The organism is Portibacter marinus (assembly GCF_021533195.1).
Lineage (GTDB): Bacteria > Bacteroidota > Bacteroidia > Chitinophagales > Saprospiraceae > Portibacter > Portibacter marinus.
The window spans coordinates 634,387-692,057 of record NZ_JAJNKB010000001.1 but is presented as its reverse complement, the minus strand read 5'-3'; the positions used below and the strand labels follow the sequence as shown (position 1 = coordinate 692,057).

At 40.0% G+C, this 57,671-nt stretch carries 42 protein-coding genes (2 of these 42 only partly in view); 27 read left to right on the top strand and 15 right to left on the bottom strand.

The annotated features are described in order from the left end of the window. Positions 1–123, bottom strand: the start of a protein-coding gene (locus L2567_RS02900; RefSeq protein WP_235296191.1) for an alpha/beta hydrolase. The gene continues 894 nt to the left of window position 1, outside the view; the window shows 123 of its 1,017 coding nt (coding positions 1–123); its start codon is at positions 121–123; its stop codon lies beyond the left edge, outside the window. A gap of 50 nt (positions 124–173) precedes the next feature. Here L2567_RS02900 and L2567_RS02895 point away from each other — a divergent pair, with 50 nt between their 5' ends. After that, positions 174–2,570 carry a penicillin acylase family protein gene (locus tag L2567_RS02895; protein ID WP_235296190.1) on the top strand — a complete coding sequence of 799 codons (2,397 nt, stop codon included), beginning with the start codon at positions 174–176 and terminating at the stop codon, positions 2,568–2,570. Further along, positions 2,567–2,926 (top strand): hypothetical protein, encoded by a 360-nt coding sequence (locus tag L2567_RS02890; RefSeq protein ID WP_235296189.1) that lies wholly within the window; start codon positions 2,567–2,569, stop codon positions 2,924–2,926. Before L2567_RS02895 ends, L2567_RS02890 begins: the two co-directional genes overlap by 4 nt. Here L2567_RS02890 and yaaA read toward each other — a convergent pair. Together yaaA and L2567_RS02880 are read right to left on the bottom strand one after the other, a co-directional pair. Then, the gene (gene yaaA, locus L2567_RS02885) at positions 2,912–3,673 is read right to left on the bottom strand and encodes a peroxide stress protein YaaA (protein WP_235296188.1); all 762 of its coding nucleotides are present in this window, start codon (positions 3,671–3,673) and stop codon (positions 2,912–2,914) included. The two genes, L2567_RS02890 and yaaA, sit on opposite strands and share 15 nt — an antisense overlap. Before the next feature lie 107 nt (positions 3,674–3,780). Then, positions 3,781–4,263, bottom strand: a complete 483-nt coding sequence (locus tag L2567_RS02880) for a DUF1573 domain-containing protein (protein ID WP_235296187.1) — start codon at positions 4,261–4,263, stop codon at positions 3,781–3,783. Positions 4,264–4,509: 246 nt separating this feature from the next. Here L2567_RS02880 and L2567_RS02875 point away from each other — a divergent pair, with 246 nt between their 5' ends. From L2567_RS02875 to ftsZ, 15 genes are all read left to right on the top strand, one after another. Continuing rightward, a complete protein-coding gene (locus L2567_RS02875) occupies positions 4,510–6,936 on the top strand; it encodes an alpha-ketoacid dehydrogenase subunit alpha/beta (RefSeq protein WP_235296186.1) in 2,427 nt (808 codons plus the stop codon). A gap of 43 nt (positions 6,937–6,979) precedes the next feature. Next, positions 6,980–7,714 (top strand): polyprenol monophosphomannose synthase, encoded by a 735-nt coding sequence (locus tag L2567_RS02870; protein WP_262913089.1) that lies wholly within the window; start codon positions 6,980–6,982, stop codon positions 7,712–7,714. A gap of 461 nt (positions 7,715–8,175) precedes the next feature. Beyond that, positions 8,176–8,640, top strand: coding sequence for a division/cell wall cluster transcriptional repressor MraZ (mraZ, locus tag L2567_RS02865; protein ID WP_235296184.1), 465 nt, complete (start codon positions 8,176–8,178; stop codon positions 8,638–8,640). Positions 8,641–8,642: 2 nt separating this feature from the next. Then, complete coding sequence (gene rsmH, locus L2567_RS02860; RefSeq protein ID WP_235296183.1) at positions 8,643–9,542, top strand: 16S rRNA (cytosine(1402)-N(4))-methyltransferase RsmH; 900 nt, start codon at positions 8,643–8,645, stop codon at positions 9,540–9,542. 3 nt (positions 9,543–9,545) lie between these two features. Then, positions 9,546–9,866 (top strand): FtsL-like putative cell division protein, encoded by a 321-nt coding sequence (locus tag L2567_RS02855; protein ID WP_235296182.1) that lies wholly within the window; start codon positions 9,546–9,548, stop codon positions 9,864–9,866. Between the two features lie 7 nt (positions 9,867–9,873). Next, positions 9,874–11,997 carry a penicillin-binding protein gene (locus L2567_RS02850; protein ID WP_235296181.1) on the top strand — a complete coding sequence of 708 codons (2,124 nt, stop codon included), beginning with the start codon at positions 9,874–9,876 and terminating at the stop codon, positions 11,995–11,997. A gap of 19 nt (positions 11,998–12,016) precedes the next feature. Then, positions 12,017–13,480 carry a UDP-N-acetylmuramoyl-L-alanyl-D-glutamate--2,6-diaminopimelate ligase gene (locus L2567_RS02845; RefSeq protein WP_235296180.1) on the top strand — a complete coding sequence of 488 codons (1,464 nt, stop codon included), beginning with the start codon at positions 12,017–12,019 and terminating at the stop codon, positions 13,478–13,480. Between the two features lie 350 nt (positions 13,481–13,830). Further along, entirely contained in the window at positions 13,831–15,096 is a 1,266-nt protein-coding gene (gene mraY, locus L2567_RS02840; protein WP_235296179.1) for a phospho-N-acetylmuramoyl-pentapeptide-transferase, read from the top strand. Then, positions 15,096–16,379 carry a UDP-N-acetylmuramoyl-L-alanine--D-glutamate ligase gene (gene murD / locus L2567_RS02835; protein WP_235296178.1) on the top strand — a complete coding sequence of 428 codons (1,284 nt, stop codon included), beginning with the start codon at positions 15,096–15,098 and terminating at the stop codon, positions 16,377–16,379. The genes mraY and murD overlap by 1 nt, the downstream gene beginning before the upstream one ends. Before the next feature lie 171 nt (positions 16,380–16,550). Beyond that, positions 16,551–17,738: an FtsW/RodA/SpoVE family cell cycle protein gene (locus L2567_RS02830; protein WP_235296177.1), complete on the top strand. Its 1,188-nt coding sequence runs from the start codon at positions 16,551–16,553 to the stop codon at positions 17,736–17,738. Beyond that, entirely contained in the window at positions 17,722–18,816 is a 1,095-nt protein-coding gene (gene murG / locus L2567_RS02825) for an undecaprenyldiphospho-muramoylpentapeptide beta-N-acetylglucosaminyltransferase (protein WP_235296176.1), read from the top strand. The genes L2567_RS02830 and murG overlap by 17 nt, the downstream gene beginning before the upstream one ends. A gap of 3 nt (positions 18,817–18,819) precedes the next feature. Beyond that, complete coding sequence (murC, locus tag L2567_RS02820; RefSeq protein WP_235296175.1) at positions 18,820–20,184, top strand: UDP-N-acetylmuramate--L-alanine ligase; 1,365 nt, start codon at positions 18,820–18,822, stop codon at positions 20,182–20,184. Then, positions 20,177–20,968 carry a cell division protein FtsQ/DivIB gene (locus L2567_RS02815; RefSeq protein WP_235296174.1) on the top strand — a complete coding sequence of 264 codons (792 nt, stop codon included), beginning with the start codon at positions 20,177–20,179 and terminating at the stop codon, positions 20,966–20,968. The genes murC and L2567_RS02815 overlap by 8 nt, the downstream gene beginning before the upstream one ends. A 32-nt stretch (positions 20,969–21,000) precedes the next feature. Continuing rightward, on the top strand, positions 21,001–22,350 hold the full coding sequence (ftsA, locus tag L2567_RS02810) for a cell division protein FtsA (protein ID WP_235296173.1): 1,350 nt from the start codon (positions 21,001–21,003) through the stop codon (positions 22,348–22,350). Between the two features lie 21 nt (positions 22,351–22,371). Further along, a complete protein-coding gene (gene ftsZ, locus L2567_RS02805) occupies positions 22,372–23,823 on the top strand; it encodes a cell division protein FtsZ (RefSeq protein ID WP_235296172.1) in 1,452 nt (483 codons plus the stop codon). An 89-nt stretch (positions 23,824–23,912) separates the two neighbouring features. Here the strand turns inward: ftsZ and L2567_RS02800 are convergent, their stop codons facing one another. Together L2567_RS02800 and L2567_RS02795 are read right to left on the bottom strand one after the other, a co-directional pair. Further along, positions 23,913–25,373, bottom strand: coding sequence for a YitT family protein (locus tag L2567_RS02800; protein ID WP_235296171.1), 1,461 nt, complete (start codon positions 25,371–25,373; stop codon positions 23,913–23,915). Positions 25,374–25,518: 145 nt separating this feature from the next. Next, positions 25,519–25,773 carry a hypothetical protein gene (locus L2567_RS02795; RefSeq protein ID WP_235296170.1) on the bottom strand — a complete coding sequence of 85 codons (255 nt, stop codon included), beginning with the start codon at positions 25,771–25,773 and terminating at the stop codon, positions 25,519–25,521. Between the two features lie 107 nt (positions 25,774–25,880). Here L2567_RS02795 and L2567_RS02790 point away from each other — a divergent pair, with 107 nt between their 5' ends. Continuing rightward, entirely contained in the window at positions 25,881–27,851 is a 1,971-nt protein-coding gene (locus tag L2567_RS02790) for an adenylate/guanylate cyclase domain-containing protein (RefSeq protein ID WP_235296169.1), read from the top strand. Next, complete coding sequence (locus tag L2567_RS02785) at positions 27,848–29,830, top strand: hypothetical protein (RefSeq protein WP_235296168.1); 1,983 nt, start codon at positions 27,848–27,850, stop codon at positions 29,828–29,830. Before L2567_RS02790 ends, L2567_RS02785 begins: the two co-directional genes overlap by 4 nt. Here L2567_RS02785 and L2567_RS02780 read toward each other — a convergent pair. Together L2567_RS02780 and L2567_RS02775 are read right to left on the bottom strand one after the other, a co-directional pair. After that, the gene (locus L2567_RS02780) at positions 29,827–30,792 is read right to left on the bottom strand and encodes a hypothetical protein (protein WP_235296167.1); all 966 of its coding nucleotides are present in this window, start codon (positions 30,790–30,792) and stop codon (positions 29,827–29,829) included. The genes L2567_RS02785 and L2567_RS02780 overlap by 4 nt on opposite strands. A 2-nt stretch (positions 30,793–30,794) precedes the next feature. Continuing rightward, positions 30,795–31,838, bottom strand: coding sequence for a hypothetical protein (locus tag L2567_RS02775; protein ID WP_235296166.1), 1,044 nt, complete (start codon positions 31,836–31,838; stop codon positions 30,795–30,797). Positions 31,839–31,940: 102 nt separating this feature from the next. Between L2567_RS02775 and L2567_RS02770 the strand changes: the two genes are divergently transcribed. Continuing rightward, complete coding sequence (locus tag L2567_RS02770; protein WP_235296165.1) at positions 31,941–33,575, top strand: S53 family peptidase; 1,635 nt, start codon at positions 31,941–31,943, stop codon at positions 33,573–33,575. Between the two features lies 1 nt (position 33,576). Here L2567_RS02770 and L2567_RS02765 read toward each other — a convergent pair whose 3' ends face one another. Together L2567_RS02765 and L2567_RS02760 are read right to left on the bottom strand one after the other, a co-directional pair. Then, a complete protein-coding gene (locus L2567_RS02765; protein WP_235296164.1) occupies positions 33,577–34,161 on the bottom strand; it encodes an HD domain-containing protein in 585 nt (194 codons plus the stop codon). A 157-nt stretch (positions 34,162–34,318) separates the two neighbouring features. Beyond that, a complete protein-coding gene (locus tag L2567_RS02760; protein ID WP_235296163.1) occupies positions 34,319–37,054 on the bottom strand; it encodes a right-handed parallel beta-helix repeat-containing protein in 2,736 nt (911 codons plus the stop codon). Between the two features lie 250 nt (positions 37,055–37,304). On the opposite strand from L2567_RS02760, the gene L2567_RS02755 reads away from it, so the two are divergent. Both L2567_RS02755 and blaOXA read left to right on the top strand, forming a co-directional pair. Further along, complete coding sequence (locus L2567_RS02755) at positions 37,305–37,922, top strand: outer membrane beta-barrel protein (protein ID WP_235296162.1); 618 nt, start codon at positions 37,305–37,307, stop codon at positions 37,920–37,922. A 75-nt stretch (positions 37,923–37,997) separates the two neighbouring features. Beyond that, positions 37,998–38,819, top strand: coding sequence for a class D beta-lactamase (gene blaOXA, locus L2567_RS02750; RefSeq protein WP_235296161.1), 822 nt, complete (start codon positions 37,998–38,000; stop codon positions 38,817–38,819). 5 nt (positions 38,820–38,824) lie between these two features. Here the strand turns inward: blaOXA and L2567_RS02745 are convergent, their stop codons facing one another. The 3 genes from L2567_RS02745 to L2567_RS02735 are packed head-to-tail and all read right to left on the bottom strand — an operon-like array spanning position 38,825 to position 43,455. Next, positions 38,825–41,419 (bottom strand): T9SS type A sorting domain-containing protein, encoded by a 2,595-nt coding sequence (locus L2567_RS02745; RefSeq protein WP_235296160.1) that lies wholly within the window; start codon positions 41,417–41,419, stop codon positions 38,825–38,827. 39 nt (positions 41,420–41,458) lie between these two features. After that, the gene (locus tag L2567_RS02740) at positions 41,459–42,877 is read right to left on the bottom strand and encodes a flotillin family protein (RefSeq protein WP_235296159.1); all 1,419 of its coding nucleotides are present in this window, start codon (positions 42,875–42,877) and stop codon (positions 41,459–41,461) included. 44 nt (positions 42,878–42,921) lie between these two features. Continuing rightward, positions 42,922–43,455, bottom strand: a complete 534-nt coding sequence (locus L2567_RS02735; protein ID WP_235296158.1) for a hypothetical protein — start codon at positions 43,453–43,455, stop codon at positions 42,922–42,924. Positions 43,456–43,616: 161 nt separating this feature from the next. Here L2567_RS02735 and L2567_RS02730 point away from each other — a divergent pair, with 161 nt between their 5' ends. The 4 genes from L2567_RS02730 (at position 43,617) to acs (ending at position 51,013) form a co-directional block, all read left to right on the top strand. Continuing rightward, positions 43,617–46,871, top strand: coding sequence for a WD40/YVTN/BNR-like repeat-containing protein (locus tag L2567_RS02730; RefSeq protein ID WP_235296157.1), 3,255 nt, complete (start codon positions 43,617–43,619; stop codon positions 46,869–46,871). A gap of 260 nt (positions 46,872–47,131) precedes the next feature. After that, entirely contained in the window at positions 47,132–47,389 is a 258-nt protein-coding gene (locus tag L2567_RS02725; RefSeq protein WP_235296156.1) for a DUF4212 domain-containing protein, read from the top strand. After that, positions 47,386–49,110 carry a sodium:solute symporter family protein gene (locus tag L2567_RS02720; RefSeq protein ID WP_235296155.1) on the top strand — a complete coding sequence of 575 codons (1,725 nt, stop codon included), beginning with the start codon at positions 47,386–47,388 and terminating at the stop codon, positions 49,108–49,110. Before L2567_RS02725 ends, L2567_RS02720 begins: the two co-directional genes overlap by 4 nt. Positions 49,111–49,120: 10 nt before the next feature. After that, the gene (gene acs, locus L2567_RS02715) at positions 49,121–51,013 is read left to right on the top strand and encodes an acetate--CoA ligase (protein ID WP_235296154.1); all 1,893 of its coding nucleotides are present in this window, start codon (positions 49,121–49,123) and stop codon (positions 51,011–51,013) included. 2 nt (positions 51,014–51,015) lie between these two features. Here acs and L2567_RS02710 read toward each other — a convergent pair whose 3' ends face one another. From L2567_RS02710 to L2567_RS02700, 3 genes are all read right to left on the bottom strand, one after another. Beyond that, a complete protein-coding gene (locus L2567_RS02710) occupies positions 51,016–51,807 on the bottom strand; it encodes an anti-sigma factor (RefSeq protein ID WP_235296153.1) in 792 nt (263 codons plus the stop codon). Further along, positions 51,804–52,400 carry an RNA polymerase sigma factor gene (locus tag L2567_RS02705; RefSeq protein ID WP_235296152.1) on the bottom strand — a complete coding sequence of 199 codons (597 nt, stop codon included), beginning with the start codon at positions 52,398–52,400 and terminating at the stop codon, positions 51,804–51,806. Before L2567_RS02705 ends, L2567_RS02710 begins: the two co-directional genes overlap by 4 nt. Positions 52,401–52,659: 259 nt before the next feature. Beyond that, complete coding sequence (locus L2567_RS02700; protein WP_235296151.1) at positions 52,660–53,406, bottom strand: lysophospholipid acyltransferase family protein; 747 nt, start codon at positions 53,404–53,406, stop codon at positions 52,660–52,662. 167 nt (positions 53,407–53,573) lie between these two features. On the opposite strand from L2567_RS02700, the gene L2567_RS02695 reads away from it, so the two are divergent. Next, on the top strand, positions 53,574–57,671 hold the 5' portion of the coding sequence (locus tag L2567_RS02695; protein WP_235296150.1) for an HYR domain-containing protein. The gene runs 507 nt beyond the window's last position; 4,098 of the gene's 4,605 nt are visible here — the first part of the coding sequence; the start codon lies at positions 53,574–53,576; its stop codon lies beyond the right edge, outside the window.

Sequence of the window (57,671 nt, the reverse complement as noted above, 5' to 3'; positions counted from 1 at the left end):
ATCACCCCTCAAAGGTGCATTATCATAGGTTTTATATTTCACCTGTGGTCCTAGGAGGTAAATGGCCAGAAGAATAGCTATTAGTGAAATGAAGACCAGGAATATTTTACCGAGAAGTTTCATAAAATGAGTATATGCTTGAAGATTACCAATATATAACATAAATTGAGCTCATGAGTTATGTCCGTCCCATAGTTTCTTTCCTTCTTTTGATTATGCTCATATTGGGATTGAGCGTGCCGATTAATATGGGTGGTTCAGTCCTTCCTCCGATTGGTGAATTTATGAATCCATTTACAGGATTTTGGAGCAATGCGGAATCTGGAACACATAAAAACATTGACCTGACATCCGAAAAACTAAAGGAAGAAGTAAGCATCGTTTATGATGAACGGCATGTTCCTCATATTTTTGCGCAAAATACAGAAGATTTATTGTTTGCTCAAGGTTATGTCATTGCTAAAGAACGGCTCTGGCAAATGGATATCACCACGAGAGCAGTAGAGGGAAGAAATGCAGAAATACTAGGTATCTCAGCGTTGAATCGCGACCAGGGAGCTAGAAGAAAAGGCTTGCCTCGTGCCGCAAAGTTGGCTGCCGAAGCCTGGGGTCAAAGCAAAGAGGGATTTCAACTCATACAAAGCTTTTGCGATGGTATTAATCATTATATCGGACAGCTCAGCTCTGCTGATTTGCCATTGGAATTTAAGCTTTTAGATTACCAACCAGAAGATTGGTCTCCCTATCGAACTGCTCTTTTTGTGAAAGCAATGGCCATCACACTCAATTCAAGAAATATCGATGTGGCTACTACCAACGCCTTGAATTTATTTGGGGAGAATAGATTTAATGACTTATACCCTGATAGAAATAAGAAACAAAGTCCTATTATTCAGGATGTGAAATATTTACCTCCCAGTTTGTCATTTGAGGATCGTGTCAATCAAGCCATGGATCAGTTTTTAAATTTTAATGAACGTTCTGATCAAGAGCAATTTATAGGCAGTAATAATTTTGCAGTGAGCAAAGAGAAATCCTCTACAGGCCATGTGATTCTCGCTAATGATCCTCATCTAAAATTAACACTTCCGTCCATTTGGATAGAAATGCACTTGGTCTGTCCAGAGTTTAACGCCTACGGTGTATCGTTACCCGGAATGCCGGGTATCATTCTGGGATTTAATGAAAATATCAGTTGGGGGCAAACCAACGTGGGTCATGATGTCTTAGATCTTTATCAGATCAAATGGAAAGATGATAGTAAACGGGAATACTTGCTGGATAGTACTTACCAGCAATCAGAATGGAAAATTGAGGAATTTCGGGTTAAGGGCCAGGATGCTGTTAAGGACACAGTATTTTATACTCATTGGGGGCCAGTTCTTGAAGATCCTATCAGTGGCCTGGACTTAGCTCAGAGGTGGGTTTCTTTAGATGCACCTGCACCCGGAGAAATAGATTTGTATATAAACATCAATCGAGCAAAAAATTACGATGAATTTCAGCAGGCACTGCAAAGTTTTTCCACTCCTGCTCAAAACTTTATTTTCGGATCTAAAGATGGCGACATTGCTATGACTGTCACCGGAAAATTCCCTGTGAAGCAAAATCAACAAGGGCGCTTCATACAAGATGGGTCAGTTTCCGCGTCTGCCTGGAAAGGATTTATACCTTTCGATGAACTGCCACGAGAAAAAAATCCCATAAGGAACTATGTCTCTTCCGCTAATCAGCATTCGACCGATGAGAGTTATCCTTACTACTATAATGGAGGATTTGAAGATTTTCGGGGTCGATATATTAACAGACGACTTGAATCCATGGACCAGGTCAGCATTCAGGATTTAATGAATTTGCAACTGGATGCGTATAGTCTGAAAGCTGAAGAAGCTTTACCTATTCTACTGGAGCACATTGATGACAAGGCACTGTCGTTAAAAGAGTCTGGAGTTTTACAAAGTCTGCAAAATTGGGATTATGTCTACACATCACAATCGAAGGCCGCGAGTTACTTTGAGATTTTTTGGAATCAATTTTATGATATGGTATTCGATGAAATTAGTGAAGCCAGAAAAGAGTTGGATATTCCATATGTGGAGGCATTTAGACTGATCGAAATGATGGAAGAGGAAGAGGAGCACGAAATATTTGATATAGATAGTACGGTCATCAGAGAATCGATGAGTGACATCATTTATAGCAGTTTTAAAGCATGTCAATTTGATTCGATTGATGTGGATGTGTGGAGTGAGCGCAGAAATACCACGATTGATCACTTGACTGAAATCCCTGCTTTTGGTTATAACGATATTAATTCACCAGGACATCCGAATACTCCTAATGCCATTAGTAGGCATGCTGGACCTTCGTGGAGAATGGTCGTAGAGATGAGTGATCCTGTAAGAGGTTATGGTATATACCCAGGTGGTATCAGCGGTAATCCGGGAAGTCCATATTATGAACATTTCGTGGAGGACTGGGACAAAGGAAATTACTACCGGTTGAACAATACTAGAAAGATGGAGGAAATTGATGTAAAACAAATGGTCACATTGAAACCCAAACAATGAAGTATTGGATTCACGTAGCAGTTATCTTTTTAGTAGGTTTTATTTTATGTCAATGGTTGCCCTGGTGGGTTGTTTCGATGGTGGCTGCTGTCAGTGCTTTTCTGTTAAGATCTGATTTTTGGCTGATCGGAATGTTTGGTTTTCTTGCAGGTTTTGTATTGTGGGGAGGGTATGCCATGTACATAGACATCGAAAATCAACATCTTTTAGCGAATAGAATCGGTGTACTTTTCGGAGGGGTATCCAATATTATACCAGTCATTTTTACCGCTTTAATAGGAGGCCTTTTGTGCATGCTAGGCTCTATGTTGGGCGCATCCCTCAATAAGTCATTCAGTGCATCACCTGATGAATAACCATTCATCATCCTGACTATGGTCTGCACTATAATAATAACCTTCATAGTCAAACCCCTTTAGATCTTCAGGATTGTCGATTCTATTTTTCACAATGTATCTAGACATTAAACCTCTAGCTTTCTTGGCATTAAAAGAAATAAATTTTAATTCTCCTTCTCTGTCTTCTTTAAAATTAACCTCCAGTATATTTCCATTGAGCTTTTTCTTTTTAATTGCTTTGAAATATTCATTGGAAGCAAGATTCAGTATGGTTTTATTGTCCTGATTTTCCAGATCTTCGTTCAGTAAGTCTGTAATTCTAGATTTCCAAAACTCGTATAAGTTTCTACCTCGGGTGGTTTTTAAGGATGTTCCCATTTCAAGACGGTAGGGTTGCATCAGATCAAGCGGTCTGAGTAATCCGTAAAGACCGGAAAGTATTCTGATGTGTTCCTGAGCAAATTCCATTTCATTCTCTGTGAAGGATTCAGCCTCAAGTCCAACATAAACATCACCTTTGAATGCCAAAATGGAAGGTTTGCTATTCTCTTCTTTAAAATCAGATGAAAATTGTTCATAGCGATCCACATTAAGATCTGCAAGGTCCTTACTGATGTTCATCAAATCTTGTAACTTTTTGCTATTCTTCTTCTTGAGGTTATCCACTAACCGAAGTGAATGATCCAAGAGTCGCGGCATAGTGTGACCGAATTTTCCATCTTCAGAATAGTCCAATGTTTTAGCTGGTGATAGTAAAGTAATCATTGTTGAAAATTATTTGAATTGCTATGGTGTAAAATCTGTCCACCAATTAAATTAAAAAAGCCCTGAATTGTTTAATCCAGAGCTTTAAAAGATATCCTTTTTAAGGTCTATTTACCTCCGCCTAAAGTTCCTTTAGATGCAGGTACACCTTCTTCTTTTTCTTTTGCGTAAACCTCACCCGTTACATTGATAACGTGTGGCTCTCCACCCTCGTTAGTAGTAATGGTCACTTTTTTGCTAAACTTACCGAGTCTGTTGGTGGCATACCTTACCTCTATTTCACTTGACTCACCAGGCATAATTGGCTCCTTGGCATAAGTAGGAACTGTACAACCACAAGATCCTCTCGCATTGGTTATGACCAAAGGCTCTGTGCCTTTATTGACAAAAGTTAATTTTCTTAATGGCTCAGAATGTTGCTCTATCACTCCATAGTCAACCACCATTTTTTCAAAAACCATTTGTGGTCCCTCTCCATTTTGTCTTTTTTCAATATTTTGCTCTATTGCCTCAGTAGTGGGAACTGTTTGCGCAGTAGTTACTGAAATCGCACAAAACAATGCTAAAACAAAAAGAATAGTATTTTTCATTTCTCGAATTTTTTATTTCTTACAAATCTACACAATTAACTACAAAAAGAAAACCAAAGTTTCCAAATATACTGTTAATGTAGGGTTAACGCCATGTTTGATGCTTCAAAATCAAAGTTTTTTATGAGTACGACCACCCTCTTCTTAACGATTTTTTGGTAAATTTTATTAAATTCGCGTACCGATTTAGAGCAACTTTGTCCGTAGTGACGCAATGCTGTTAACAAAAACCACTGTATCGAAAATATGCTAGACTTTCCTATTGAAGAAATCAGAACAGATTCAGAAACTACACCAAGACAAGCATTTAAAGATGAAGTTTTAAAGGACTTCTGGACTTGTCTGGTCAGTAGGGAAGTTTCTTTATTAGGACGAAAGGAGGTTTTATCGGGTAGAGGTAAGTTTGGAGTGTTCGGCGATGGTAAGGAAGTTCCACAAGTCGCATTGGCCAGAGTATTTAGAAAGGGAGATCATCGTGCAGGTTACTACAGAGATCAGACGATCATGTTTGCGCTTGGAGTATCATCCATAGAGGACTTTTTTGCACAAATGTATACCGACGCGAATAATGATCCATTCTCAGGAGGGCGTCAAATGAATGCTCATTTTGCTACACCCTATCTTGATACAGATGGTTCTTTCACCAATCAAGTTGACTTATATAATCAATCCTCTGATATATCTTGTACAGCTGGGCAAATGGCAAGAGCTGTCGGACTGGCCATGGCTTCCAATAAATATAAAGAGCTAAAGAATTTATTAGGCAAGAAGAATCAATTTTCAAAGAAAGGAAGAGAGGTATGCTTTTGTACAATCGGCGATGGGAGTTGTGCAGAGGGACCATTCTGGGAAGCAATGAATGCCGCTGCAACAATGCAGATTCCATTGGCCGTTTCTGTTTGGGATGATGGATACGGTATTTCTGTGCCGGTAGAGCAACAAATCGCCAAGGCCAGTATATCTGAAGCTTTGGCAGGTATGCAGGCAGATGAAAACAAACCGGGAATTGATATATACCGTGTGGAAGCCTGGAATTACCCCAAGTTAGTTGCTACGTATGAAAAAGCCATCAAGAAAGTTAGAAAGAACCAGGCACCTGCTTTGATACATGTGATAGAATGTACTCAGCCTCAGGGACATTCAACATCAGGATCGCACGAACGATACAAGTCGAAACAAAGACTCAGCTGGGAACGAGACTGGGACTGCAATGTAAAGATGGAGGAGTGGATACTGAAGAGCGGTATCGCAGATAAGAAAACCATCAGTGAGATGAAGTCGCGCGCTAAGAATTTTGCTCGTGAAAGAAAAAACTTGGCCTGGAAACGATACAGCCACCCGATAAAGGAAGAAAGAACCAAAGTCAGCAAGCTGCTTCAGGATTTAGCTCAGGGCATACCCTTTCAATCTGAAATCTTAGCATTAAAGAAAGAACTGGATGGGCTTGTTGAACCCAATTATAGTGAAATTACTCAAATAGCCAAAAGGGCATTCTATCTGGGGATGTTCACCGATCACGAAGCTGTTCGTTCAGTTAAGTCATACATTGACAAAAAAGACAATAAATCAAAGCAGACCTATAATACGAAACTCTATTCTGATACAGATCATGCAGCCATTAAGATACCTGTTGTCCATATGGAATATGAGGACCATCCTCCGTTGGAGCCTGGTTATAAGGTCATCAATCGATTTTTCGACAAAGCTTTTGAAAAGTATGATCATTTACTGGCGTTCGGAGAAGATGTAGGAAAAATTGGAGATGTAAACCAAGGTATGGCAGGCTTGCAGGAGAAATATGGAGCAGAAAGGATATTTGATGCCGGGATACGAGAATGGACCATCGTTGGTCAAGCAATCGGTCTGGCAATGAGAGGATTTAAACCCATCATGGAAATTCAATATCTTGATTATTTATACTATGGCCTTGCACCTTTAACTGATGATGTGGCTTCTATGCGGTATAGAAGCAACGGCTTACAATCGGCGCCTTTGATTGTCAGAACCAGGGGACACAGACTCGAAGGTGTTTGGCACTCAGGTTCTCCCATCGGAATGATCATCAACGCTTTACGAGGAATGTATCTCGCAGTACCCAGAAACATGGTGCAAGCTGCAGGCTTCTATAATACCTTTATTCAGGGAGATGATCCCGCAATAGTGATCGAGACCCTCAATGGTTATAGAAAACGAGAGGCTGTCCCAAAAAACATTGGAGAATATACCATACCAATCGGAGTTCCTGAAGTGATGAAAGAAGGAAGTGATGTTACGGTGGTTAGTTATGGTGCTTGTATCGCTGAAATAGTAAAAGCAATACCGTTATTGGAGCAGTTCGACATCAATATCGAATTAATCGATGTGAGAACATTGCTGCCATTTGACTTGGAAGGTATCATTGGCAACTCATTAAAGAAAACCAACAGGCTTCTGATTGTGGATGAAGATGTGCCTGGTGGAGCCAGCGCCTATATTTTACAAGAAATCCTGGAAAAACAAAATGGATATTTTTATCTTGATTCGAAGCCGATGACCCTGACGGCAAAGGCACATCGACCTCCTTATGGTTCCGATGGTGATTACTATACCAAGCCAAATCCTGAACAAATATTCGAAACCATCTATCGGCTACTTGCTGAAGTTAATCCCGAAGCCTATCCCGTTGCTTTTTAAATGTGGCGATAAATAATATCTTTGGTTTCGCAATTATCATAATTTGGGTAACAAACTTGTAATTATACCGACCTACAACGAGAAAGAAAACATCTCGAAAATGATCACAGCAGTTCTTGATGTAGGTTCAGATTACGATCTATTGGTCGTTGATGATGGTTCTCCGGATGGCACTGCAGAAATAGTCAAGGGCAGACAAAAAGATTTTCCGGATCGGATTCATTTGATCGAAAGAAGCGGTAAACTCGGTTTAGGAACAGCCTACATCACAGGGTTTAAATACGGTCTCGAAAGAGGTTATGATTTTCTCTTCGAAATGGATGCTGATTTTAGTCACAATCCAAAGGATTTACCTCGATTGCATGCTCCTCTGGAAAAAGGGTATGATTTCAGTGTGGGTTCGCGATATGTAAAAGGAGGCGCCACCAAGAATTGGCCTTTAGATCGTGAAATACTATCAAGAGGGGCTTCGCTTTATGTAAGAATGATTACCTGGATGCCCATTATGGATCCGACTGCCGGCTTCATTTGCTATAAGCGAGAAGTTCTTGAAGCGCTTGATCTGGATAAGATCAAGTTTGTGGGATATGCTTTTCAAATAGAAATGAAGTTTTCAGCAAGATCATTGGGCTTTAAAAGCATAGAGGTGCCCATTACTTTTGCTGACAGGATCGAAGGCACTTCTAAAATGAGCAGCGGCATTATTTCGGAAGCAGTGTGGGGCGTGTTGAAAATGAAACTCAATAGTTTTTCCAATTCTTATAGGAGGGATTCTTAGACGTCCCTAGCTTACTCTACCTTTCTTCTAACTTTAATTTTTTGATGCTTAAGTCACTCAGAATCATAGCACTTATCCATTTTGTTTTAAACTATAAGGAGCTGACTGGTAACCTATTTCGCACCAGAAAATCGATGTTCTATATATTATAGATTTTTTTAATACAAATTTGTCTTAATAAATATTATCACAATTCCAATACTTTACATATATTTGTTTTCTATAATATGTTATTTGAAATATTGTAACTGTATTTAGATGACGGAAATATTCGCCATTTAAACTCCAGGAAAGTGTATAAGACACACTTTGTCATCAAATTGATTGTGAAGTGTAATCAAATTAATTATACACACTTACAGATTATCATTTTTTTCATATGTTTTGATGAATAATGTGGTAAAAAGTGGTAAAAAGTGGGAAAGTGATTCTATATTTGAATTATCAACCGCGGAGATAAAATGTACACATTCACTGGAGAGTACGAAGTTAAAATAGATGCCAAAGGGAGAGTTCGTCTCCCGTCAGCACTATTGAAGCAAATTGGGGAAGGAGCTTTAAACTTTGTGGTGAATAGGGGATTTGAAAAGCATCTGATGATGTATCCCTCCGATGTTTGGGAAAAAAAGACGACAGAAATAAACCAACTCAACATCTATAATACAAAACAGCGTCGAGCGATGCGGTACTTCTACAGAGGAGCAACCAAGATTTCGACGGACAGTGCTGAGAGAATATTGTTGCCAAAAAGCTTGGTGGAATATGCGGGCATAGAGAAAGAAGCTGTTTTGTTTGCTTATCATGAGCAGATCGAAATATGGTCGAAGGACGCATATGACGAGATGTTGAATTCAGAACCAGATAACTTTGCGGAAATCGCAGATGAAATATTTGGCAATGACAACAACGCTGATGATCAAGTATAATGATGGAGTATCATAATCCAGTTTTACTTAAGGAGAGTGTCGATGAGTTGGTCACTGACCCCGACGGAGTTTACGTTGATGTAACCTTTGGTGGTGGTGGTCATAGTCGTGAAATTTTGAAAAGGCTCAGCGATAAAGGTCGCTTAATAGCCTTCGATCAAGATCTGGATGCGCATAACAATCGCATCGAAGATGATCGAATTGAAATGGTACACTCTAATTTTTGTTTCCTGGAAAGGTTTCTAAAATTATTGAAGGTTAATGATGTTCACGGAATTCTAGGTGACTTGGGAGTTTCATCCTTTCACTTGAATGCACCCGAACGAGGATTTTCTTTTCGCTATCCTGATGTAAAGCTGGATATGAGGATGAATCCTTTGTATGAAGACACGGCCATCGATCTGATCAGAAATTATTCTGAAGAGGAATTGGTAGCCATCTTTAGCAAGTACGGTGAAATCAGAAATTCTAAAACGCTTGCAGCGGAAATTGTAAGCGCCAGAAATTCCAGAGATATCATTATGGTAGGAGACTTGCTTTCAGTGGTTGAGCCCGTTATCAGAGGTAATCGCAACCGCTATCTGGCTCAGGTTTTTCAGGCCATTAGAATAGCTCTGAATGATGAGATGGGTACGCTCGAGTCTTTGTTGAATCAAAGCGTGAGGGTACTAAGGATCAATGGTCGTTTGGTGATCATATCCTATCATTCTCTCGAGGATCGAATGGTGAAGAATTTTATGAAATCGGGAAATGCTGAAGGTGAATTGATCAAAGATGACTTTGGAAAGATCTTAAAGCCCTTAAAGAGTGTGACAAAAAAAGTAATAGTGCCGACTGGTGTGGAAATAAGAAAAAACAACCGTGCCCGTAGCGCGAAGCTACGGGCCGCAGTAAAAGTTTAGGTTATGAGTGAGAAAAAACCGAAATCAAAGCATAAGCGAAGAAAGCTGTTTGGCTTGCCTTCGATTGCAAAGAATATGAGCTATGTAATGTTCATTGGTTTGCTGGGATTGGTTTACATTTTTAACTCGCACTATGCAGAAGGGAATTTAAGAAAGACCAAAAAGTTGGAAAATAAGATCAGGGAGGCGAAATGGGAGTATATGTCTATCAAGTCGGACATCATGCAGAAAAGTACCCGGTCTGAAATTATTAGAAAGCTGGATGGTTATGAAGGTTTGGAAAGTAAAAATCTTCCCAGGAAAATAGAAGCTTCTAAAAGTTAGAGCGACTATGGATAAGAAGAATGAGTTGCTGCTGAGAGTTTATGTGGTATTGCTGATGTTTATTCTTTTTGCTCTGGTCATTGCTTTTAAAATTGTGAAGATAAATGTGATTGAAGGAGATAAGTGGCGGGCAAAAGCGGAACAAAACCTGAAATGGGTAGATGTTCACGCCACGAGAGGAGATATTTATACTGAAGAGGGCAAATTGTTGTCCACTTCTTCAACGTTCTTTGATATTTATATGGATTTGACCCAGGCAAAAAATGACGTCTGGAATAAAGAGATTGATTCGCTTGCGTATTATCTATCGCGATATACGAAGGTGAACAGGTCAAGTGCTCAGTGGAAGCAACTTTTAACAAAGGAGCGGCAAGCGGGATTGTCCTGGGGTAAACCAGGAACTAAATATTTTACCATTGCCAAAAACCTTAATTTTCTTCAACTACAGAAATTTAAGCAGTTTCCTTTGTTTCGAAGAGGCCAATTCGGAGGTGGTTTTATTGTAAAAGATAAGACCAAGCGTACCAAACCATTCGGTTCTTTAGCTGAAAGAACGATTGGTGAAGATCGCGAAAACGCTTCTAAAATTGGTATCGAAGGATATTTTGATAAGCAACTCGCTGGTGTTAAGGATCAAAAGCTAATGAAGCAAATCGGACCCGGAATATGGGTTCCGGTCTATGATCCGATGGAATATGAACCTAAAAAAGGTGCAAACGTCATCACCACCATCGATGTTGGGATTCAGGATATCGTTCACAACGAACTGTTAAAAGCTGTTCAAAAACACCAGGCACGAGCCGGAACTGCCATCGTAATGGAGGTGGAGACGGGCAAAATAAGAGCTATATCTAACTTTAAACTCAATTCGAATGGGAGCTACGCTGAGCTATACAATCATGCTATAGGTGAGCGTAGCGAACCAGGGTCTACTTTCAAGCTGGCCAGTTTGCTGGCTTTGGTAGAGGCGGGACATGCTAACCCTGATACGAAAGTGGATTTAGAGGGAGGTATAAAGAAATTTCATGATCTATGGATGAGAGACTCGCATCGACACGGGCTCAGAGAAGTAGATCTTAGAACGGCATTTGCAAAATCCTCTAATGTAGGGATTGCAAAACTTGCAGACCGGTATTTCAATCAGAGTACTGAGACCAGAATGCAGTTCGTCGGATTGCTGAGGCAATTTGGACTGGATCAGGTCGCAGGAATTGAAATAGTGGGGGAGAAGACGCCGTATATTAAAGATCCAAATGACAAGAATTGGTATGGAACCACCATACCCTGGATGTCCCATGGATATGAATTGGAGTTGACGCCACTTCAAGTCTTGAATCTATATAATACCATTGCGAACGATGGTAAGCTGATGAAGCCTTATTTGGTTTCTGAAATCTATGATGAAAATGGAAATAATATACCCTTTCAGCCAAAAGTGGTGAAGGATAAAATAGCGAGTGATTACACCATAAAAGTTGCACAGGAGCTGCTTCAGGAAGTGGTGAAAACAGGAACCGCTACCAGTTTGAAATCTGATTTTTTTGATTTTGCCGGTAAAACGGGTACTGCGAGGTTTGATTATGCAGACAAAGATCAGGAAGTAAAAAGGTATAACGGATCCTTTGCTGGTTACTTTCCAGCCAATGATCCTAAATACTCTTGCATCGTAGTGATCTACGAACCTAAAGTAGATGGCTTCTACGGAGGAACTGTAGCCGGTCCGGTATTCAAGGAGATTGCCGAGCAGTGCTTTGCAAGTAAGAAGAACCTGATTGCTTCTATGACAGATGATGAGAAGCCTAAATTGGCCAATTTTCAAAAGCCAAACTATAGTGCTGGTTTTTCTCAAGACCTGGAAGATCTTTTAGATTACGTTGGATTAGAGCATTCGTCTTCCAAATATCCCTGGGCAGTGATTTCTCCGGGGGAGTATTCATTGGAATTGAAGCCCAACAAAGTGAAGAAGAAGGAAGTGCCCAGCGTTGAAGGCATGGGTCTCCGGGACGCTACATTCATCCTGGAAAATTTGGGATTAAAAGTGATCAGTGAAGGTTACGGAAAAGTAATTGCGCAATCGCTGAGGCCTGGATTGAAAATAGAAGATCAGACCATTGAAATAACATTAAACTAACATTTATCAAAAGAGATAAATGAAAATATTGACAGATATATTACCTGCGGGAACAAGCTTTGAGATCAACGGCAGTGAGGAGACAGAGGTCTTTGGAATCACATTGGATTCCAGAAAAGTAGAAGAGGGATGGATGTTCGCTGCTATCAAAGGTTACCAAACAGATGGACATGAATTTATCAATCAGGCCATTAGCAAAGGAGCCAAAGTGATCTTGCTGGAACATTGGCCTGAAACCATCAAAGAAGGAATTACCTACGTGAAAGTAGATCATTCCTCCGAAGTAACAGGACAAGTGGCCTCAGCCTTTTATGATTATCCGTCTAAGGGCTTTGAATTGGTTGGAATCACAGGTACCAATGGGAAAACGACAGTGGCGACCCTACTTTACAAGCTATTTACAAAGCTTGGCTATAGAACAGGGCTAATCTCTACTGTAGAAAATAAAGTTGCTGGAAAAACGATTCCAGCAAAACTGACAACTCCTGATTCAGTCTCACTCAATGAGCTGATGGCGCAAATGAATAAGGAAAATTGTGAGTATGTATTTATGGAAGTGAGTAGTCATGCGATTGATCAAAATCGCATCTCCGGATTGGAATTTCGGGGTGGGGTATTTACCAATATCTCGCATGATCATCTGGATTACCATAAAACGTTCAAGGCGTATATCAGCGCTAAGAAAAAGTTCTTTGATGAGTTGAAACCTGAGGCATTTGCTTTGACCAATGTAGACGATCGTAATGGAGAAGTTATGATTCAGAATACGAAGGCATTCAAGCGTAGATACAGTTTGAGAAAGATCGCAGATTACAAATCTCGGATTATGGAAAGCAGTATCGCCGGACTCTTACTGGAGATGAATGATATCGATGTTCATCTGAAGTTGGTCGGAGCCTTTAATGCATATAATGCGACTGCAGTCTTCGGTGTGGCAATGGAGCTTGAGCAAGATAAGTTCGAAGTCTTGAAAGTGCTTAGTTCGTTAAAAAGTGCAGAAGGGAGATTTGATCTGGTCAGCGTGACGGGAAGTGCTATTAATGCAATTGTCGATTATGCCCATACTCCTGATGCTTTGGAAAAAGTATTGGATACCATTCAAAAGCTCAAAGGTAAAAGCACTTCTGTTATTACTGTGGTGGGTTGTGGTGGAAATCGAGATAAGAAAAAAAGACCGGAAATGGCTAGAGTGGCGAGCGAGCGTAGTGACCGACTAATTCTGACGAGTGATAATCCTCGTGATGAAGACCCGGAAGCCATTATCGATGACATGATGCCAGGAATACCTCAGGGAAAGATTCAAAAAATGATACGTATCAGTGAACGAAGATCGGCGATCATAGCTGCTCTAAGTATGGCAAAGGATGGAGACATCGTGTTGATCGCTGGTAAAGGACATGAGAAATATCAAGAAGTCAAAGGCGAAAAGTGGCCATTTGACGATAAAGAAATAGTCCGGGATTTTCTCGGGCAAAAGAATTAGAATTTAGGTTCTATTATCATTCTCAGGTTGGTTTTAACAGTTACAGCAGGTTATCCAAAAAAAGTTTTGGATCCTGCTGTTTTTTAAAATGCTGCCATTCAATCTGCACTTTTTGGCATCAGAAGATCGAATACAAGATCAAACCATGACGAATAGTAGACAGTGAAGTGAAATGGCTGAGAATGACAGAACTTAGATGATGAAAAAGAAGCCCAGACCTTTACTTTCAAAAGATGAGGTAGGAGGAACAGCAACTGAAAAACTTGGAGTTAAGGCTACAAGTTGTTCCATTAACGAATTACACGATTGTAAAATAGCGAGCCGCGATAAGCGAATCGCGAAAAGCTGACATGTTTTACTACTTATTCGAATACTTACAAGATAACTTTAATCTGCCGGGTGCAGGTTTGTTTACATATATATCCTTTCGTTCCGGACTAGCGATTTTACTGTCTTTATTGATCAGTATGTTATTCGGAAACAGGATCATAAGTTCTTTGAAAAAATTGCAATTAGGAGAAACCGTCAGGGATCTCGGACTCAAAGGCCAGCTTGAAAAGGCAGGAACTCCTACCATGGGTGGTGTCATCATTATTATGGCAACTCTTGTGCCAGTTTTATTACTGTGCAGATTGGGAAGTGTCTACATTCTTTTAATGTTGGCCGTAACCATATGGTTGGGGACGATCGGTTTTATTGATGATTACATTAAAGTCGTTAAGAAAAACAAAGCTGGTCTTGCCGGAAAATACAAGGTGATTGGTCAAGTAGGTATAGGGTTAATTGTTGGTCTGACCATGTTATATCATCCGGACATAACCGTAAGGGTAACGCAGCAAGAGGCCATTGAGAATAACTATGAGATCATGGAGGAATTTACCGTTAGGTATCCGCAAGTCAACCAGACAGACGAACGGGTTCAAATGGCTTATGTGAAGACAACGCTGACCAATGTTCCTTTTATAAAAGGAAATAAATTTGATTATGCAGCTTTGCTCAGATGGTTAGGAGATCATGCTTCTAAGTTTATCTTTTTGCTTTTTGTACCCATCATTATTTTCATCGTCACTGCGGTTTCCAATGGAGCTAACCTTACTGACGGTTTAGATGGATTGGCCACAGGAGTTTCAGCCATAATCGGTGCAACTTTGGGAGTGCTGGCATATGTTTCTGGTAATACGATCATTGCTGACTATCTCAATATTCTTTATATTCCAGGATCTGAAGAGCTGGTCATTTTTGCAGCCGGCTTTTTAGGAGCATGTGTCGGATTTCTATGGTTTAATTCATACCCGGCCAAAGTATTCATGGGTGATACGGGCTCGCTGGCCATAGGTGGAATCATCGCTGTTTTCGCCATATTGATCAGGAAGGAATTGTTAATACCCATTCTCTGTGGGATTTTTTTAGCTGAGACCGCGAGCGTAATACTGCAGGTAAGTTACTTTAAGTACACCAAGAGAAAATATGGTGAAGGACGAAGAATTTTTAAGATGTCGCCACTTCACCATCACTTTCAGAAGCTAGGGATGCATGAGGCGAGGATCGTAACCAGATTTTGGATCGTAGGGATCATGCTGGCCATATTGACCATCATCACACTGAAAATGAGGTAATGGATTTTCAATCTGTAGCTATAGTTGGCGGAGGTGAAAGTGGAATAGGAGCGGCATTATTGGCACAGAAGAAGGGTTTAAAAGTGCTTTTGTCAGACTACGGAAAGATAAGTATCGAGCATCAACAGTCTTTGAATAAATTGAAGATTCCTTTTGAAGAGAATGGACATACCCTCGACAAACTTAAGAATTACGATTTAGTTGTCAAAAGTCCGGGAGTAGGAGATCATACTGATGTAATAAAAGGGTTGAGCTATTACGGAAAAAAGATCATCTCAGAAATAGAGTTTGGTTTTTACTTCACAGAGAAACGCATAATAGGCATCACTGGAAGTAACGGAAAGACTACTACAACCGGACTTATTGATCATTTGCTGAAAGCGGGTGGGGTGAAATCACAAGTAGGTGGCAACATCGGAGATAGTTTTGCCAGGTTGGTCGCCGAAGAAAAGGAAAGCACTGAGGTTTATGTGCTCGAATTAAGCAGCTTCCAGTTAGATGGAATTGAGACCTTCAGGCCCGATATCGCTGTGTTGCTGAATATTACTCCGGATCATTTGGATCGATACGATCATGATTTTGAAAAGTATAAAAGAGCCAAGTGGAGGATAGTCATGAATCAGCGGAGTGAAGACCTTCTAATATACAATGCTGATCTGGAAGTGATGAGAGATGTCGGTCGGCAAATTGCAATTGAAGAAAAAAATTATAGTGAGTACTCACTCTTAACGAAGAGTGGGCAAAAATTTGACATAACAAAATCAAGCTTGAAAGGAAGGCACAATCGATTTAATGCCCTTTGTGCTATAGAAGTGGCGCTGGAAATGGGTGTTGATCGGCAATCCGTGGAAAAGGGATTGGTTTCATTCAAGAATGTTCCTCATCGGCTGGAAGTGGTAAAGGTTTTTAATAGCATTACTTTTATTAATGATAGTAAAGCTACTAATGTGGATGCAGTTTACTATGCCCTTGATGCGATGGAGTCTCCGGTTATATGGATCGTGGGAGGTACAGACAAAGGCAATGACTATGAGCCCATCAGGGAACTGGTAGAAGAAAAGGTCAAGCATCGCATCTATCTGGGAAAGGACAATGCTAAGTTGATTGCTTTTTTTGGGGAAGGAGTGGAGTGCAGGTCGATGGAGGAAGCCGTGAAAAAAGCAGCAATGTGCGCGAAGGAGGGTGATGTGGTGTTGCTGAGTCCGGCATGTGCAAGTTTTGATTTGTTTAAGAACTACGAGGATAGGGGAGCGCAGTTTAAAGAGGCCGTATATGCTCTTTAAGAGCTACGTAATAAGTATTCTCTTTAAGAGCTGTGCGTGGCTATAGTGCAAAGCCTGCTCTTTAAGAGATGGCCAAAGTAAATATTCCTTAAGAGCTGCGCGCGGCTAAAGTGCAAAGCCTGCTCTTTAAGAGATGATAAAGCAAAAACCGAAATAATAACAATTAAGTAAGTGACTAGTATAACACATGCATATAATAGATTAAAAGGAGATAAGCTGATCTGGCTGATAGTCACCATTCTGGCTATATTCTCCACACTCGCTGTTTACAGTGCAGTAGGATCTATGGCATATAAAACGCATGGAGGAAACACAGAACTACTATTATTGAAACAAATTGTTTTTCTAGGTGTAGGTCTTTTTTCAATGTATATCGCTTACAAGTTCGACTATATGTTTTACTCCAGGTGGGCGCCGCTTCTGCTATTGATCGCGATACCACTTTTGGGCTATACCATATTCTTCGGACCGGAAATTAATGAAGCACGACGCTGGTTAACCATACCTTTTTTAGACCAAAGGTTCCAAACATCGGATTTTGCCAAGTTGGCATTAATCATTTTTCTTGCAAGATCGATTTCCAGAAAGCAAGAGGTCATTAAAGATCTGAAGAGTTCTTTTTTGCCTTTAATCATTCCAGTAATGATCGTCTGCGGTTTGATCATGCCTGCAGACTTATCGACTGCTGCATTACTCTTTTTCACCTGCTTACTGATGATGATCATCGGAAGGGTTCAGTTAAAATATATTTTCCTACTCTTTTTTGTGGGTATAGCTGTGGCGTCATTAGTGGTCATTTTAGGACATGCTTTTCCAGAATATACCCGAGTAGAAACTTGGGTTTCGAGAATTACTATATTCTTTTATGGCGGTAATACTGATGAAATGTGGCAAGTTAACCAAGCAAAGATTGCGATTGCCGAAGGTGGATGGTTTGGCGTCATGCCAGGCAATAGTATTCAGAGGAATTACTTGCCATATCCATACGCGGATTTTATCTATGCCATCATTTGCGAGGAGTATGGCTTGATAGGTGGCTTACTGATACTGGCGCTATATCTTTTATTATTGATCAGATGTACGCGAATGGTGACGCAATGTCCTAAAACTTTTGGTGCCATACTTGCGATGGGACTTTGTCTTAATATCGTCGTTCAGGCATTTGCCAATATAGCGGTATCCGTAAACCTGGTGCCAGTGACAGGATTGACACTCCCCCTTGTTTCTATGGGAGGTACTTCCTTGATCATGACTTGTATTTCACTGGGAGTGATATTGAGTGTGAGCAGATATGTAGAAACAGCTAAGCTGCAAGAAGTGGAGCTTACAGAAATTGAAGAAGATGAGATTAATCATTAGCGGAGGTGGCACCGGCGGTCATATATACCCTGCCATTGCCATTGCAAACGCGATTAAAAAAATACAGCCAGATGCCGAGATCCTATTCGTAGGTGCGAAAGGTAAACTGGAAATGGAAAAAGTTCCGAAAGCGGGATTTCCCATAGAAGGTCTTTGGATCAGTGGGTTCCATAGAAAATTGACATTACGAAATTTGATGTTTCCGATAAAACTATTCAGCAGTTTATTCAAAGCGGGCAACATAGTGAGAAAGTTTAAACCCGATGTAGTAGTTGGTGTAGGTGGTTATGCCTCCGGACCTCTGCTTCAGATGGCGACTTCCAGAAAAATACCTGCTCTTATTCAAGAGCAAAATTCTTATGCTGGAGTAACCAACAAACTATTAGCAGCAAAAGTGAAAAAGATCTGTGTAGCTTATCCAAATATGGAACAATTTTTCCCCTCAGAGAAAATCGTTTTCACGGGCAATCCCGTGAGAAAAGACATAGTTGACCTGGGGGATAAGTATAAAGAAGCAATGGTGCACTACGGACTGGATCCAAATAAGAAAACTACACTTTTATTCGGAGGAAGCCTCGGTGCAAAAACGTTGAATGAGGCCATGCAACTGAACACAAAACTCATAGCAGATCATCCCTATTTGCAATGGATTTGGCAAATGGGATCGATCTACTATGAAGATTTTGTGCAAAGTGAAACTGCGAAACTTCCCAATGTAAAGGCTTTGGCCTTTTTGGAAAGAATGGACCTTGCTTATGCGGCTGCTGATGTGGTCGTTTCCAGAGCAGGTGCACTGACAGTTTCTGAGTTGTGTATCGTAGGAAAGCCGGCGATATTGGTTCCAAGCCCAAATGTGGCGGAAGACCATCAAACTAAAAATGCAATGGCATTGGTCAATAAAAATGCAGCAGTGTTACTGAAAGATGAAGATGCCAGAGGCCAATTGGTAGAGCAAGTTACTGAGCTTCTTAACAATGAAAACGAGATGAGTAAATTGTCTCAAAACATAAAAACATTGGCAAAGGTAAATGCAGCTAAAGACATTGCACTTGAAATTATTGAAATAGCAAAAAAGTAATCTATGAAACTAGATGCTTTGAAACGACTATATTTTATCGGTATCGGAGGAATAGGGATGAGTGCTCTGGCGAGATATTTTAATCAAAGGGGGGCTGAAATCCATGGCTACGATAAAACCGAAACCGCGCTTACTAAAAAGTTGGTAAGCGAAGGGATGAAAATCCATTTTGAAGATGACATAGCAAAAATTCCGGAACAACTGGATGCTGTAGTTTACACTCCGGCCATTCCAGGAGATCACCAGGAGCTTAACCATTTGATGGCATCGGATATTCCGGTCATGAAACGGTCTGAAATGCTGGGTGTGATCAGTAGAGCGAAGAAGTGCATTGCAGTTGCGGGGACGCATGGTAAAACAACGACCAGTTCCATGACTGCCCACTTGCTGAAACACTCAGGCATGGATATTTCTTGTTTCCTGGGAGGCATTGCCAATAATTTCGAATCTAATTATTGCTATGGGGAAAGTGAATGGACGGTGATAGAGGCTGATGAATTTGACCGGTCATTTCACAGATTATCACCTGAAATTGCAGTTTTGATTTCCATGGACCCTGATCACCTGGATATTTATGGTGAGAAGAATAAGATGCAGGAGAGTTTTGAGATTTTCTTGTTGAAGGTCAATGAAGGAGGAAAAGTCATCATACAGCAGGACCTGATAGAATTGCTGGACGATGGATTTTTGAAAAAGCTTAAGGACAAAAGAGTGGATGTCTTCACCTATGGTGGCGAAGAAGCTGACTTTAAGATTAGCAACTTAAGATTTGAAGAAGGAAGACAAGTTTTCGATCAGGGTGATTTAAAAGATGTGAGTTTAATGATGCCTGGATTGCACAATACATTAAACATGTGTGCAGCAATGGCAGTGGCCAGGATATTAGAGATTGAAAAGGAGCAGATAAAAGCTGGAGTAAAGACTTTCAGTGGTATTAAAAGAAGATTTGAAATATTCGAAGGTGGAAGTATGGTGTACGTTGATGACTATGCGCATCATCCCAGTGAGCTAAGAGCAGCCATTGGCTCTGCGAGAAGTCTGTGGCCTGACCGAGAAATGACGGTCATATTTCAGCCGCACTTATTCAGCCGTACTCGAGACTTCTTGAGTGAGTTTGGTGACGAACTAAGTAAGGTGGATGAGCTTCTCTTAATGGATATTTATCCAGCAAGAGAAAAGCCGATTCCTGGGATTAATTCTGAAAGGTTACTGGAAACCATTGACCTAAAAGAAAAAAAAGTGGTAAAGAGAGAAGACCTTATGAAGATTATAAAAGGAAAAAAAAGAAAATTAATAATGACACTTGGAGCAGGAGATATAGATGTGTTTGCACCTGAAATCAGGTCATGGATAAAAGAAAATGATTAAAAATATAAAGAAATATATCAGTGAAAACAGGTTTTTGAAGGTGAGCCTCATTCTATTCAGCATTGTGAGCTTTGTTGTAGTATCCAGACTTGCTATTCAGGAAAAGAAGCAAATGGGTGTGCGTGCATTTCATGTGAGCATTGCATATAAGGATAAAACCAAGAAGCTGATCAATAGCGAGTATGTGAAGAATGAAGTACGAAAATCAATCGGATACAATGTAGAACGGGTGAATATTGAACAACTGGATGTTGCTGAAATTGAGCGCATTCTTAAAAACAATCATTTTATTGGTGAAGTCGATGTTTTTATGGATGGCAGAAATATTCTGAGAACGGTTCTGAAGCAAAAGAATCCGATCGTGCGAATCAGTGATGGTAAAGAAGGATACTACCTTGATGAAGATGGAGATTTTGTGCCTTTAAGTCCTATTGCAACGGTCAGAGTTCCTGTTATTACCGGAAATGTAAACAAGTACAGCCATGATTACAAAAAAGATGAAAACCATCAGTTTAATGCCATTTTCAAATTAGCCAGGAGGGTGAATGAAGACGAGTTTTTAGAGGCTTTAACTGAGCAGATCCATGTTAAAAAGGATGGCAGCTATTTATTGGTTCCGAAATTGGGAAATGAAAAGATACTGCTGGGATCTGTTGACGACCTGGATGAGAAAGTATTTAAACTCAAACAATTTTATAAAGAAGGATTAACCAGGGAAGGCTGGGGAAAGTATGCCTTACTTGACTTTCAGTATGACGAGATCGTCAGAACTGTCAGGAATTAAAAGACTTTAAAAAGACTAAAAAGACGTTCGTTATGAATGAATTCAAAACAAGTACATCCGAAATCGTTGTTGCTGTAGACATTGGCACGACGAAGGTTTGCGCGATAGCAGGGCGCAGGAACCAATACGGAAAGATCGAGATTCTCGGTATAGGTAAAGTGAAGTCTGAGGGAGTGAATCGGGGGGTCGTTTCCAATATTGACAAAACGGTGAAAGCCATTAAGGATGCGGTAGAGATTGCCGAGAAAAGCGCAAATGTAAGATTTAAGAAAGTCCATGTAGGGATCGCAGGTCAACACATCAAGAGCATTCATCATCATGGCATTCTAATGAGAGAAGAAGGTCTGGAGGAGATCAGTAATGCCGATGTGGAAAAACTGATCAACGACATGTATCGTTTGGTACTGCCTCCGGGAGATAAAATCCTTCACGTTATTCCTCAGGAATTTACGGTTGACGATGAGCAGGATATTCAGGATCCTGTAGGCATGTCAGGGGTAAGACTGGAAGCTAATTTCCATATCATCACGGGACAGGTCACGGCCTCTCGTAATATCCTGAGATGTGTGGAAAAAGTGGGTCTTGAAGTTGCAGACATTACATTAGAACCCATTGCATCGGCCGCAGCTGTTTTATCCGAGCAGGAAAAAGAAGCAGGAATTGCACTCGTAGACATTGGAGGCGGAACGACTGATATTACCATATTTAAAGATGGGATCATCAGACACACCGCGGTTATTCCTTTTGGTGGAAATGTGATTACCAATGACATTAAGGAAGGCTGTACGGTCATGAAAGAATATGCTGAGAAACTAAAGATTAGATTTGGTTCTGCTCTTGCAGAAGAAATCAAGGACAATCGAATCATAACGATCAGTGGATTCAGAGGAAGGGAGCCAAAGGAAATCAGTGAGAAAAATCTAGCAAGAATCATACAGGCGAGAGTGGAAGAGATTTTTGACTATGTTTTATGGGAGGTCAGAAGATCCGGTTTTGAAGGTAAGCTTTTCGGAGGCATCGTGATCACAGGAGGTGGTTCTTTGTTGAAAAATATCAATCTGCTGAGTGAATTTCATACAGGGATGAATACCAGAATTGGTATTCCTACGGAACACCTGGCGCATAAGTATGATGGTATGGTCGATAGCCCTATATACTCTACAGGTGTTGGCCTTTTAATCAATGCCATTGAACATGGAAAAGTCACTGGACATACAGAGGATATTAACAAGCCAAAGGATAATCAGCCTCGCAAAGAGGAGGAAGTCATGGTAGGAGACGATGAATTTAATTTAAACCAAAAGCAATCAGGAAAATGGTATGAGAATCTTTTCACCTATGCGAAAGAGTTCTTTGAAGCAAGTCCTGACTCAGAATTTTAGATAACTATATAACTCAACATTATGTTATTCGATTTAGTAAAAGACAACAGAAGCATCATCAAAGTTATCGGTGTCGGGGGCGGCGGTAGCAATGCGGTAAATCACATGTACTCTAATGGAATTAAGGGAGTAGATTTTGCCATTTGTAATACGGATAATCAGGCTTTGGAAGCCAGTCCTATTCCAGTAAAAATTCATCTCGGACCTAATCTTACAGAGGGTAGGGGAGCTGGTTCGAAGCCGGAAGTGGGCAAGCAGGCTTGCATTGAATCTGTAGAAGAGGTCCGCAGGTTTTTAGACGACGGAACGAAGATGTTATTCATCACTGCCGGTATGGGTGGTGGTACGGGGACAGGTGCAGCGCCTATCATTGCGAAGGTCTCAAGAGATCTGGACATTCTTACTGTGGGAATCGTCACATTACCTTTCAAGTTTGAAGGCTTAACGAGATCTCGTCAGGCCCTAGAGGGGATGGAAGAATTGAAAGCACATGTTGATGCCATATTGGTCATTTCCAATGACCGGTTGGGAGAGATTTACGGCGACTTAAAATTGACCACAGCCTTTGCCAATGCGGATAATATTTTATCTACGGCTGCCAAGGGGATCGCTGAAATCATTACTGTACCGGGCAAAATCAACGTCGATTTCGAAGATGTGAATACTGTTATGAGAAATTCCGGAGTAGCAATCATGGGAAATGCATTGATAGGGGGAGAAAATCGGGCTCGCCTTGCTATTGAGCAAGCTTTGAGTTCACCACTATTAAAAGATAACGATATCCGTGGAGCACAACATATTCTTTTAAATATCACAACCTCTGTTGAGCATGAGGTGACCATGTCAGAATTGGGCGAGATTACGGAGTATATGCAAGAAGAAGCTGGATATGGAACCAATCTAATCTGGGGTCATTGCAACGATGAAGAATTAGATGATAAGTTGAGCATTACATTAATTGCTACGGGTTTTGAAGAAAAAGGAAGAGCAAATACCAAGAAAGAAGTTGAGCGAATAGTCGTTCCATTGGAACCAGAAACAGCTATGGTGCAGCAAGAAGAGGAAGATGATATCTTTTCTACACATATCGAGCCTCCAGCAGCTGAAACCATAGAATTTGACAATCCTGCTCCACGAAGAAACATTAGTCAGGTTCATGCAGAGAGGGCATTCGACCTTTATGATTTGCAGAAGAACGATGAAAAATCGCAGAAGGAAATGGAGTACGAAAGAAAAATGAGAGAATTAGAAGAGTCTAGAAGACAGTCTTTGAGAGCAAACAATCACAAGAATTTAGATGATCCCAAGACTGTAAATGAGTATACTAAGGTGCCGGCATATGCAAGAAGAAATGTAGAATTAGAAGATGTGGAACATTCTTCTGCACATCCGGGTGGTAGGTATACAGTGAGCATAGATGATGAGGGTGGGCTCAGATCAGGAAATAGTTACATCCATGACAATGTGGATTAAAAAAAGAATTTTCGTCTTTTTTATATAGTCTTATCTTTTTATGAGATTGGTTTATTGTTTGCCCGGGTCCCCGCCCGGGCATTTTTATTTTAATAACCTGCTTTCTTTCTTAGAACACCGCCGGTCGCTTCCTTAATGGTGCTGGCAAATACAAATGCATTGGGATCAACACTGTATACCAGTATTTTTAATTTTCTCATTTCTAACCGCCTTATCACTGTAAAAATGATATCACATTCCGAACTGACTTCGTACTGACCGGGTAAAAAGCCTCTTTCACCCTTGTAAACAGTAATTCCACGCTCTAATTCGTTGACCAGCTTGTACTTTATCTCTTCACTTTGATTGGAAATAATGGTCACTCCAGTTTGTGCCTGAAGACCATCTACTACATAGCCCAGGCTGATCGTGGCTGCGAAATAGGTCAATATGGAGTAAAATGCACTTTCGATTCCAAACTTCAAACCCGCAATGGCAAAAATGACAATATTGAGGGCTAGAATGATTTCTGTCATACTAAAGGAAGTCTTTTTAAAAGTGTATAAGGCCAACACATCTATTCCATCCAGTGCAGTTCCTCCTCTCATCGCAAGGCCGATTCCCAGCCCTAAAAAGATACCTCCAAATACGGCTATTAAGAGCTTGTCATTGGTGACAGTGATATCAGGCATATACCAAAGTGCGACAGATAGAAGTGCGATGGAAATAAAGGTTCTGATGGCAAATTTTCTACCTACCGTATAGTTGCTGATGATAATCAAAGGTAGATTGAGTAAAACGATGATGATACTAAGGTCAATATCGAAAATTTGTGAGATCAGCAGAGAAATTCCGGATATTCCACCGTCGAAAAATTTATTGGGAACCAAAAAACCTTGAAGTGCAAAAGCCGTGATCGAAACACCGATAACCATCAAAAAGAAGTCAATGATGTTGTCTTTGATAGACTGGATCTGGTTTCCCTTTATCTGGCCTTTTGCTTCTTTGCGAAGTACTTTTAATGTTTTTCTTTTATTTTTATTTCTATTGTTTCTGGCGGTCTGAGTGAAAAATTGATGAGATTTTAAAAAATCAATTTGCAAGGCCAACCATTCCTTTTCATTTTTTACAATTTGATTGGCCTTGAACTCATTGTACAATCTACTGGCGTAAGCGTCATAGCTATTTCCACCTAAGTAGTAAAGGTCGGCATCACATAATATTTTAGCGAGTTTATCCCTAGGCTTCTGTGGTAATTTGGTTGCCATGATCATTTCGCATATATGATCGATCTGATCCGGTAAATAGTTGTAATCCGGCAGAATTTTCTGGGCAATATCACAGGATAAGGCCTCATGCTCTTTATGACTAATAGTGAAACCTACATCGTGAAGAAGTGCTGCGGTTTTGAGTAAAACTAAATCATTTCCACCTACTCCCTCTTTCCTGGCAATCAGAATGGCAGATTCAAGGACGTATTTAGTGTGCTCCGTATTATGATAGGTAATATGGTCCGGCAATTCGCTGTCTAATTTCGATATCACAAAATCATATAGTGAATTAAAATCCATTATTACATATTTTATCCAGGGTTCAAGGCTGATAGCCGCTTAAATTAAATAATGTCTTTTCATATTATCTTGAAAAGACATTATTCTCAATCATCAGAATAAATTCGCTATCAGTAGCACCATTTAATTTCTGAAAGTAATACTGTTACCAATTAGGATTCACTTCTTCGCCAATCTTTACATCTTTCCAAGGAAGTATCGGCATCACTTTATTCACTCTAAATCGCACTAGTCGCATGAGCGATTCTTTGTCTGCACGTCGCAATCCGACGTCGTGATTTTCAAGAATGTCTACACATTCACTTTTGGTTAAATTTAAGGCTGCTTCAGTACAAATTGATTTTTGATCTTCGCTTCCTTCTTTTTCAAGCGCTTGACCTAGGGTTTGGTTAGTTGACATTATATTGAATGTTGTATTAATAATAAGCTATCAGGCTCAAATTAGTAAAAAATTACTATTTTCCTTGTATTAAAAGATAGGCTTTAGAGAAATGCCCATAAAACAAAATGAAACTAACAAGTTTAATCACCCTTTTAACCTTCATATCTACAAGTCTTGCTTATTCACAGAGCATTACGCTGTCCAATGAAAGTTATAGTGAGAGAATCACAACTCCTCATTACGTTTTAGATCCAGAAGGTGTTTTAGAATTTCAGAGTTTTTTTTCGAATGAGATCGAGATGCTAGATGGAAACAGCCTTGAGGAAATCAATCTGGACTATGATGCTTATTGGATAAAATACGAATTGGTTAATAAAAGCACTTCTGATGAGTCTTATATTTTAGAGTTTAAAAACTGGGGTTTAATAGAATTGGCCTATAAGGAAGATGGACTAATGGTGGTCAAAAGGACTGGTCATTTACTCCCACATTATATGATAGACTTGCCATTAGGCATTAATAATCTGCTAGAAGTTCCAGTTGATGCCAATGCCTCAAGAGAGATTGTAGTCAAGTTAAGTCCGAGATTTAATGGATCTATTAAACCGACCAATCTGGGTTTTACCATTTCAGAGAAAGTCAAAATACTTAAGCGTAAGAATATCTCGTATGCGATAGCATTTATGTATGTCGGTATTTTTCTGGTGATGCTCCTGTACAATCTCTTTATCTCTATTTCTACAAAAAACACAGCCTACCGATTTTACCTGGCATCACTAGTAGTGCTTTTTCTCACTGTTCTAGAGGTATCCGGCATTTTCAATGAAATGTTTCCTAACTTCGACTATGCACCGCAAATAAGAATTGTATTTAAAAGTGTCCAACCTGTGATTCTAACCTTATGCGTGCTTTACTTTGTCAAAGATTTCTATAGAGTTTCAGAACGTTATCCGAAATGGGGGAAATCTATAGATTACCTCAGCATCTTTTTAGTATTGGTTCTTTGCTTACTTCCCTTCTCATTCGATTTAGCGGTTAATCTCATGGTAGTTTCGGTCATACCGTTCATGATCATTGTCTTTACAGTAGGGATCAAGAGTTATCGAGATGAATTTCCAGGTGCGATATATGTAATCACGGCCCACATCTTCTGGTTCATCTTCGGGATTGCTGCAATGCTAGGTCAAGTACATCCTACTTTTCGCGAAATGGAGTTCTTTTCTAATCATGCCTTATTCGTTGGCGCTACAATTGAAATGCTCCTCTTCGCCTTGGCATTGGCCAATACCATTAATTACTTAATGAAAGAAAATAAAGAAAAACAACTCCGAATCATCAGACATTTACAGGTCAATGCAGATCTTCAGGATAAAGTAAATAGGGAATTGGAAGATAAAGTGAGGGAAAGAACGCTGGAAATATCTAAGCAAACCCAGGAAATTGAATCTTTGCTTCAGAACATTTTGCCTAAGGAAGTGGCAGATGAATTAAAGAGTACGGGTACAGCAACACCTCGCTATTATGATAATGTGACGATCTTATTTTTAGATATCACCAAATTTTCTAGCATGGTAAAGGAATTGAATCCTGACCAATTGGTAGAAGGATTAGATTATCTTTTTTCCAAATTTGATGATGTAACATCTAAATATAGGCTGGAAAAGATAAAGACTATTGGTGATGCTTACATGTGTGTGGGAGGCATGCCTGTCAAAAATGAAAGTCATCCACTGGATGCGGCCCTTGCAGCTTACGAAATGATAGAAATTACGCAAAAGTGGGCAAGGGAAAAAATAGACGTGGCTGTAGAAGGGATCAATCTGAGAGCAGGCATTCATACCGGAGCTGTGACTGCAGGAGTGGTAGGCAAAAAGAAATTTCAATTCGATATTTGGGGAGATGCTGTGAATTTAGCGAGTAGGATGGAATCAGGCGGTGAGCCAGGTAGAATCAATATTTCAGAATCGACCTACTATGCTATTAAGGGTAAATTTAATTGCACTTTCCGTGGCAAATTCCCAGTCAAGAATATGGGTGAAGTAAACATGTATTTTGCCAATGAACCCATAGAGCGTCGAGAGGTAGATTTGGTATGAGTCAATTTCATTACCCCAGACTACATTTTTCCGGAGAAACAGTTATAGATCCTGCTACTGGAAACAATAATTATCACTACCCTCTGGTTTGCTATGAACCCAACACTGCTCGGGTGGTCCTTCCACCAAGGATTTATATCCACCACATCATTGAAGAAGATACCCTTAAGGTAATCAGAGAGTTTGAAAAAATCATTCAGTATGATTCTGAAGGTGACACTTACATTTCTATCAGTGCTATCAATACTCCAGAGAAGTTCAAAAGGTGGATGACCATACCCCTGGGAGAGGATCGGGAAGATGTTGATTTCCACATTCTTTATCAGGTTATTAAGACGGAGAAAGAGGGAAAATTGTTGCAAGGATTGCATCCGGGATATTGGAATTACTATGGGACTATGAATTTCTCTTTCGAACAAGTCTTGATCCATAGTATTGAAACTGAAGAAAAAACTTTTAGGCACGATGATGAAATTATTGAGCAATCAATGGTCCACGAATTGCTAGGGTCAGAAGTTTATTTTGTGAATGATCTCGGAAAACGAAATGCCGTGATGATTGATGTTTCTCCTGCCATGTCCATTTTCACCCAGGTTTTTTCTGATCATTTAGTGGTATCAAAGAATGGAACGACATTGCTTAAGCACAACTGTTACAAGATGGCTTTAAGACAGATCAATGCCAGCCGAATGGTTGATTCATCTGAAATTTATGCCAGTTCGGGTACTTTTTATACCTCTATCTTATTTGAAAGTCCAGGCGCCAAAGGCGATATACAGAGCTTTTTTGAGGAGAATGTTGATCGTCCCGAAGACCTACTCGGTATCGGTGTACGATATGATTTATATGGGTTAGAGGAAAATCAGCAACCTGATTATGAAAAACTGGGTCCTCGTTCTAATCCAGCTTGCACACGCATACTGGGTACTTTCTATCCGCTGTTAAAGAATGAATTGCGATCTGCTAGTATGGATCGACTACTCGTCCCCGGAAAAGCATTCAAGGAAAAATTAAAGTTTGGTGCGACGTATGTCAAAATCGACAAAGCTCAACGGAAAACCATGTTGGATTTTATCGGTGCATGGCCTTTACAGTTGGTGAATGGAAATTATAAACCCTTTGCATTCGATGAATGCCGTATTGTTTTCAACTATTTTGAACCCCATCTCCCATCTAAACATATTGAGATTGAATCATCTTGTTTGTCAATGGAATCTTTCATGTCGAAGGGTGGTATTTACGAGTTTGTAATTCCCGCTGATGTCGATCTTGAAGCGCTATTTGATATTTCTATTGTCATAACATTAAAAGGGAAGGATACACAAGTTTTAAAGGAATTACCCGTCAGATTGATCAGTGATCAAACAGGCTTATATCGAGAAGAAAAGGATAATAGTGATTACTTCCTCAATAATGACGGTACGCCTGAAAAGTGCATACTGAGAGTAATTGATCGAGGACGCCCAGCAGAGAAGCCAGCGGATATATCGGTTCACATCTTGCAGCCAAAAAGTTACAGTAAAGGCATGGACGTAGAGATATTGGACTCTATTTCGATTACAGGTCAATCTGCCTTCCGATTGGCTAACAGGGGATATGGAAATTTCTTTTATGTATTTTTTCCATTCGAAAACAATGTCATACCGATAGATTTAATCAACTATATGCTCCACACTTCTTCCTATATAAATGTAAGAGTACTTTGTGACTATCAAATGGTTGAAAGGGGAGAAGAACTTACATTTGAAATCATCTATGAAGAATTATTAAAAGATTATGATCTGATCTATCCAGCGTCAGGAATCATCACACCTTTTAATAGCCAACATTTTGAAAAGATTCATTCTTTTCTCAAAAAAATCATGGTAAGAGAAGCCTGGGGAAAATACCTCTACATGCCTTCTTCCAGGGACATGCCAGATGGCAAACGGAAACTTCTGTTCAAATATTTAGATCAAAAATTGAAATCCTCAAATTAGTGTTTCTCATAATATAGATATGGTTTAACAGCTACCATCTTTTCTCCATCAAAATTAAACTTAATGTGGTTTAACCATCTAAATGGCACTTTAGGGACTAATTGATCCGGAATCAATATCTTTAAGATGGCCTGAGCCCTATGGTGGTTAAAGAACTTATGCTTTACCAAATAATCAATCAGAATCCTTGCTGCGCTGTAATTATTCATTTTTGAAAGAATACATTCGATGCCAATTTCTGTTTCAATATGATCTGAAATTTTAAGAGACAAGACAAAGTTATTGGTAAAAGACTCAATGAAGATAAGGTGTGCTTTTAGCTTGTCGGAATTACCTTGCCAGTCGCATTCTGCTAGAAAATGGGCAATGGACTCTATGTTTTGAAAGTCGGCAATGCCTATACGTAAAAGTTGCTCACCCCTTTGATGCAAAAGACCAAAACCAAAAACCCAGTATGGGTCTCTGGTTCTCTCAAGAATGTTCAATAGAATGGGTATAGATGGTCCAGGGATTTGATGTGGAAGAAAGGAAGCACTTTTGATAAAGAGGTCGAGAATAATATCAGGCGGCAAATACAATCTCTTAAATGCTAAATACATCCAAGGTTCAACAAATGGTGCCTCTATGTCCACAAGGTCAAAAACAAGGTAAATATTTTCTATCATCGAGCTCAAAAACTTCGCTTCATCTTTCCAATGAGCTAGGAACTCCACGAGGCCCTTGAATTCAGGAAATGGATCTAGCATTGGCACAAAACCTTTGGACTTAGCCTCAGAATAAAACCAACAAATCATGAGGTCTACCCTTTGAGAATACGGGCGCTCGGTAAATTCAATGATCCCATGCTCTAATGGAGGAAGCAAAGACGCAATCTCCGCAATTTTAGATTGATATATTTTAGGAAAAATATGATCCGGTAAATCATCTAGTAAGGGTCTTAATATGGACAAATGCTTATCCATCGTTAAAATTTCAGGTTATAAATCAGATAAGCCTTAGCAGCAGGAGGGCCGTCTGCTTTATATACCATCTTAAAGTGAGAAACCCATCTTTCTACTACAACTGAACCATTATTGACAAGGTGTTTTTTAGTCATAGGAAGCAAATCCGCAGATACCTTATGTTCTCCTATGAAGTCAAGCAAAGCCTTCATATACCCTGGTAGGCACCAACCTTGATCGATCAAAAAATCAAGATACAGTTCAGTATGTCTGTAATTATCTGTTTTATCAAGAAAACACTCTAGACCTATATTTTTGACGAGTTGGCCATTGTCGATAGTCAGACCGATATCAGTATAATAAGCATTATCGACAGGCCATGTATAATGGAATTTTAAAAAATCAGACTTTCCCTCCCAGCCCAGCGTAGAGAGCGTTTCGATTACCTCTTCCATAGAATGGAACGCATGTAATCCGAAGCGTAATTTTAAATGACCTCTACTAAGCAGACCTACGGCGGGTATACTTAGATGTTCTGGCATTTTCAATAGTAAATTCTCAAAGCTGTCCCACTCCTCATGACCTATTTCATGCGTCAGCTGCCGAGCAGTTTTCTCGTAAAGGTCTCTGATTAAATCAGCTGGAAATCCTTTAGTCGCCAATGTAAGTATAATCCAGGGCGTGACCGGGAGCTTATGCTCTATTCCGAAATCATACATGAGCCAAATATTATTCATCACATTATGAATAAAACTTCCATGGTCCTTCCACTCTTGAACAAGTCTGATGAGATTGATACCATCATTATCCATTTGTTTAGAATACCAATCCAAGAGAGGTTTTATATCGGCCTCTCTATAGATGACATTGACATCCACCTGTTGGTTTCCATCCAGTCTAATCTCCAGATTGACTAGATCGGAAAAGGGAATTTGGTGATATAGTTTCTCCAATTTTTCATCGTAAGTTGGAGATAGGAGGGGATCTTTTAGATATGTACGGATGTCATCGTATAATAAAAAGAGACTTTCCGGACTATTAAGATTAGGGTTTTTCGGTTTGGGCATCTGAGTTTTAATTAAATTGAAAATACAAATCAAATTCCTAACTTTAGTAAAAAATAGATGAAGATTCAACATCCTTTTCTCCACCTTTAAACATGTACCCCGATGACAACCGCTAAAACCAAAGTTTTCAAAAATGAAGTCATTCCAGCAAATGAATTTTTAAAAAAGAGGTTCAAAGCTGATGGTCAGAAGACCATAGACTTTACCATCTTTTTTAAACCTGAAAGCAGTTCATTGCTAAAGCCGCTGGAGTTGATTCAAGATGTAGAGCAAAAATTTAATGCACTGATTTCAAGAAGAAAGTATAATAAGCACCATTTGCCAGCCGCAGATGCATTCAGGATATTAGAAGATTTTCTAAAACCCAACAAGCTTCAAATTAAAATTAAAAATGCCATAGAGCGATGGGCTGTGGTTAGGGGAAAGATTTTTGACATAGAGAAAGCTTTAAAAATTGATATAAAATCTACCGTACTTGATGGTAAGCAATACTATTTTTATCAGAATGATATCAAACTACCAGCAGAATTAGGGGCAATTGTCGAAAGCATTTCCGGCCTCAATACGCTACCTGTCAAGGCGAAGAAAATATTTCCGAAGGAAATAGGGATTCCAGGTGCAATGTTGGCAGGCAAAGCGGTCAACCCCAGCACTTTTGAAAAATTGTATAATTTCCCTAACCAACAGGACGGAACAGGGCAGACCATAGCCATCATCTCCTTAGGCGGGGGTTACAAGAAAAGTGTTCTAGAGAAATATTTCAAGGATATGAAGATTTCTATGCCAAAAATTACGTGGAGAAGCGTTAACGGAGGTAAGAACGAGCCAGGGAAAAATATTCAATATGACTACGAGGTTTATATGGATGTACAGATTGCTGCATCGCTGGCCCCAGGAGCAAGGATCGTTGTGTATTTTGCCAGGAATAAACGAGCTGAAATCGCCAAGGCTATTAAAAAAGCCATTCATGACCGTAAGTTTCGACCATCCATTGTTTCGATGAGTTGGGGAAGTTTGGAAAAGGAGTTTTCGGAAGATGATAAGTTGACTCTTGATCAGGTTTTACGCGAAGCAGCATCCTTAAATGTTACGGTGATCACTTCTTCAGGAGACCTGGGTTCTTCCGGTGTATTGGGCGTAACCACGCAAGAAAAGAATATCCAGCTACCAGCCTCACATCCACTGGTATTAGCGGTCGGAGGCAGTCAGGTTCATATTCAGGGCAGTGTCATAGTCGACGAACATAGCTGGGAGGAAAAGCAGCAATTGATGGGACAGGATGTACATTTTAAGTCTGGTGGTGGTTTTTCAACAATATGGGATTTACCAGTCTATCAAAAAAGTCACATGCCTCCTCATTTACATCATGGTCACAAAAGAGGTATTCCCGATGTCGCTGCCAATGCTTCAACCTTTCCGGGCATATTGGTTTACGTAGGAGATTCGCAACAGATTGCAATGGGTACGAGCGCAGCGACGCCTCTGTGGGCTGCTTTAATTGCCAGAATAAACCAAGCATTGAATGAGAAAGGATTTCGAAATATGGGTTTTGCTAACCCTATTTTCTATCATAAGGATGTGAAAGTGGCATTCAATGAAATAGATGACGGTGGGAATGGTGCGTATAAAGCAGGTAGTGGTTGGGACCCCTGTACCGGTCTGGGCAGTCCTAACGGAACTGTCTTGTTGGCCGCAGTGAAATCGGTCATGAAAAGATTAGAAAATGCTAAGGCTTAGTTTACTTAGACAGATTAATTAAATTCTGCAAGTTTTCCTGCTTTTTATTTTCTCTGTTTTGTTTGCAATATCGTGTATGGTATTCATGATTTGCTATAAATGCAATTTGTATTTCATTCCATTTATCGAGGGTGAGATCGTCATTAAAGTGCTGCAATTCTTTGTAAAGCAGGTTACTGATTCGTTCAAAAGAATCCGTACTTAGATATTCAAGATCGGCATCTGCCAGCACCTTTTCATAAATATTCGTAGGAACCTGTGGTATTTTTGTGGCCATGATCATGCCGCAAATTTTTTCGATTTCTTCCTGGTCAATATTGTAATCAGGAAGATCTTTTATAGCTAGCGTACAGCTTTTTTCTTCGTGGTCTTCAGGGCCTATAATAAATCCTAGATCGTGATAAAGTGCTGCTACCTTTACCAGAAATAACTCTCGTTCATTTAGTCCTACTTTATTACCAATGTATTCAGATAGTTTCACTACATATTTGGTGTGTTCTGTACTGTGGTAGGTGAGATGTGAAGGTAGATAAGAATCTAGCTTATTAATCACATCTTTATAAATCGTTTTAAAAGTCGTTTCCATTTAATGCACTAAAGCTTTTCGAAGGTCTAAAGATAAAAGTAATATTTTCAATGTATTAATGCAATACCATTGATAAATTATATGTATTTACACCATTAATTGTGAAATTTATAATTAAGCAGCATAAAATATTGTTTTTGTATGATTAGGCAGTATCCTATTCGCTTGCGTTAAGGATCAATTCAGCTCCGGGAGGTATATCAAGCTTTCCGTTGGATGATACAATGATTGAAAAAGCTTCTGCAGTGAAACCAATAGGAATGGTCACTGAACTGCCAGACCCTATGACTACTATATTATTGCTGTTAGGAAAATGTTTGCTGCTCCAGTTTTGTGCATTTTCATTCCAATTGCCATTAAGAGGACCAACCCATTTGTTGACCAAAGTCTCATCTATTCTTCCGTCGCCATTATTGTCAATTCCATCTCTGACTTCTTCTCCCAGGATGGTATTAATTCTGTAAGCTGCAATAGCTGGAACTCGTCCATAAACACTGTTAGAAGGAGTTCCTCCATCAGATATTGATAAGTATAAAATGCCTGAGGAAGGATCAAAGCTTCCTCCGCTTATCTCATGAAATTCCACACTTCCTTTGTTTGCATCAATTTGATATGGTACAGTAAACTGACCATAAGTGTAAGGTCGGACATCATGAGGATTCATTATACCACTTTTAACTTTTGCTAAGTCATTTACATCCCAGAGCCAATAATAGTTGTAGTAATCTTCAGCGTGGTAGGGACATGGACCACCGCATAAGTAGCCATCATTTTGAGTCGCTTTATAACCTATTCCGGATTGATGACCTCCGGAAGATCCGAGGGTGAGATATGAGCTTGTTCCAGGAACAATGAACCCATAACTAGCCTGAGATTCACTGGTCCAAATGTGATTGTTGCCTACCGTTGCATCTGCATCTTGAAAGGTGTGTCCACTTGGTGTTTCGCCATTGACTTCTATAAGATTATAAAAAGCATTGTCATAATGCGAGAAATTTGCATGCAATGGTGTAGCTAAACTAAAGTCCAATAAGCTTATGGTAGAAATCACTTGAGTAGTGTTGATAGTCATAGAGCTGGGATCAAAAACAAAGGCAGATGGGCCAATGCTATGCCTGCTTGCAATGGGATATTTACTTGAACTGCCCACCAGGTATTGACCTCCTAATTCTGCAGTCCAGCTTTCAGGTATTTCTGATATCCAACCAGCGGCATGAGCCTTATCAGCCAGATGATAATATCCCGTAACCAGGGATGAAGCGAGATTGGAAGGTGACTCTACAAAAAGCGTTGTTTGACTGTTGTCCCCTGGAGCATCGTAATATTCAATGACATTGACCATGAGACGACCATCTATCAAATGCATTCCGGTAATTTGATCAAGATTTTGTGCGTTTCCGTTCGTTGTACTTCCAAGGATTTGCTTGAAATCCTGAAGGAAGGTAGCAAGGTTTAAATCGTCAATAATTTCTGTCTGCTTTAATTCTGGGATTGCAAATTCTGCAATGGCATCTTCATGATTGTGTCCTACTAAGAATATCGAATGATTTAAAGAATTATAGGCAATCGCACCGGATGCGTAATTGGCATTGGATTCACCTTGCTCATTACCAGGAATACGAAATCCCCCTAAAAATTCAAGGTCTGAAATTTGAATCAATGGCAATGCTATTGAAGTTTTGCTATATTCATGAGCGCCTATATCATTTTCATTATTATTGGGTCGCAGGATTTGGTCAATGTCAACTGATACTTCATCAAGTGGATCTGCAGAATCAATAACACCCACTATTTCATCTGATACCAAGCGGAGATTGCCTTCAGCCAGTAACTTGAACATTGACGGAATAGCATTAGTGAAGTTAGAGCCAAGTGTCGCTGTACCTCCATTTCGAGACCGGATGAGCCCGTTGGTCAGATTATTTCTAATATCAACATTTGTAGTAGATTCGAAACGATATTCAATGGCATTTGTATATGAAGAAAATATCGAATTGTTGTAAATTTTTGTATCTGGGCAACTCTCCAGACCTATTCCCACATCTACGAACAAGCCTGTGCCATCATTGTAGATCATGTTGTTTCGGATGATACCACCAGATGCCGGGCTCGTCCCCAGCCCATAACCTATTCCCCGATCACAATTGATGATCCAGTTTCTTTCTGCGATCACGTTTGAAGAATGATTCCAAAAATGTATGGCATGCTCGGCCAGACGATCTGCAGGACTCGCTATAGACCTGAAAATATTATCCCTGACCATCCAATCGTCTCCGTCATGAACGTCAATTCCTCCTATGTACCAATTAGGACCTACACCTGCTGTATATTCAAATAAACTACATTGCACTTTGCTTCCATCAGAGCCACCATCCGATGACACACCTTTCAGCATTTGTTCGTAAGTGTTCTGAATCCTGATATTGTGTACCAACAGAGCATCACCGCTAACTGCAATGCCATGATTCCCACAATCTCTAATGGTCAGATCTGCAATGACAATGCTGTCTCCCACTGCGAAAATCACATTCTCTGTATCAGATATTGCTCTCATCCCTGTTCCTGTCAGTATAACGCTATCTCTGATGCCGGAAAGACTTCTGATGACCACATTGCTTGCAGTAATGTAGGGATACCAGGATGGGGATGCAATCTGATATGTTCCGTTTTCGACTAATATGGTCAAATCGCCACCCGTACTGTTGGCGTGGGTGATGGCATTTCTGAATTCTGCCGGACTGCCAACTGTAATTGTCGCACCGTATGTAATGGTGCATGATTCAACTGAATTGTGAAATACATCATCGATGGTACAATTACAATCATTTGCGCTCACGATGTCGCATAAAAAATAGAACAAAAGAATGACAAGAGATTTATAAAAATGGGACATCTTAAATGGATTTAGTACTATCACAGCTAAGCTACAATGATCAGAAATGAGGCTGGAAATAAAGCGAATGAAATGTCTTGGCAATTGTAGGTTTTCTGTAAATCGAGATAGATTAGGAGCTTAGAATTTAATCCATTTACTCATCATGTTAAGATTGTCCTGCAGGAGGCATCAAGTATATCTCTTTTGAACATTTAAGTACACCGAAAGGTAAGATCAATAGTTTTATAACATACAAAAATAAAATTCTATGAAACGCTTTGTTTTATCAATTTGGTTGTTCATTTTATTCATTGGCACAAGCTATGCTCAGTTTTCACTTTTAGTAGAAGGAGGTGGAAATTATGGAAAAGCTTCTGTTTTTGAAACCAACATATTGGAACATGACAATATTCTCAGCTATTATATGGGTGTTATTCCCAAGTTTGCCCTAACAAATAATATAAAAGCAGTTGCAGAATTTCAGTATTCTCGTGAAGGTGCAAACATTCAGAATGGTACCGACGAGGATTTCAAGATCAGACAACACTACGTTCGATTTATCCCGGGAATCGATCTGAGAATTGCTGGACCCATCAGTCTTTTGGGTGGTTTAAACATCGGATATGCTGCCGCGCAAACCATCAGGCAGGATGGAGTCTTGATTACATCAAATGACCGTGTGGAGCAATTTGAAAGATCTGATTATGGTCTCTTACTTGGGGCTAATGCAAATTTTAGTGGGCTGAATTTTTCTATCAAGTATAATTATGGATTTAGAAACCTAAATAAGGTCGATATCACCGATCAAGATGGGAATAATATAGACGATGTATCCGTTAAGAATAGATTTCTCCAGGTAGGGGTTGGATACGAATTTGGACAATAACCGTCTCTGTGACGACTACATAAATAATTTCGAAGTGAGCTATAATATTATGGCTCACTTTTTCATTTCATTGATATGAAGATACCAAGTTTATTGTTTCTCTCTGTTTGGTTTTACGATTTCTCAACACAGATTACACAAAAGCCCATTGACATTACTCATGAAAGACGTGCGGCACCTGTTTTTCAGGCTATTTTGGATTCTGCACAAGTAAGAGGATCAATTTTAATCTATGACTTGAAACGGGACATTTATCATTCTAATGATTTTGAGAGAGCTGAAACCGCATTTATACCGGCATCTACATTCAAGATACCTAATTCACTCATCGCTTTGGAAACAGAAGTAATAAAGGACGAATATTTTATATTTGAATGGGATGGGATCGAACGTTCAGTCGAAAATTGGAATCAGGACCTAACCTTTAAACAAGCTTTTCATTATTCCTGCGTTCCGTGTTTTCAAAGAATAGCAGATCAAGTCGGTGCTGAACGAATGCAAAAATATGTAGAATCGTTAAAATTTGGACAGATGGAGGTGACTCAGGAGTCGCTGACCACATTTTGGTTAATGGGTGATTCTGAAATTAGTTCTTTAGAGCAAATAGCTTTTTTGAAACGATTGTATAGCGGTGAGTTACCTATCAGCAAAAGGACAGAGGAAATTGCAAAGCGAATGATGGTGTCAGAAGCAGGAGATCATTATTCTATGATTAGTAAGACAGGGTGGAGTTCCAATGGTATTTTGTGGTATGTGGGATATCTCGAAATGGGAGATGAGGCATACTTTTTCGCGACCAATCTGGATCATAGAGTAGGAATGGATTTAGGGGTTAGAATTCATGCGACAAAACAAGCACTTCATATCATTGCTGGTTTACCTTACATCAAGTCATAGTCAAGTTATTCCTTTAGAAATTTTGCAATCTCTAAAGAGTGCTCCATATGGATTTCAAACAGGTATACTCCTGGCAGCAAAGAAGCGATATTCATATGGTATTGCTTGGTAAATGGTTCAACGGTTGTGATCAGTTCACCGTTGAAGTTACTTAGTTCTAATTTAAGTATTTGGTCTCGGGCTGTGATAGTGATATCATCTTTAACCGGGTTCGGAAAGATTTTCACTTCACTTTTTTTCATATCATCATCTATTGAAACACTCATGCAAGATAAAGTGGCCTCCCAGCCTTCAAAATTAAGCTGATCATCCGATTCAAAAGTAAGATATAAGTCTCCTCCCATTTGTGATGCTTCGTAGGATCCAGGCTCCAATATGCCATCCTCTGAATTGGATAACTCTATGGCTTCAGCTGAAGAACCATCATAGATCCTAAGAAAATCAAAACCTGTTTCTATGTCTACAAAACTGAAATCAATGGATAAAAGTGTATGGTCACCAGGTGATTCGATCAACAAGCCATATTTTTCATTGTCTTGATAGGTGGAATCTATGCCCCCACTATCATAAAAAAGGTCGCCACATTCTGGGGTAGCTGGCCCCATACGAAAGTTTAAGGGATCAGAAAGGATAGAAATACCACGATCTTCACAATTAGCCGTAACATACACTTCATATGCAAAGCCAGGGACCAAATTCTCTATAGTGGCAAAAGATTCATCTACTGCAGTCTCAATCTGAAATAGAGGACTTTCGTTCATCACATCAGTTCCAGCTTCATATCCAAATAAGGTAAAACCACCTGTAGCACTTACCACCTTATTCCAACTCAGTTCTACTTTATCGGTGCCAATTTGATCAATGGACAAGCCACCCACCGCAGCACACTCTGAATTACTCTGAACTTCAATACAAAAGTTGCCGGTTAATCCATTGAATCCGCTTACCTGGATAAAATATATTTCTTCTGGCGTGAGCGAATCCAAAAATAAAATAGAATTGAAGTCAATGTCTTCACCACTATCCTGATCACAGGCAATAGGTTGGGATAATGTTGAAAGATCATTGCAGTCACCTGGACTTGCAAATAAAGCAATCTCAGTATCCAACAAAGTGGCCGGCAGCAAATCTGTGGTAATCGTCACAGTACCATTTTGAGGAGCAACAAAGGAAAACCAAACAGTGCTATTGGCTCCTCCATCATAGCAGTTGGCTCCGGGTTCGGAAACTTCAGTAGTTGCATTTATGTTGGTAAAAGAGGCTTCCGCACAGCCACCATTAACTTCGAGAAAATTCGCGTTGCATAGATTATCATTAGCAGGCGTGTTCCTTGTCATATAATTAATGAAAATTATGCTTGAATCATCCTGATTACATAAGGTTTTTAATCCGATTATATATGGGGTTCCGGTTTGAAGTCCTGAAATCCATGTGAAATTTCGAGTAGAGTCAACTTGCAATTCTATAATGGTATCCTGTAAGGTTTCATCTTCAAATACAAAGACGGAAAAGCCAATATTGGATACATTGGAAGCATTCCAGGTAACCAATAAGCTATCCTTATCTTCAAATTGGACTTGCAAGCTATTGGCGGTGGCGCAGCCATCAAGGTCAAGACAGTCACCGATCAATTGTAAGACACCTTCACTTTCTGTCAATTGCCACAATGAGCCTGGATCACTTTGCTTTTTAGCCAATGGCAGTCCGGTCACACCGGTAGAGAGGGTTTCCCAACCAATAGGTTCTAAAGGGTCTTCATTTTTGGCGGTTATTTGGATCCAATATCTTTGCTCTCTATTCTCATTACCAGTAAATCTGATCGGATTATTTAAATTAATGGTCACTTCGCGAAAATTGAAGTCTAAATTTTGGCCTATGACCGGTTGTTCTGCTGGAATCATGTTACGTAGAATTTCTCCATATTGATCACCCGGTAAGCCATTGAAGTCGTTAAAAAAGACAATATCTAATGAATCAATTTCAGTATTGGATAACAGGTTCACTTTTATTGAATTTAAAGTGAAAACAGAAGTGTTAGCAGAGACCATGAAATCGGCAGCAACAGATTGAGTACCATTGTTGATCAGTTCCACTGCTTCGAACTGATTGCTCATCTCATTCAATCCGCAAAAATCATTTTGAGAACTTTCCGATGTAATTTCAATAGTAAAATTTCCTTCTGGACCTTCTGATTCATCCCAATAGCCGACATTGACAAAATACTTTAAGCCCAGGATGGTTTTGATCCTTCCTTGTTCACCCCCATTGCTAAATGATTCATCAATGCTTTTCACACAGCGAAGCCCATCACATGAGCCGGTATACACCCCGATTTCCACATCAAATTCATCAGTCTGAATTCCAATATGGGTAGTGCTTCCTGTTCCTAAAAAACTAAACCAAACACCGTCGTTCATGTCACCACATCCCGGTAAATCTATCGAACCTAAATTATTGGTCGCTTGTGTTGCATCCACGGTGTCAACAAATGGTAGATTGTCAATAAAAATTGCATTTACACAATCATCATTAGAAGGTGGCTGAGAATAAATCAGCCCACTATAAAAGCAGGCCAATGTGATAATGATATGTCGAAGCATCTAGTTAGTTAGCAATTGAACTACAAAGATAGCCAAAATCTATTCTTCGGTCACTTCAGGAGTTTCTGGTTTTCCGTTTTTAGATGCAAGGACTTCTTTTGATTTAACAAGTGCTTCAGGTAAGCTCATGCCTGACTGCTCAAGAAAATCATTTAATTTAGGAAGCATTCCATAGAGGCCCTCTACAAAATTACCCATTCCATCACCGCTTCCATTGTCATACACTACCACCTTGTCTATCTTTAGGTCTTTGATCGCTTCCACCTGTATTTTAGCAATATCAGTTAATTTATCCAACATCAGATATCCAATGGCACTCTGGGCATCTCCACCTGCAGCATGCACAAGTTTTCTAAAACCTTCAGCTTGCTTACTTAGTAACTCCTCAATTCCTTCAGCCTGAGCTTTGTAATTCGCAAGAGTGGCTGCAGCTTGACCATTGGCTAGTTCAATTTTAGTAGCGGCCTGTGCTTGTGCATCTATGATCGCTTTCTCTTTTTCAATGTCGGCTTCTACCACTTCATCAGCTTGCTTTCTGGCTTTCTCCATAGCGAATCTTGCTTCTTCTGATTCTTTTTCGGCCAGGTATGCTTCTTGTAGAGCTTTAGCCGATGCCACTTTTCGAGCTGCAGTTGCTCTTCGCTCAGCCTCTGCTATCTGTACATCCCTTTCTGCATCGGATGTAGCGATTCTGATGGCAGCTTCATTCTTACCTGCTTTGGCCTGAGCTTCCGCGTCCGCCTCTCCAATTTCCGCCTTTGAATTTGCATCTGATACTTTAATTCTCTGTTCTCTTTGAGCCTCAGCTTCACCAATGGAACCTGTTCTTAGCTCATTGGCGACTTTCACTTTGGCATCATTGATTGCTTTGGCTGCAGCCTCTTTTCCAAGGGCAGAAATATATCCTGATTCATCGTGAATATCAGTGACATTCACATTGATGAGTTCTAGACCTATCTTATTGAGCTCATTGCCAACGTGACCATAGACAGATTCCACAAATTTATCTCGGTCGGAATTGAGTTCTTCAATCCGCATATTGGCAATGACCAATCTCATTTGACCCATGATGATATCCTGAGCCAGCGCAGCAATATTCTTACGATCAAGGCCCAAGAGTCTCTCAGCAGCTGAAATCATAAGATTGGACTTGTTGCTTATGCCCACTGTGAATTGAGCAGGTACGGACACTCTGATATTCTGATTGGATAAAGCGTCTTTGAGATTGACATCAATAGAAAGCGGTGTTAAATCCAGATATTGGTAATCCTGGATAACCGGCCAGACAAATGCGGCACCACCTGCATAACATTTTGCACTTGCTCCTCCACCCGTTTTACCGTAGACCACAAGGATCTTATCCGATGGACATCTTTTGTAACGACTGATAAAGAACAATAGGAGTAGAAAAAGCAATACCAGAATGGCTGCGGGTAGAGCAAAAATTTCTAAGTTCATAGTTAATTTATTTAATTGTGAATGAAGGGCTTCTTCAAGCCACATTATTTAGTTTCCTTGTAAAGAATGACTTCAGCTACTTCCTGGTCGACTTGCAAAATTAAAACCTCACTTCCGGTAGCGATTTCTTCTGAAGCCTTTGCTTTTAATTCCCGATTTACTCCATTGATATTGACCTTTATCAATCCAGTTCCTTCTTCAGGTATTCTAAGATAAACTTCGGCATTTTTACCTTCTGCCTGGTGATAATCCCAATTTACGTTTGATTGCAAGCTCAGCAAAAGTCTCAGAAAATAGCTGAGAATAAAGACAGCTGCCACTCCGGAAATAAGTGACAGTAAAATAGTCAAGATAGGGTTTGTGGATGCACCCAGCAATAATTTAGCAGTATAACTACCTATGGCAATAAAGGTCAAGCCTGACTTTACTATTCCTAATCCTCCAGCATCAACCTCCGTGTCTACTCCTAAGTCTAAATCTAAATCCATCCCTCCCAGAATTGATAATAGAAGAAGAATGAAAAGTAAGCCTCCAGAAATAATGGAGATATAGTAAAAGATTTGAATGATCGACTCCATTGGAAAGAATGTTAAGAAAATCTTAAATTATATAACTATAATGCATATTGGTTACAAAGTGGTTCCAATCCGGGATTAAGTTAGTCTATAAATCCCGCATATTAGTAGAAGACACCAGATTTTAATTATCTTTTGAGCTGAATTTAAATCTAACAAATTTTATGAGATCATTTATATTACTACTATTTACTATTTGTTTTTTTGCAATGCCTATGTCAGGGCAAAAGAGAGCAGAAAAACAAGAAGACAAGAAAGAGAAAGAAGAAAAAGTTAATCTAAAAGGCCTGGAATGGCGAAACATCGGACCAGCCTTCGCTTCTGGAAGAATAGCTGACATTGCCATGCATCCACAGAATGAAAACGTGTGGTATGTAGCTGTAGGGTCCGGGGGTGTCTGGAAAACAGAGAATTCTGGAACCACCTGGAAACCGATTTTTGATGGACAATCGACCTATTCTACTGGTTGCGTAACTATTGATCCAAGCATTAATTCTACGATCTGGGTCGGTACAGGCGAGAATGTCGGTGGAAGGCATGTAGGATTTGGAGACGGCATCTACAAAAGTACCGATGACGGAAGTACATGGAAAAATATGGGGCTGAAGGACTCGGAGCACATTTCTAAGATCATCGTACATCCTGATGATTCAGAGGTTATATTTGTTGCTGCTCAGGGACCACTTTGGAGCAAAGGTGGAGAGCGCGGATTTTATAAATCTACCGATGGAGGAGAGACCTGGAATAAAACGCTTGGTGACGATGAATGGACAGGTGTTACGGATATCGTAATGGATCCTACAAACTCTGATATTATTTATGCGGCCACTTGGGATAGACATCGAACTGTCGCCGCTTATATGGGAGGAGGGCCTGGATCTGGAATTCATCGAAGTATGGACGGAGGAGAAACATGGACTGCCTTAACTAACGGAATTCCAGGTTCCAACTTAGGTAAAATCGGTCTGGCAATTTCACCGTTTGACAATGAGACGATCTATGCCGCCATAGAGCTAGATCGCACTAAAGGAGGGCTCTTTATGTCTGAAAATATGGGCGCTTCATGGAAAAAAATGTCTGATGCCGTTTCTGGAGCAACAGGTCCGCATTATTATCAGGAATTATATGCTTCTCCTCATTATGAAGGTACGATTTATCTGATGGATGTAAGAATCCAAGTGTCTCATGACCATGGTAAAACCTTTGATAGATTGAAGGAATCCGACAAGCATTCTGATAATCACTATATAGGATTTAGAAAAGATGAGCCTGGTTATTTACTAGTGGGTACGGATGCAGGTATTTACGAATCACATGACAATGCTGAAAATTGGAGATTTATTGATAATTTACCCATTACCCAATATTATAAAGTAGCAGTTGATGATTCGGAACCTTTTTATATGGTATATGGAGGTACACAGGACAATGGTTCACATGGTGGTCCTTCGAGGACTGATAACAGACATGGAATTCGTAATGCTGACTGGTTTAAAACTTTGGGTGCTGATGGACATCAATCCGCTACTGAACCAGGCAATCCCAATATTATGTATGCTGAAACCCAGCAGGGGGGACTTCACAGAGTCGATCGCATTACCGGTGAACAGGTTAATATTCAGCCCAAAGCTAGACCAGGAGAAAAATTTGAACGATTCAATTGGGATGCACCTATAGTAGTGAGTCCGCACCAACCGTCCAGATTATATTTCGCTTCCTATAGAGTATGGAAGTCTGATGATCGCGGAGACTCATGGACTGCTATTTCTGGAGATTTGACCAAAGATCAGGAAAGAATCAGCCTTCCTATTATGGGAAAAGTCCAAAGTTGGGACAATCCTTGGGATGTCAATGCAATGTCGAACTATAATACCATCTCATCTTTGGCAGAATCACCGATACAGGCAGGATTGCTTTACGTAGGTACGGATGATGGTATTTTTCAGGTTTCTGAAAATGATGGTCAATCGTGGATGAAAGTGGAACTTGGATCTATATCAGGTATGCCTGCAACGGCATTTGTGAACAATGTTTATGCTGATTTACATGATAGCAATGTGGTTTATCTTGCCGCCGACAATCATAAATATGGTGACTTTAAACCTTACTTATTCAAAAGCACAGATAAAGGTAAAAGCTGGAAATCTATGGTAGGGGATTTACCCGATCGACATTTGGTTTGGAGGGTAGTTCAAGATCATGAAGATCCTAACCTATTATTTGCAGCGACAGAGTTTGGAGTATTTTATACAAAGAATAATGGTGCGAATTGGACTAAACTTTCTTCAGGTATGCCTACCATCCCGATCAGGGATATTACGATTCAACGGAGAGAGAATGATTTAGTCGCAGCATCTTTTGGTCGGGGTTTCTATATTCTGGATAATTATACGCCACTTCGTCAATTAGACGATGAGGTACTTAAAAAAGAGGCTCATTTATTCCCAGTTAAAGATGCCTTGTGGTACGAACCAAAGTCGGTCGTTGGAACAATGGGTGCTTCTTATTACACTGCTTCTAATCCAGAGCATGGAGCAACATTTACCTATTATCTGAAGGATGATTATCCAACGATGGCCTCTGAACGTAAGAAGGCAGAAAAGGAATTGATGAAAGAATCAAAAGACATCCCTTTTCCAGGTTGGGAAGCGCTAGCAGATGAAAAAGATGAAGAAGAGGTAATGCTTGTTTTCACGGTAAAGGATGCGTCTGGAAATGTGGTCAATGTAATGGAAACCAAACCTAAAAAAGGTGTCCAACGAGTCACATGGGATATGACGAGGATGTCTAAGAGTCCAGTTACCCTTCCGACAGGCAGAGGGAGAGGCTTCGGAGGTAGAGGATTTAATGCTCAGCCGGGTAAGTATTCTGTAAGTATGGGTAAAAAAGAAGATGGAGTGATTACAGATTTTGGTGAAATGCAAGAATTTGAGCTGGTGCCATTAAGAGATGGTGCTTTGCCAAGCAAACCAAAATCAGAAGTCATTGCCTTTAGAAAAGAATTTGAGGACTTCCAGGAAAGAATGACGGAGGTTACCACTTCTTTACAGAATGCAGAGCGAAAACATGGTGCCTTGGAAACTGCTTTGTCAAGAGTTGACAAAAACTATGCTGAATTGTCAAAGATGGTTTACGATGCTGCGATTACATTCAGAGCATTAGACAGAGCGATGAATGGTGATCCAGTGAAAGACGAAATCGGAGAGAGGTATGCACCGACACCAAGATCAGCAATGTGGCAAGGCTATGGTGCACTCAATAGCACTTATGGCCCTACACAGAGTCAAATTGATGTGGTAAAAGGTGCTGAAGGGCAGCTTGAGGAGATTGCCGAGAAAGTGGAGGATTTCCATGAAACGCTTAAGACCATTGCTGATAAAATGGAAGAAAGTGGTGCACCTTGGATTGAAGGTTTTTAGTCCGTAGGTTCGACACTTTTATTTGATAAACAATTTTGAAGGACAATCTGCCAGTCCCATTTGCATAACTGATCATTCACTTCAGTGCTGCTTTGGGACTGGCAAATTTGATTTGTGAGGTTTGGTAAACGTTTCTCTTCTTGCTGATAAATCGTGCAAGTCCCATGAATACAGATAAATTAAGCATCGTAAAGCTACTACTATCTATTTTTTCTTGAAAGGTTTGTGCATTCTCAGTACTTATCACTAATTTGATCCTTATGGATCAAAACCTTCGAACAGCCTACTGGCGTAAGAACCTCATGTATTTGTCATGCTTACTCAGTATATGGTTTCTTGTATCCTATGGATGCGGGATTCTACTGGCAGATTACTTGAATCAATTTAAAATTGGCGGCTTTCCGCTTGGTTTTTGGTTTGCTCAACAAGGAGCAATCTATGTTTTTGTGATTTTAATTTTCATTTACGTGTGGTTGATGAACAGACTAGACCGAAAATTTGAAGTGGACGAAATATGAGCATACAGATTTGGTCTTATTTAATCGTTGGATTTACCTTCGCATTGTACATTGGTGTTGCCATTTGGGCTCGAGCTGGATCAACCAATGATTTTTATGTAGCTGGTGGAGGGGTTCATCCGGTAATGAACGGCATGGCTACTGCCGCAGACTGGATGTCTGCTGCGTCTTTTTTGTCCATGGCGGGTCTCATTTCTTTTATGGGATATGATGGTGCCCAATATTTGATGGGCTGGACAGGCGGCTACGTACTGCTTGCCTTACTATTAGCGCCTTATCTTAGAAAATTTGGTCAGTTTACAGTCCCGGACTTCATTGGGGAAAGATATTATACTCAAACTGCCAGATTGGTCGCAGTAATCTGTGCCCTCTTTGTTAGTTTTACTTATGTGGTAGGACAAATGAAAGGGGTAGGGGTCGCCTTTAGCAGATTTTTAGGTGTAGAATTTGGTACTGGTGTGCTGATCGGATCTGCCATCGTTTTTTTCTACGCGGTACTTGGAGGTATGAAAGGAATAACGTATACACAGGTTGCGCAATTCTGTGTACTCATTTTTGCCTTTACAGTACCGGCTATCTTCGTTTCATTACAAATGGTTGATCATCCTGTTCCACAAATTGGTATGGGTGGAAATATGTCCGATGGAACAGCCTTGTTAGCCAAGTTAAATCAACTATCAGTAGACCTGGGGTTTCATGAGTACACCAAGCCCAACAAACCCCGAATAGATCTCTTTTGCGTCACCGCAGCTCTCATGCTGGGTACTGCTGGGTTGCCTCATGTTATAGTGAGGTTCTTCACAGTTCCTAAGGTAAAAGATGCCCGAATGTCAGCAGGGTGGGCCTTGCTATTTATCGCTATTCTTTATACAACAGCTCCGGCAGTGGCTGCATTTGCTCGAACCAATGTAATCACCAGTATTGACAATGTCGATTATGAACAGGTACCTAAATGGTTTAATAGTTGGGAAGAAACCGGACTTCTCAAATTTGAAGATAAGAACGGAGATGGCAAGATTCAATATTATAATGATCAAAATGAAGCTTTTGTAAACGGTGTTGCCAACGAACGCGGCTGGGAAGGGAATGAGCTAGTGACATTTGATAGGGACATTATTGTATTAGCCAGCCCTGAGATTGCAAAACTACCAGCTTGGGTAATCGCTTTGATGGTGGCCGGTGGACTTGCAGCTGCCCTTTCAACGGCTGCGGGCTTGTTACTTGTGATATCAAGTTCCATTTCCCATGACTTGTTAAAAAAGTGGTTGATGCCTAAAATCAGTGAAAAAGGAGAATTGAGAGCTGCGCGAATAGCTATTGCAGTTGCAGTCCTAGTGGCCGGCTATGCTGGATATAACCCGCCTGATTATGTGGCAGCCATCGTTGCTTTTGCCTTTGGCCTCGCAGCTTCATCATTCTTTCCGGCTATCATTTTAGGTATTTTTGATAAAAGAATGAACATGCAAGGCGCAGTGACTGGAATGATAGTGGGTCTGGTCTTCACGGCGAGCTACATTATCTATTTCAAGTTTGGCGGCGGGACACCAGATCAATATTGGTTTGAAATTTCTCCAGAAGGTATTGGAACCATTGGGATGCTGGTAAATTTGGTGATTTCTTTAATAGTCAGTAGATTAACACCCGCTCCTCCTGATACTGTTCAGGAACTCGTTGAAAACATTAGAATTCCCAGAGGTGCAGGGAAAGCAGTAAATCATTAAAATGTAAGTTATGACTCATCAGATCAAAGATTTAAATGACTATAAGGACGCTTATGAAAGAAGTACGAATGATCCGGAGAAGTTTTGGTCAAAACAAGCAGAGACCTTTCATTGGCATAAAAAGTGGGACAGGACATTAGATTGGAATTTTAAAGAACCTAAAGTCGAGTGGTTCAAGGGTGGAAAATTGAATATAACAGAGAATTGTCTAGATAGGCATATCACTGAGAGAGGAGATCAAACTGCGATACTCTGGGAAGCCAATGATCCTGAAAAGGAATCAAAACATTTTACTTACAGGGAGTTGCTAGCAAGTGTTTGTCAATGTGCAAACGCTCTTAAAGACTTAGGAGTTGAAAAAGGAGACCGTATCGTTTTCTACATGCCCATGGTTCCCGAACTGGCGATTGGCATACTGGCATGTGCCCGTATAGGCGCGGTACATTCTGTTGTTTTTGCAGGTTTTTCAGCACAAGCTTTAGCTGATAGGGTAGATGATGCTCAAGCAAAAATGATTATTTGTTCAGACTTCAATAATAGAGGGGAAAAGCACATTCCTGTTAAATCCGTCGTCGATAATGCAATGGACATTGGTTGTAATAGTGTAGAGCATGTCCTGGTGCATCAAAATACCGGTGATGACGTAAACTGGAGTGACGATACTGACTTATGGTGGCACGAACAGATCGAGAATCAGTCAGAAGAATGTCCGGCGGAAGTGATGGATGCGGAGGATATGCTTTTTATTTTATACACTTCCGGGTCAACAGGTAAGCCCAAAGGGGTGGTTCATACTTGCGGTGGTTACATGGTCTATACTTGCTATACATTTAGGAATGTCTTTCAATACCAGGAAGGTGATATTTATTGGTGTACCGCGGATATCGGATGGATCACAGGTCATTCTTACATTGTATATGGTCCACTGCTAGCCGGCGCTACAACCATGATGTTTGAAGGGGTTCCCACCTATCCTGATCCTGGAAGATTTTGGGATATATGTGAAAAACATAAAGTGAATCAGTTTTACACTGCGCCTACCGCTATCCGAGCTTTAATGGCAATGGGAGACCAATGGCCTGCAAAGTACGATTTGTCATCTCTTAAGATGCTTGGATCTGTAGGTGAACCTATTAATGAAGAAGCCTGGCATTGGTACGATGAGCACATTGGCAAAAATAAAGCTCCTATTGTAGATACCTGGTGGCAGACTGAAACAGGTGGTATTATGATTACTCCTCTTCCAGGAATTACAGATACCAAACCGACTTACGCTTCTTATCCTATGCCTGGGATTCAGACCGTTCTTTTAAATACTGAAGGACAGATTATTGAAGGCAATGACGTGGAAGGACTTCTTTGTGTAAAATTTCCATGGCCTTCTATTTTACGGACAACGTATGGGGATCATGAACGCTGCAGGCAGACCTATTTCTCCACCTTTCCAGGCTATTATTTCACAGGTGATGGTGCCAGAAGAGATCAGGATGGCCGTATCAGGGTAATTGGTCGGGTGGATGATGTCATCAATGTTTCTGGACACAGAATGGGTACTGCTGAGGTCGAGAATGCAATTAATGAACATGAGGAAGTAATAGAATCCGCAGTGGTGGGCTATCCGCACGATATCAAAGGGCAAGGAATTTACGCCTATGTCATTGTAAGTGAAAATCATTCTGAAGACATTGAAAATGAAATCAGGAATGTCGTTCGCAAAGAAATCGGACCCATTGCAAAACCGGATAAAATACAGATAGTGTCAGGGCTACCCAAAACAAGATCAGGCAAGATCATGAGAAGGATATTAAGAAAAATTGCATCAGATGATACTTCTAATTTGGGTGATACCAGCACGCTATTAAATCCAGAAGTCGTTGAAGAAGTGATCAAAGGAAAGATCTAGTCTTATACTCCTATGGTCCCAATCAACTGATTTAGATTTGGCACTTGAGCACCTGCCGCATCTTCAATGGTAATGGCATATGTAGCTGTTCCTTCTTCGAAATCTACAGGAATAATCTGATTTTCAGCGTTGGCAAATACCGTTAATGGAATAGGATCTTGCTCTTCTTTCAACGACCATAACTGGAAAGCCTGATTGGCTGCAATAGAAGGCAAAGCCAGTGCCTGAATATAGTTTAGTTGAAGCTCAGCATTAGTATGCAGGTACAAATTAGTGGCTGCAAAATTACCAGTGGGCGTTAGCTGAATGATTCTGTTGCCTGGATTGGTAATGGTATTCATCATGGCTCTTAATTCTGCATTATCAGCAGAGATTGAGTCACAAACACTTTGATAATCAGTGTATTCATCATTGAGCGCAGTATATTGTCCTTCAAGAGTCTCAAAATCATCCAGATTATTATAACCCCACCAAATTCCCCCAATAGCTAATGCTGCAAAGATTAAAAAAGGTAAAAAATAGGGACCTCGACCTCCACCTTTTTGGTTGGTTCGTGGACTGCTAGGATTTTTCCCTGTAATTTCTCTTATAAGTTCTGAACGAAAAGCAGCTCTCGGTTCAACACCATTAGACTCAGCATAAGCACGAAAAGCTCTTTGAATTTCGCTTAGATCTGAATTTAGTTCCGGATACTCTTTCAGATGCGACTCAACTTCTGCAAGTTGTCGTCCTGACAGCAATCCTATCACGTAGGATTCCAGTAATCCAGAATTTCTTATTTCTTCTAAATTCAAAATATAAATATTTTAACAATTATTAGTATAACCAATAAGAAGAGCACGCCCATAAAGAGTTTCTTCTCATCCTTCAAATTTGTTCTAATAATTGAGATAGCCTTTCTGAGTCTTGTTTTAATCGTCCCTATAGGGATGTCTAATTCATCCGACATTTCCTGTTGAGTGTAACCTTTCAAATACAAATACTCTAGAACAATACTATACTTTTCTTCTAAGCCTTGAAGAAGTTTTTTAGCATCTATTGAATCAGCACTTGTTATTGTAACTGATTTGCCTTTATGTACGCGAGGCTCTAAAGATTCGGTTTTTTCCTGACGCTCAAATGACTTGAGTCTCCTTATGTCCAATGAAGAATACCTTACAATTTGGGCCATCCAGGTGTACAAGGTTGCTTTCTGCTCATCGTATTGATTGATGTTTTTCCAAACCTTCAAATAACTATTTTGCAAAGCTTCTTCCGCATATTCCTGGTTGTTCAATACCCGATAGGCGATTCCATAAAGTGCTCTTGAGTAATTATCATATAACAACTCTAGGCCTTTTTCATTTTTCGACTTAATCAGTTCAACGATTTGTTTTGTTACGCTCATCTTTCAATTGAAGTTTGAAGATACAATATTTGTTCGAAGTCCATCATCCTACCTGAACAAACTTGAATTGAAAACCAGATTTGCTTGTGGTCACGTAGTTATAGGTGTTCATGGAATAATGATAAGCTTACTGGAGCTTCTGGTATTCTGATGAGTGATGAGAATGAAATATTTGTTTGGCTTTATTCAAGTCGCTGTTTTAATATCAGTCTTACTTCAGAAAGCAAGGTCAATATTTCAATAGTAATTGTTCTAAGCCTTAGGGTAGCTTTTCGAAGCTACCCTTTTTTTGTATCATATCTCTAGCTTCCTGGACCATTTCATTTACGGTCTTGCCTTCTTTATCAATAGGTGAAAGAACGGTCCATTTTAAGGTAGTAAAACTTCTTAGCGGAAAGAAACCTTTAGGATTAAAATGATGTAGGTTTTGTATACAGATAGGCACCACTATTGCTTCCGGGCACTTACTCAAAATTGTACCCACACCTCCACTCGCAAACGTTTTTAGACCTCCGGTTCGGGATCTGGTGCCTTCCGGAAAAATGGCAACAGAAAAATGATGCTCACAAATGTATTCACCCAAGCGTCTGATTTCTTTGACCGCCTGCACTTTATCTTTGCGATCTATTAAGGCAGCACCACCTTTTCGCAAATTGTAAGAAATACTGGGTATGCCTTTCGATAACTCTACTTTGGACACAAAGAGTGGCCGGTGCTTTCTCAGAAACCATATGATGGCGGGTATGTCAAACATGCTTTGATGGTTGGCTACAAAAATGATGGAACGATCAGTCGGTAGTTGCTCCTCGATCTCAAAGTTTATAGTTGAACCCGTCAGATACCAGCCATAGCACAAAAAGAAATTAAGCACATTTACTACTTTTTGATGAGCCTCTCTTCCAAATAATGTAAAGCTAACCCTCTGAAGGACTTCGAAAATCAGCAATACCGTGAAAAAATAGATGAGATAAAATATACTCAATACATAATCAACGATCCTCTTCATAAATCAAATGTAATGATATCGTCAGAAAGACATAATTAACGGTAAAGGATTTTACATATTAAAACTATTTACTATATTTACACTTCTATATCCCAATAGATTACAATCCTCCTGAGAAGATAAATATTTAAAACTGATTTATTTTCATTCCAAAAACAGATTTAAAGATGAAAGCTTTCAGCCTTCAGCTTAGCATTGCCGTGTGCATGATTCTAAGCATTACAAGACTATCAGCACAAACGCTGCAAATCACATGTCCAAGTTCAGAAGAGCGTCCCGTCACATGTATCGAAGATGTTCCACCGCAAGCTGGAGACTCACTCGGATTTCTCTCATACGAGGGTGCGGCCATTGAAAATGTAACAGGGAATTTGATGATAGAATACTCTGATTTCAGAGATCCGAACAGAGGCTGCCCGGGCAATTCTCAAAGAGTCATCAGGTCATTTACTTTTACAGATGAGAGTGATTCTGAACCCATTATGTGTAATATAAGATATACAGTAGTTCAGGAGGAAAATGTGGATAGCATTATTTGCGATGATGTAACGGTTACTCTTGACAGTGGTGGAAATGCTACCCTGTCACCAGAGGACGTTCCTATTACACCCGTTTTACAGTGCCCAGGCGATATCACAATATCAGGAATTGATCAAGCAGATTTTGCATGTAATAATATATTGGAATCTCCTATATCCAATCAGTTGACAGCAGTTACAGAATGTAACGAAGAAATTAGCTGTACCTTTTTCGTTACTGTAAGAGATGAACAAAGTCCAGTTATAACTTGTCCTTCAAACATTCTAATTGAAACAGACCCGTGTGTTTGTGAAGCTCCGGTTGAATTTGAAGATGCAACAGCTAGTGATAACTGTATGGTAACGGTCACAAGAACAGATACTACTGGATTGAATTCTGGAGATTTGTTTCCCGCGGGCTTGACGATCTTAACTTTTCAAGCTGAGGATACTGGTGGGAATACCAGTTCTTGCAACCTACAAATCCGCATAAATTCTGGTGATCCGGGATCGATTGCTTGCAAGACAGATCAGAATATCTCATTAGATCAAAATTGCGAGGCTGAAATCACCCCCTCAATGGTTATAAAAGAAGCGAACTGCGACATTAATAGTTACCGCATTCTTTTATTTGATCAGCAAGGCAACCAGCTTCCTAGCGATACCATTACTGGAGAATATTTGGGTACTGTGGTCACCGCTCGAGCATTCTATGAATGTTTTGATAACAGTTGTTCATTGAGGTTTAACGTAGAGGATAAGATTCCTCCTATGATGAATTGTAGGGATACGGTCATCAGTTGTAGTGAGTTTATAGAGTTTCCGCTCCCTGAAATAAGTGATAATTGCTCCACCTTTGAAGTAGTATTGCTCAATCAGAAATTGACGGATGTATCTTGTGACAGTGCTACCATAGATAAAATTATCACCAGAACATATGGAATAGAGGATGAAGATGGCAATATCATGGAAAGTTGTGATCAGCGAGTGCTTATTGAAAAATTTGATATCGAAGAAGTAGAAGGTCCTGAACTCACAGTAATGGTGGACTGCGGAAGCGACTATCCCGTAGATGAAAACGGAAATCCGGATCCTTCTCTGACTGGAGCCCCATCCTTGAATGGAATTGATCTTTATCCACCATCTGACTTATTTTGCAATGTGGCCATAAGCTATGACGACATGGTTTTCACTGGAGGCAATAATTGTGGAAGAACGCTATTAAGAACATGGACAGTGGTTAACTGGTATTGCGCTGAAGATGGTATGGCTACATTCAAACAATCCATCACTGTTATCGACACGACTGGTCCCGTATTAATCGTTCCGGAAGATGTGACCATTTCAAGCGCTTCTTCCAGTTGCGAAACAAGCTATACCGTCCCGGAACCGGAGATGAATGATAATTGTCAATCAGATCTTCAACTAGATATTTTCTATCCCGGAGGAGTTGAATTCGATACCAATTCAATTGAGATAGAATTACCGCTGGGTGAAAACGTCATACAATATATGTTGAGTGACCGATGTGGAAACACAACTATGGAAAGTTACACCGTTATAGTAAAAGATAATATTGAGCCGGTTGCTATTTGTGAATCAGGTATGAGCTTTAGTTTGGATGGCAACGGTATGGCCATACTGACAGCAGAGGCTTTTGATAATGGCAGTTTGGATGCTTGTTCAGAGGCTTTGTTGGAAATTCGCAGAATGGAGTCAGCCTGTGGAGTAGATATGGATACCCTATTTGGACCATCGGTAACGCTTTGCTGTGCTGACATTGGGAACGATTTGATGATCGTACTGCAGGTGACTGATGATGCAGGAAATGCAAATAGTTGCATGACTTCCATACAGGTTATAGATAATGTCCAACCTTCTTTTTTAACGGACTTACCGGACATTACTGTAAGCAACGACTTTCCTGTCGATACCTCAGACCTCTCTCCATTCGGATTTGTAGAACAAAATGTGGACTTCCCTATGGAAATAATCATCGATGCAGATTCTTTAGCTTTTAGTGGCAATAATGTCAATGCGGTCGTCATGGATAATTGTAGTGTAAATACTATCATTGAGCTAAAACAAGCAGACATCAATATGTGCCAAACTGGTTCAATCATAAGAACTTTCATTGTATCCGACGACTTTGGAACTGCAGATACCATTTCGCAGCAAATTACAGTCATTGCACAGAGAGTTTTTACCAGAGAAGACATTACATTTCCAAATGATACAACGATCACTGAATGCAATACAAATCTTGATCCGGATAGTCTGGGTTCATTCCCTCAATATGATGAAAGTTTTAATTCAATGGTAGCTTATACGCACGAAGATGATACCACTGCTTATTTTTCTGAGGGCTGTTTTACATTGGAAAGAGTCTGGTATGTAGCGGACTGGTGTAATAGAACAGATGGTTCTACTTTTGCGACTTACATTGATACACAAAGAATAGCGGTCAATGATAATGAGGCTCCTGTGATTACATCAGCCTGTATGGATTCAACCATATGCTCTTATGATTCTGATTGTGGCTCTGTTCAGGTGATGCTTAGCGCTGAAGGTGTAGACAATTGTACTTCGATAGATAGTCTAGAATGGACGTACATCATTGATTATGCTGACGAAAGACCTGATTCTATAGGAAATGGAAATAACTTCAATGGATTTTTACCGCCAGGAGACAATCAGATCACCTGGACATTGGATGATGGCTGTGGTAATACAGATGATTGTTCGTATATTATAACGATTAATAACTGTGTGACTCCTCAACCTATCTGCCTCCTGGGTCAGGAATTCTTTATAGAAAGTATAGATACTTCGGATAACGATGATGATGATGCAGTTTTTGTCGCCAGGGTTACAGCCTCAATGCTGGATGCTGACAGCAAAGCATTTTGTGGAAAGGCAGTAAATGTTGCATTTTCAGAAGACATCAACGATACCTTACGTTATTTTGACTGCGATGGTCTTGGCAACCAACAATTAGAACTGTATGCCATAGATGAAGACGGACTCTTTGATTTTTGTGTTGCTTCTTTTACAGTGAGTGATACTACGTCGATCATGGTTTGCGGTATGGGACTTGTAAAAGGGGTGGTTTTTGGCAATCAGGTCGATTATGTGAAGGATGTCAATGTGGTATTAGAAGGGGCCGGTCTACAAACCATGACGGATGAGAATGGATTTTTCTCTTTTCCTGAAATGGTCACCGGAGGACATTATAAAGTGAGGCCCACCAAGCAAGATCGTGCGACTAATGGAGTTTCAACTACTGACCTGGTGCTTATCCAACGGCATATTCTAGGTATAGAAACATTTGAATCACCTTATAAGCTTTTAGCAGCTGATGTCAACCGATCAGCCAATGTGTCTGCATCTGATATCATTACGATTAGAAAATTGCTGCTTGGAATTACCAATGAGTTTCCAGGAGGAAAATCCTGGTCATTTGTTCCTGATAACCACATATTTTTGGATCCAAGTGATCCTTGGGCGACTCCTATCCCTGAGACCCACGATATCTACTATTTGAGTGGCCAACCTGAAACCAATTTTATTGGTATTAAATTAGGTGATGTTAATGAAAGTGTAAGATTACGAGAAGCTGCACTTTTAGCCGTTGAGGTTAAAGAAAATAAGTTAATCATCAAAGCTGATCAAGTTCTTCAATTTGCTGGTTTATTCACTGAATTGAGCCTGAATAATATGGACCTTAAATTACTGCAGATTGAAAAT

Coding starts and splice junctions, on each gene's coding strand:
- L2567_RS02895 (WP_235296190.1), top strand. CDS start 174: ATGAGTTATGTCCGTCCCATAGTTTCTTTCCTTCTTTTGATTATGCTC.
- L2567_RS02890 (WP_235296189.1), top strand. CDS start 2,567: ATGAAGTATTGGATTCACGTAGCAGTTATCTTTTTAGTAGGTTTTATT.
- yaaA (WP_235296188.1), bottom strand. CDS start 3,673: ATGATTACTTTACTATCACCAGCTAAAACATTGGACTATTCTGAAGAT.
- L2567_RS02880 (WP_235296187.1), bottom strand. CDS start 4,263: ATGAAAAATACTATTCTTTTTGTTTTAGCATTGTTTTGTGCGATTTCA.
- L2567_RS02875 (WP_235296186.1), top strand. CDS start 4,510: ATGCTAGACTTTCCTATTGAAGAAATCAGAACAGATTCAGAAACTACA.
- mraZ (WP_235296184.1), top strand. CDS start 8,176: ATGTACACATTCACTGGAGAGTACGAAGTTAAAATAGATGCCAAAGGG.
- rsmH (WP_235296183.1), top strand. CDS start 8,643: ATGGAGTATCATAATCCAGTTTTACTTAAGGAGAGTGTCGATGAGTTG.
- L2567_RS02855 (WP_235296182.1), top strand. CDS start 9,546: ATGAGTGAGAAAAAACCGAAATCAAAGCATAAGCGAAGAAAGCTGTTT.
- L2567_RS02850 (WP_235296181.1), top strand. CDS start 9,874: ATGGATAAGAAGAATGAGTTGCTGCTGAGAGTTTATGTGGTATTGCTG.
- L2567_RS02845 (WP_235296180.1), top strand. CDS start 12,017: ATGAAAATATTGACAGATATATTACCTGCGGGAACAAGCTTTGAGATC.
- mraY (WP_235296179.1), top strand. CDS start 13,831: ATGTTTTACTACTTATTCGAATACTTACAAGATAACTTTAATCTGCCG.
- murD (WP_235296178.1), top strand. CDS start 15,096: ATGGATTTTCAATCTGTAGCTATAGTTGGCGGAGGTGAAAGTGGAATA.
- murG (WP_235296176.1), top strand. CDS start 17,722: ATGAGATTAATCATTAGCGGAGGTGGCACCGGCGGTCATATATACCCT.
- murC (WP_235296175.1), top strand. CDS start 18,820: ATGAAACTAGATGCTTTGAAACGACTATATTTTATCGGTATCGGAGGA.
- L2567_RS02815 (WP_235296174.1), top strand. CDS start 20,177: ATGATTAAAAATATAAAGAAATATATCAGTGAAAACAGGTTTTTGAAG.
- ftsA (WP_235296173.1), top strand. CDS start 21,001: ATGAATGAATTCAAAACAAGTACATCCGAAATCGTTGTTGCTGTAGAC.
- ftsZ (WP_235296172.1), top strand. CDS start 22,372: ATGTTATTCGATTTAGTAAAAGACAACAGAAGCATCATCAAAGTTATC.
- L2567_RS02800 (WP_235296171.1), bottom strand. CDS start 25,373: ATGGATTTTAATTCACTATATGATTTTGTGATATCGAAATTAGACAGC.
- L2567_RS02795 (WP_235296170.1), bottom strand. CDS start 25,773: ATGTCAACTAACCAAACCCTAGGTCAAGCGCTTGAAAAAGAAGGAAGC.
- L2567_RS02790 (WP_235296169.1), top strand. CDS start 25,881: ATGAAACTAACAAGTTTAATCACCCTTTTAACCTTCATATCTACAAGT.
- L2567_RS02785 (WP_235296168.1), top strand. CDS start 27,848: ATGAGTCAATTTCATTACCCCAGACTACATTTTTCCGGAGAAACAGTT.
- L2567_RS02780 (WP_235296167.1), bottom strand. CDS start 30,792: ATGGATAAGCATTTGTCCATATTAAGACCCTTACTAGATGATTTACCG.
- L2567_RS02775 (WP_235296166.1), bottom strand. CDS start 31,838: ATGCCCAAACCGAAAAACCCTAATCTTAATAGTCCGGAAAGTCTCTTT.
- L2567_RS02770 (WP_235296165.1), top strand. CDS start 31,941: ATGACAACCGCTAAAACCAAAGTTTTCAAAAATGAAGTCATTCCAGCA.
- L2567_RS02765 (WP_235296164.1), bottom strand. CDS start 34,161: ATGGAAACGACTTTTAAAACGATTTATAAAGATGTGATTAATAAGCTA.
- L2567_RS02760 (WP_235296163.1), bottom strand. CDS start 37,054: ATGTCCCATTTTTATAAATCTCTTGTCATTCTTTTGTTCTATTTTTTA.
- L2567_RS02755 (WP_235296162.1), top strand. CDS start 37,305: ATGAAACGCTTTGTTTTATCAATTTGGTTGTTCATTTTATTCATTGGC.
- blaOXA (WP_235296161.1), top strand. CDS start 37,998: ATGAAGATACCAAGTTTATTGTTTCTCTCTGTTTGGTTTTACGATTTC.
- L2567_RS02745 (WP_235296160.1), bottom strand. CDS start 41,419: ATGCTTCGACATATCATTATCACATTGGCCTGCTTTTATAGTGGGCTG.
- L2567_RS02740 (WP_235296159.1), bottom strand. CDS start 42,877: ATGAACTTAGAAATTTTTGCTCTACCCGCAGCCATTCTGGTATTGCTT.
- L2567_RS02735 (WP_235296158.1), bottom strand. CDS start 43,455: ATGGAGTCGATCATTCAAATCTTTTACTATATCTCCATTATTTCTGGA.
- L2567_RS02730 (WP_235296157.1), top strand. CDS start 43,617: ATGAGATCATTTATATTACTACTATTTACTATTTGTTTTTTTGCAATG.
- L2567_RS02725 (WP_235296156.1), top strand. CDS start 47,132: ATGGATCAAAACCTTCGAACAGCCTACTGGCGTAAGAACCTCATGTAT.
- L2567_RS02720 (WP_235296155.1), top strand. CDS start 47,386: ATGAGCATACAGATTTGGTCTTATTTAATCGTTGGATTTACCTTCGCA.
- acs (WP_235296154.1), top strand. CDS start 49,121: ATGACTCATCAGATCAAAGATTTAAATGACTATAAGGACGCTTATGAA.
- L2567_RS02705 (WP_235296152.1), bottom strand. CDS start 52,400: ATGAGCGTAACAAAACAAATCGTTGAACTGATTAAGTCGAAAAATGAA.
- L2567_RS02700 (WP_235296151.1), bottom strand. CDS start 53,406: ATGAAGAGGATCGTTGATTATGTATTGAGTATATTTTATCTCATCTAT.